We start from the raw sequence: 56348 nt of genomic DNA, 5'->3' as shown, positions 1-56348 counted from the left end.
ACCGCTATCGCACCTATCCCCGGCTGGTCGGCGAGACCGGTGGCAAGGATTTCGTGCTCGCGCATCCGTCGGCGGATCCGGCCGTGCTCACCACCGCGCTGCTGCGTGGCGCGTTCGACTACCAGGGCCAGAAGTGCTCGGCCGCCTCGCGCGCGTATGTGCCGCGTTCGGTGTGGTCGGCGATGTCGGAGGACCTGATCGAGAAGACGGCGTCGCTGCGCTACGGCGATGTCACCGACTTCACGAATTTCGGTGGGGCGCTGATCGATCGGCGCGCCTTCGACCGCAATACCGCCGCGCTCGAGCGGGCCAAGGCCACCCAGGGGATCACCGTGGTCGCGGGCGGGCACAGCGACGACAGCGTCGGCTGGTTCGTGGAACCGACGGTGGTGGTCGGCGACGACCCGGGCGACGAGATCTTCCACACCGAGTACTTCGGTCCGATTCTCGCCGTACACGTCTACGACGACTCCACACCCTCGGGTTTCGAGGACGCCATGAACCTGGTCGACGCGGGCGCCTACGGTCTCACCGGCTCGATCATCGCCCAGGACCGCGCCGCCATCGCCGCCGCCACCGAGCGGCTCACCTTCTCGGCGGGCAACTTCTACATCAACGACAAGCCCTCGGGCGCGGTCGTCGGCCAGCAGCCCTTCGGCGGCGGACGGGCCTCGGGCACCAACGACAAGGCGGGCTCGGCCCAGAACCTGCTGCGCTGGACCTCCGCGCGCACGATCAAGGAGACCTTCACCCCGCCCACCGAGCACGGTTACCCCCACCAGGAATCGGAGGCGAACTGATGTCGGCACTGATGCGCTCGGCGCTGCTCGGTGCGGCGCGCTCGGCACGACTGGAACGCGCCGTCACCCGGTTGCCGGTGAGCCGTGATGTGGTGTCGCGGTTCGTGGCGGGAACCACGACCGAACAGGTGGTCGCCGCCGCCGAAACCCTGCTCCGCTCAGGACGTTTCGTCAGCATCGACTACCTGGGTGAGGACACCACCGATCTGGCGCGCGCCGAGGCGACGGTCGAGCAGTACCGCACCCTCATCGCCGCCCTCGGACGTCTCCCCCAGGCCGAGACCACACCGGGAGCCGTTCGGCCACTGGAGGTCTCGGTCAAACTGTCGGCGCTCGGCCAGGCCCTGCCCCGCGACGGCCACGCCGTCGCCCGCGAGCACGCGCACCAGATCTGCGCCGCCGCCGAGGCGGCCGGACTGTGGGTCACCGTCGACGCCGAAGACCACACGACCACCGATTCGACTCTCGCGATCGTCACCGAGCTCCGCGCGGACTTCCCCTGGCTCGGCACCGTTCTGCAGGCCTACCTGCGCCGCACCGAGGAGGACTGCCGCGCTCTGGCGGGCCCGCAGTCACGGATCCGGCTGTGCAAGGGCGCCTACGACGAACCGGAATCGGTGGCGTTCCGCGACCGCGCCGAGGTCGACGCCTCCTATCTGCGTTGCCTCGGCGTACTCGCCGCCGGGCAGGGCTATCCGATGATCGCCTCCCACGACCCCACGATCATCGCCGCCGCCGGAGCGGCCGTCGCGGCGGCCCGGCGCAAGTGCGAGGAGTACGAGTACCAGATGCTGTACGGCATCCGCGACGACGAACAGCAGCGACTCACCGCCGAGGGCAACCACGTTCGCGTATACATCCCCTACGGCGACCAGTGGTACGGCTATTTCATGCGCAGGCTGGCCGAACGACCCGCCAATCTCGCCTTCTTCCTGCGCGCACTGGCAGGCGGACGCGGGTAACGAGCCGCTCTCCATTCGGGCACTACCACTGAACAATATTCATTCTCGGGGTCGGGAACGGCCACGCGGCGGTGTACTGATCACGCGGCCAGGCCGCCGACGGAAGGAACAGCGATGTCTTTCGCAGAGTTGCGCGCCCAGATGCTGCGCCGTAAACCACTCGTCGAGGTAGAAGACGAGATCCCCGGCGACGAACGCCTCGCCAAATCACTCGGACTGTGGCAGCTCACCGCCATCGGTGTCGGCGGCATCATCGGCGCGGGCATCTTCACCCTGGCCGGATCGGTCGCCCACTCGGTGACCGGCCCCGCGGTACTGATCTCGTTCCTGATCGCCGGTGTCGCCAGCGCGGCCGCCGCGCTGTGCTACGCCGAATTCGCCGGCATGGTGCCCAAAGCCGGTTCGGCCTACACCTACGGATATGTCTCCCTCGGTGAGCTGGCGGGCTGGTTCATCGGCTGGGACCTGCTGCTCGAGTACATCGCGGTCGCGGCGGTGGTGGCGATCGGAGTGTCGGGCTACTTCGGGTTCCTGCTCGAGCAGGTGGGCCTGACGCTGCCCGAATGGATGCTCGGGGCGCCCGATACCGGTGACGGCCGGGTCGTCGACCTGTTCGCGGTATTGTTCTGCCTGGGGACGGCGTGGATCCTCTCGCGCGGTATCGGCAGCGTCGGCCGGTTCGAAACCGTCGCTGTCGGCATCAAGGTCGCCTTGGTCGTGCTCATCGTCGCGCTCGGTGTGTTCCACATCGACAGTGCCAACTACGACCCGTACTTCCCCTACGGCACCGGCGCGGTGTGGACCGGCGCGGCGACGGTGTTCTTCGCCGTGTTCGGCTACGACGCCATGAGTACCGCGGCCGAGGAATCCGTCGACGGACGCAAGCACCTGCCCAAGGCGATCATCTACTCCCTCGCCATCGCGATGGTGCTCTACGTGCTGTGCACGCTGGTGCTCACCGGCATGCAGAAATACACCGAGATCAGCCCGACCAGCGGGTTCTCCACCGCCTTCGAATCGGTCGGGATGCCGGGGGTCGCCAATATCATCGCCGTCGGCGCGATCGTCGGCATCATCACCGTGGTGCTCACCTTCATGCTCGGTGTCACCCGCGTGTGGTTCGCGATGAGCCGCGACGGGCTGCTGCCCATCTGGTTCGCCAAGACCCATCCCACCCGCAAGGTGCCGACCCGGGTCACCTGGATCGTCGGCATCGGCGCGGCGATCCTGGCCGGTGTGCTGCCGATCAACACCGTCGCCGAACTCACCAATATCGGCATCCTGATGGCGTTCATCGTGGTGTGTGTGGCCGTGATCGTGTTGCGCCGCACCAGGCCCGACGCGCCCCGCTCGTTCCGGCTGCCGTTGATGCCGGTGATCCCGCTGATCGGGATCGGCTTCTCGGCGTACCTGATCTGGTCGCTGCCGTGGGAGACCTGGGTGCGCTTCGCGGGCTGGTTGCTCGTCGGGCTCGTGGTGTATTTCGCCTACTCGCGCAAACATTCGCTGCTGAACCGGCCCGCACCGGAAAAGATCACCTAGACCCACCTGGGCAGGCGCCGCGCGATCACTCGCTCAGCGCCTGCTCCGGCCGGACGAGCATCCACTTGAGGATCTTGCCGGTCTCCCCACGCGGCAGCGCGTTGATGAAGGTGACATCGCGCGGCACCGAGAACCGGCTCAGGCGGTGGCGGATATAGGTGCGGATCATGTCCGGATCCAGGCCCGCCCCTTCCCGTTTCACCACGAACGCGGCCAGGCGCTGCCCGAACTCGCGATCGGGGACGCCGACCACGGCCACCTCGGTGATCTGCGGCAGGTGGGCCAGCGCCTCCTCCACCGGTCGTGGGAAGACGTTCTCGCCGCCGGAAATGATCATCTCGTCGTCGCGGCCCGCCACGAACAGCCTGCCCGAGGCGTCGAGATACCCCAGGTCGCCGGTGTCGAGCATGCCGTCGGCCTCCTCTGGCGGTGCGGCGTTGACGTACCCGTCGAAGAGCATGTGGTTGGCGACGAAGATGTGCCCGACCGTGCCGACCGGCACCGGGCGCAGATCGGGACCGAGCACCCCCACCCGGGTACCCAACGGCGGACGGCCCGCCGTGGTCGGCGAGACCCGCAGGTCGGCGGGGGTGGCGACACTGGCCCAGGACACCTCGGTGGAGCCGTACACGTTGTAGAGCACGTCGCCGTAGGTGTCGAGGAACCGCAGCACCGTGGCACCGGCCAGCGGCGCGCCGCAGCTGACCACGTGCCGCAGACTCGACAGGTCGAAGCTCGCGCGGACGTCGTCGGGGACGTCGAGGAGGCGTTCGACCATGGTCGGCACCACGATCAGGGTGGTGATGCGGTGTTCGCTGATCGAGCGGAGGCACTCGACGGCGTCGAAGCCGTCGCTGAGCACGACGGTGGCGCGCAGTGCGGTGCTGAGCTGCAGCCCGGCCAGCCCCCAGGTGTGGAACAGCGGTGCGGGCACCAGCACCACTTCCTCCACGCGCAGCGGAATCCGCGACAGCAGGGCGGCGATGGTGCCGAAGCCCTTGGCGTGCGGGCGGCGGGCGCCCTTGGGTGAGCCGCTGGTTCCCGAGGTGAGCACGATCAGCCTGCCGGGATGGGCGGGCACGGGAAAGTCCTCGACCCCCGCGGCGATCAGGCCCTCGATGGTCGCGCGTTGCGGATCGGGCGGATCGGCGTCGGTGGTGAAACGCGGTATCTCGCTGTGCAGGTAGCGGATCAGCGTTTCGAGTTCCCCGTCGACGAACACCGCGCTGAGGCGATGACGCTGCACGATCTCCTCGATGCGCCGCCCGGAAAGTCCCGCGTTGAGCAGCGCGACGTCGACGCCGAGTTTGCCCGCGGCGACCATGGTCTCGACCATGCCCGCGTGATTGCGGGCCAGCAACCCGATCGCGTCACCGGCGCGCATGCCGAGTTCGTACATGGCACCGGCCAGGGCGTCGGATCGCGTGTCGATCTCGCGGTAGGTCCGGGTGCCGAACCGATCGAGCACCGCGACCCGGTCCGGGGAGTGCGCGGCCCCTGCGGCGTAACCGCCCGCCAGGTTGAAGCCCCACTTCGACAGGGAGCGAAGCTGTTTGAGGATCGACACCGGTTCCGGACGCATCAGACCGGTCGCCGCGATGGAACGCGCCACCCCCGCGTTGCGGCGCAGCGGCGAGCGTTCGGCGTTGACGACCACCGACGACCTGGTCCCCGCGATCACGTCGGCGGTGCGGCGCAGACCCGCCTTCACCCAGTCGGTGACCACCGAGTTGCTGCGCTGCTCGAGCATCGGATGCACCCGGGCGGCGGCGAACAGCGTGATGTCGAGCCGGGTGCGCTGCTGGTCGCCACGCAGCCGCACCGAGGCGAAGCTGCCGAGCGCGGGGCTGCGCAGTTCGAAGCTCTCGTACCAGCGGCCGATGCCGAGGACGAACTCGTGGGTGTGGATGCCGGTGTCCACCGAGCCGACCCGGACCTGCCACACCACCGCACCGTCGGGGTGATCGATGCGCTCGCAGGCGCCGATTCCGGTGAACATGCGTGGATAACTCTGCGGATCGAGCAGGACATCCCAGAGGGCTTGCCTGGCGATGGTGAAATCCGCGCTGACATCGATGACGTCGGTGACCAAACTCCGTGCTCTTCCCAACAACCGGGCACGACGGTCGATCCCGTCGTGCGGGTCGTCACGCTACCGTCGAGCGCCGTCCCAGCACCAAGAATCAGACAAATCCGGTGGTATCGGACGGTTTCCACCGGATTTTGGTCGGTCCGCCATCGACTCGACGACGCGGATGTGAAACTGCCCAATGGCTTGCACAGCACCGGAGGATGCCGAAGTATTGCTGGAAGCACGGTCCCGATCTACAGGAGTCGCCGCTGGCTGCGGCACGACGAACGAAGAGGTGCGGACATGACAGCGAGCTGGCCCGGTTCGAGCGATCCTTTCGACGACATCTTCCAGCGCTTTTTCGGTTCCGGGATGTCGGCGAAACCGCCGGTGCAACGCATCGACCTGAGCCGTCTGATGACCGACGACGCGAAGTTGCTGGTCGGTGCGGCGCGGCAGGCGGCCCAGCAATGGGGCAACCCGGAGATCACGCCCGAACACCTGCTCTACGCCGCCGCCGAGACCGAACCCGCGCGCGACATGATCGATGAGCTGAGCCTCGACGCCGACCAGGTCGCCGAGCAGATGCAGGACTATCTCGACACCGGTGCGGCCGGCGGGTACGACCTGGCCGACATCACCCTCAGCCCGGCGACCAAGCTGGCCATGCGCGCCGCCCAGCGCCAGGCCGCGCAGTCCGGCAGCACCTACATCGGGCCCGAACACATCCTGCTCGGGATCGCCTCGCTGTCCGACAGCATCGCGGCCCAGACACTGGTCGCGGGTCTGGCGGCCAGCCAGAGCGGTGGCGGCCCGACGCCGAGCACGGCAGCCGCGCAGGCCAAACGCCAGCAGCGCAAGACCGATACCCCGACGCTGGACGAATACGGTCGCGACCTCACCGCCGAGGCCCGCGAGGGCCTGATCGACCCGGTGGTCGGGCGGGCGGAGGAGATCGAGGAATCCATCGAGATCCTGTCCCGGCGACGCAAGAACAACCCGGTGCTGATCGGTGATCCCGGTGTCGGCAAGACCGCGATCGTGGAAGGTCTGGCCCAGCGCATCGTCAACGGCGACGTGCCGACCTCGCTCGCGGACCGCCGGGTGATCGCCCTCGACGTCGGCTCCCTGGTGGCGGGCAGCAAGTATCGCGGTGAGTTCGAGGAACGGCTCACCAAGATCCTCGACGAGGTCCGTGCCCACAAGGACGAACTCGTGGTGTTCATCGACGAACTGCACACCATCGTCGGCGCCGGTGGTGGCGGCGAGGGCTCGATGGACGCTGGCAACCTGCTCAAGCCCGCCCTCGCGCGCGGTGACCTGCACGTCGTCGGTGCGACGACGATCGACGAATACCGCAAGTACATCGAGAAGGACGCCGCGCTCGAGCGCCGCTTCCAGCCGGTGATGGTCGCCGAACCCTCAGTGGCCGACACGATCGAGATCCTGCGCGGGCTCGCCGACGTGTACGAGGAACACCATCAGGTGCGCTACTCCGACGAGTCGCTGGTCGCGGCGGCGCAACTGTCGGATCGCTACATCACCGACCGGTTCATGCCCGACAAGGCGATCGACCTGGTCGACCAGGCAGGCGCGCGGGTGCGGTTGCGGTCGGGCACCGCCGACCCGGAGGTCAAGGCCAAGGAAGACGAGATCGCGCGGCTGTACCGGGAGAAGGACGCGGCGGTCGACAACGAGGACTACGAGAAGGCCAAGGCGCTCAAGGCCGAGATCGCCGCCGCCGAGGAGGAGCTGGAGGAATCCGGTGCCACCTCCACGGAACCGGAGGTGCAGGTGGTCGACATCGCCGAGGTCATCTCGCGGCGCACCGGTATTCCGGTGGCCGATCTGACCGCCGAGGAGAAGCAGCGCCTGCTCGAGCTGGAGAACGTGCTGCACAAGCGGGTGATCGGGCAGAACGAGGCGATCGTCGCGGTCGCCGAGGCGGTGCGTCGGGCGCGCGCCGGGCTCAAGGACCCGAACCGGCCCATCGGGTCGTTCCTGTTCCTCGGCCCGACCGGTGTCGGCAAGACCGAGCTGGCCAAGGCGCTGGCCGAGGCGGTGTTCGGCGACGAGGACCGGCTGATCCGCTTCGACATGAGCGAGTTCCAGGAGAAGCACACGGTCTCACGGCTCGTCGGCGCCCCGTCGGGTACGACGATGCCGCCCAGCTCACCGACAAGGTGCGCCGTCAGCCGTACTCGGTGATCCTGTTCGACGAGGTCGAGAAGGCGCACCCCGATGTGTTCAACGTGCTGCTGCAGTTGCTCGACGACGGGCACGTCACCGATTCCAAGGGCCGCACGGTGGATTTCAAGAACACCATCGTCATCATGACTTCCAACATCGGTTCGCAGCTGATCCTCGACGCGCCCGCCGGCGATCTGGATTCGATCGTTCCCCAGCTCGAGGAGAAGTTGCGGTCGCACTTCCGGCCGGAGTTCCTCAACCGGATCGACGAGCAGATCGTGTTCCACCGGCTCGACAAGTCGCAGCTCGAGGAGATCGTTGGGCTCATCCTCGACCGCACACGGCGCATGCTCGCGGCCCAGGACGTCGAACTCGACATCAGCCAGTCGGCGGTGGACTGGTTGGGCGAGAAGGGTTTCCAGCCCGAGTTCGGGGCCCGGCCGTTGCGTCGTACGGTGCAGCGCGAACTCGACAACCGGGTGTCGCGGCTGCTGCTCGACGGTGGGCTCGAGTCCGGCGGCACGGTGCACGTCGACACCTCGGGCGACGATCTGGTGGTCACCGCGACCATGCCCGACAACCCGTCCGCGGGCAACGGCGAGGCGCCGAAGAAGAGCTCCAAGAAGAAGGGCTCCGACAAGAAGCTGGTCGACTCGAAGTGAGTCCAACGACGGTGGCCCGGTCCGCGGAAGGACCGAGCCACCGTCGGCTCAGCGGGTCAGCCGCCGGTAACCACACAGGACTCACCGAAGCGGTACCCACGGCCGACGCTCACGTCGACGGCGCGACCGACGCCGTCCTGGACGGCGGCCAGGGTGTGCGCTCCGGTGCTCGACGGCACCCACGGCATGGTGGCGATGCCGTCGGTGGGGTTCACGACCGCGAGCAGCGTGCCGTTGTCGTAGAACGCGACAGGAACGATGCCGACACTGAGCCGAGCCTCGAGGTAGTGCGTGCACCCGGTGCCGTAGTTCGTGGAACTTCCCACGCTCAGGCTGGGGTTCACCGTCAGTTGTGACACCCCGGCCGAAGCCGTCGGCGCACCGAACATCACTGCCGCGACGACCGTTCCGACGGCCGCGACGGCCACACCGCAAATCCTGTCACTCATATCTCACGTCCTTGTGCTGCGAGGCCGGCCGAACGCGAGGCCGGCGAGGTTTTCCCAATCCTGGCCCCATCCGCACACCGATGGTGGGAGAAACACCCGAATCGCTCGCATTCGCCCAGCTACCCCCGCGACCAGAGGGCCGGGGTGTTCGGCGGGGTCCAGTTGGGGTCGTGGACGGTGTGGGCTTGGCGGCAGGTGTAGCTGATGCCCTGGTAGGTGACCCTGTCGCCGATGGCGTAGGTGGCGCCCTGACGCCACGCCGATGCCGCCGGTGCTGTCGTCGTGGGGTGGTCGTGCCCCCCACCCGGCCGGGAGGTCGTCGGCGGGGCGGTGCTGGTGGCCGGTGGATTCGTGGTGGTCACCGGCGGTTTCGTGGTGGTCGGCGGCGCGGGTGGGGTGGTGGTCGGCGCCGGCGGCTGCGTGGTCGTTGCCGGTGGGGTGCCGCCACTTATCTCGAGGTCGACACAACTGTAGAAGGCCGCTGCGGTGTCTCCGATGTTCCAGACCGCGCGCAATTTATGCCGACCGGAGTACTGCGACAGGTCGATGGTGTGGGTGACCTCCATCGGGGGTTGCTCGTTTCGCCCGTCGATCACGGCGACCCGGGTATTCCCGATAAAGTACTCCCAGTCGGCGGTGCGATGATTGGCAGTGTTCTTCCAGGTGAATGTGACACTGCCGGAAACCCGCTGTGGAATCCAGCCGAGGCTGTCGTCGTCGAGTTCCGGATATTTGTTCGCGCTGCAATTGGTGAGCCCTTTCGGACCCTCGACACTCTGCGGCTCGTATTTCACCGCGCCGCAGGCGACGAGGCCGCGCGCACATTGTTCCTGCCTGCTGGCCGGGCCGGTGACCCAGCCGTGCGCATTCGCGACCGAGGGCGGGGTGAACAGAGTAGCGACGGGCACCAAGGCAAGCGCGCCGGCGACCACGACAATTCGACTTCTCACTATCAATACTCCCTTGAAACACACACGGAAATGGATGGCAGGGGCCGGCGTGCCATCCGTGGACCATTTCGAGCGGCGATAAAGAACAGTTCGATTCGAACTGACTGGGACAGTAGGCGCAAGAAGATCAGCGGTCAACAGGAGCGTCGGCGAAGAATTCGCTTACCCGCCGGTATTTCCACACAAAGGACCATTCTGCGAATCCAGCGAATTCCGTCAGGAGAACCAACCGGTTCGCTCTCCCGGCAATATCTCGGCTAAACGCGCAGCTGAGAGAATCGGCGCTGTTTGCCGGACGTTGTCGGCAGTTTGCTCGGGGACAAACGACAACCGCCCACCACCCGGCAGTTCCGGTGGTGGGCGGTATGAGCGAATCTCGAGCGACTCCTGGAATTCCGCGTCGACTCGATCAGGGCATCGGCAGGGGCGGTGTATTCGGGAAGACGACCGGCAGCGCGGCCAGAGACCGATGGAACGGGCCGGGGCGCCAGACCAGCTCTTCGGGGGGTACGGCGAGACGGATCTCCGGCAGGGCGTCGAGCAGCTGATCGATGGCGTCCTGCACGATCAGGTACGCGACCGATTTCGCGGGGCAACCGTGCGGGCCGGTGCTCCACGACAGGTGGGCGCGATTGTGGATCACGTCCAAGCCCGCGATGGCCGGATCGTTGTTGCAGGCCGCCATGCTGATGACGACCGGTTCGTGCGCGGGCAGCCAGGTGTCCTCGATGAGGGTCGGCTGCCTGGGGTAGGTCATGCAGAAGTTGGCCAGCGGCGGGTCGGTGAACAACACCTCGTCGAGGGCGTCGCGAGTCGACATACTGCCGCCGAGTACATCGCCGGCGAAGCGGTCGTCGGTGAGCATCAGGCGCAGCGTGTTGACCACCAGGTTGAGCATGGGCTCGATGCCCGCGCCGTAGAGCACCAGCAGCTGGTGCACCAGTTCCTCGTCGGTGAGCGCCGCCGGGTGCTGCAGCAGCCGGGTCGCCACATCGTCGCCCGGCTCGTGTTTGCGCAGCCCGACCAGGTCGGCCAGGGCGTTGGCCACCAGATTGTTGCCCGCCTCGGCGTCGGTGCCGCCCTCGAAGATCTGCGACATCCCGGTGGCCACCTGCTGACCGATCTCCGGCGTGCAGCCGAGCATCGAGTTCAGCGCCTGGAACACCAGCGGAAACGCGTACTGGCTCAACAGGTCCGCCGAGCCGGCGGCACAGAAACTATTGATGAGCGGGATGGCGAACTGCTCGACCGTGCTGTGCATCGCGTACAGGTCGACCCCGGCCAGACCTGCCACATTGGCCTGCCGGTAGCGGGCGTGCTCGGCACCGGTGGTGCGCAGGGCCGCGGGACGGAACTGCAGCATCGGCAGCACCGGGCAGTCCTTGGGGATGTTGCGTTCCCACATGCGCGGGTCGGCCGGGAAGTGGTCGGGATCGTTGAGGATCCGTACCGCGGTGTGATAACCGATCACCAGGGTGGCCCGGATTCCCGGTGAGAGTTCAACGGGGACAAGGGATCCGAACCGTTCCCGCATCTGCCGGTAGGCAGCTTGCGGGTCGGCCGCGAATTCGGGCGAATACATCGGTACCCGGACATCGGCCGCGAGGTCTTGCAAGGTCACCGAACTGCCGCTTCCTGCCTCTGAAATAGGTACTCGGCCAGCGTGATCAGCGCACGCAGACCGTGATCGCGGCGTCGCGCGTCGACCGCGATCACCGGGGTGTCGGGGGTGAGGTCGAGCGCCTCACGCACCTCGTCGAGGGGGTAGCGGCGGAAACCCTCGAACTCGTTGACCGCCACCGCGTAGGGGACGCCGCGTTGTTCGAGCGCCGAGAGCACGTCGTCGGCCTTCTCGATGCGCCGGGTGTCGACCAGGACGAGGGCGCCGAGCGCACCGCGCGCCAGCTCCTCCCACAGCGGCGCGAACCGCTCCTGACCCGGCGTGCCGAAGAGGTAGAGCGCCAGTTGCGGATTGAGGGTGAGCCTGCCGAAGTCGAGGGCGACGGTGGTCTGCACCTTGCTGCCGAGGCCGGCCAGATCGTCGATACCGATGCTCGCCTCGGTGATCGTCTCCTCGGTGCGCAGCGGCCGGATCTCGGACACGGCGCACACGAACGTCGTCTTGCCGACGCCGAAATTGCCGGCGACCAGGATCTTCACCGACCTGGTCACCGTTTCGGCGACGTAGTCGACCTCAGCCTGCGAGGACACGGAGACCATGGAGCACCTCCTTGATCAACGCCAGCTCCGGCTTCACCTCGGCCGGGGTGGGGCAGTGTAGATGTCCGCTGTCGAGCAGATCGGACACGATGATCTTCACCACCGAGGCGGGCAGGTCGAGATACGCCGACAGTTCGGCGATCGACAGCGCGCCACGGCGGCTGGTGAGCGCGAGTACCCGGCGCTCGTCGGGACGGTGATCGGCACGCGGGTCGGCGACGGCGCGTACGAGGGTCACCAGATCGAGTTCGTGCGCGGCCCTTGTCCGGCCGCCGGTGCGCACATAGGACCTGACCAGGTCGGGGTCACGCCTGCCTCGGCTCATTACCTGACACCGTGCCGTGGCGCCGCACCGATCTCGTGGCCGACCCGCGCGGCCAGTTCGTTCATCCGGTGCGCCACCAGCGCCACGTCGACATCGGCGGTGGTCGCGACACCGAGCAGCGCGCCGACACCGGCGGCGGTGATCATGATCATGCCCTCGTCGTATTCGGTCATGTTCTGGCGCACCGTGTTCGCCGGTGACCCACAGAACTCACCGAGGGCCTTACCGAGCGAACGTAGACCGGAAGCGGCCGCCGCGAACCGTTCGGCATCGTCCTTGGCGATGCCACGGGAGTGGGCGATACGAAGGCCGTCGTCGGATAGCAACACGGCGAAGCGGACGCCGGGGATCTCGAGATCCTCGAGCAGCCATGCCAAACGGTTGGTGCTATCGGCTACCGGTGTGCTCATCGGCTGTTCCTTCCGTGGATCGCTCGGCCGCAGCGGCACGACCGCTGCGGGAACCGCTGTGCCAGGCAGCGGCGAGGTCGGGGCGAGCCTGCCCCACTTCCGTGGTCACCCCCGCCGAATCCGGGGCGACCGGGCGGCGGCGCCGTTTGGGCAGCCCACCGCTGGTGATTTCGTGCACGGCCGCGCGCGGGCCGTCGGTCTCGACAGGGTCGGGCACGGGCACCGGGATGTGCGCGGGCGCGGCCAGTTCGGGTTCGGGGATTCTCGGCGCCTCTCCGCTCACCAGCAGCGCCGACGGCACATAGACCATCGCGCGCATGCCACCGTAGATATTGGGACCGTCGACATGCACGGAGAAGCCGTAGCGGCGTGCGAGTGCGGCGATACCGGGGAAACCGACCTTGGGCGCAGGCCCGAGGTCGTGGATGTCGACCGAGCGTTCACCGCTGAGCACCAGACGCGCGTCCTCGAGCTGCTCGGGGCTCATCCGCATGCCCGCGTCGTCGACGATGATCGTGACGCCGTGATGGCCTTCCTGGAACCCGACCTCGACGAACGAAGACGGCGGCGAGTACCGCAGCGCGTTGTCGAGCAGGGTGGCCAGGGTGTGCACGAGCGGCTCGACGGCACGGCTGATGACGATGCGTTCCGATTGGGCCGAATGGACCCGGAGGAACTCACGCACGCGCCCGGTGGCGCCGCCCGCGACGTCGGTGAGCGACTGCTGTGGCCAGCGCCTGCCGGGCAGACCACCGGAGACGATCACGTAGGACTGCGCCTGCCGGATCATCTGCTGCACCGTGTGGTCGATGCGGGTGAGTGTCTCGTAGACGGCGTCGTCGCGGTGCTCGCGCAGCGCGGTACTCACCACCTGGCCGAGGTCGGTGCCGAGGCTCACCACCGAGGTGCCGAACGAGCGGACCGCCGCACTGGTCGCCGCGCGGGACGACGCCTGCAGTTCGGTGCGGGTCTCCTCGCGGGCGGCCTGGATCTCGGCGACGCGGCGTTGCTCGCCGTAGCGTTCGACCATGGCCCGTGTTTCCTCGGCGACGACGCGCAGGTCGTCGGCGTGGCCGGTCGCGATCGCCTGCAGCGACTCGCCGAGGGGTGCGTCGCGCAGTTCGGCGGGCAGCTCCACCGCGACCGACGGAATGTCGTGTCGCCGTACGGCATCGGTGATGGCGGGCAGGGTGACCTGGGCGAGGTGATGTACCGCCGCCTCACACAGTTCACGCTCCCGCTTGGCGGCGTCGGCGCGTGCGCGTTGTTTGCGCTCGTTGTGCATGGCGAGCACAGCCACAGCGATGGCCGCGAGGACCACCAGGGCTCCGATGATGAGCGACAGCACCGCGATTCCGGAGTTCATCTGATCTTTCGTCGTCGTTCCACCCGGGCAGCCGCCCTCGACGGAACCATCCCGGATACCCGATAGACAGTCCCCGCTTCCAGCGACCCGCACACAGTAGCAGCACTGTGACCGATTCGAGATGGAACCTGCTGTCAGGCACGGGAATTGCCGCTGATATTACCCAATTTCCGCAGGCGCGGGGTTGTCGAAAGACACGAGGGTCCGGATGCGGCGGTCGCGGAACCGGGAGTACCGGATACTATCCCGCCGTGGCCAAATTGAAGCTCACCATCGACGTCCCCCTCGCCCCGGACAAGGCGTGGGACCATGCCTCCGACCTGGAGCACCTCGGCGACTGGCTGGCGATCCACGAGGCCTGGCGCGGCACCGTCCCCGAAGAGCTCACCGAGGGCACCGTGCTGGTGGGCGTGGCGCGGGTCAAGGGGTTCCGCAACAAGGTCACCTGGACGGTGCGCACGGCCCAGCCGCCGCACAAGCTGAAGTTGACCGGCGCGGGCATCGGCGGCACCAAGTTCGGCATCGATCTCGCCGTGCAGCCCAAGGCTGACGGTTCGGCGGTCGACCTGACCGTCGAACTCGGCGGCGCGCCGCTGTTCGGCCCGATCGGCTCGACCGTGGCCAAGGCACTGCGCGGCGACTTCGAACGGTCGCTGGCGAAGTTCGTCGAACTCTACGGCTGAGTCCCGGCCGCCGACAGCGCCGCCGCGACCGATTCTGTCGAGGCGGGCAGCAACGGCAGACGCACCGCCGCGCTGGGGATTTCGCCCCGCGCGGCGAGTACGCCCTTGACGACCGTGGGGTTCGGTTCAGCGAAGAGGGCGGCACCGAGGGCGTCGAGACGACTACCCACCGCGCGGCCACGCGCGAGGTCGCCGGTCCCCCACGCTCGCACGAGTTCGGCGTACCCGGCGGGCGCGACATTGGCCGCGGCGAGGATCGCGCCGTCGGCACCGAGCGCCAGCAGCGGCGAGGCGAAACGGTCGTCGCCCGCCAGCACGGTGGTCCGATCCCCCACGGTCGCCATCAGTTCCACGGTGGCATCGGTGATGCCACCGACCGCGTGCTTGAAACCGGCGATGTTCGCGATGGTGGTGAGCCGGATCAGCGTTGCGGCGCCGAGCGGGCGCGCGGTCCGGTACGGCACGTCGTAGACGAGGATCGGCGCCGGACTCGCGGCCGCGAGTGCGGTGAAGTGCGCGATCACGCCCTCCTCGCTCGGTCGTACGTAGTAGGGCACCACCGACAGCACCGCGGCCGCGGACGACGGCACGGCAGCCACCGCGGCGGCGGCCTCAGCGGTGGCGTTGCCGCCCGCGCACACGATCAACGGCGCGTCCCGTTCGGCGCACACCGTGGCGCAGATGTCGAGTACCTCGGCGCGTTCGGCTGGCGTCAACGCCGACGGTTCGGCGGTCGTGCCGAGCGCGACGAGCCCGGTGGCGCCCGCGTCGAGGACCGTGTGCGCGTGCGCGCGGAGTGCGTCGGGAGCCAGGGCCCCGTCGGCGGTGAAGGGTGTGACGAGGGGGACGAACAGACCGTGCAGCGATGTCATGGCTCCATCGTCGAATCCCGCGACCGTAAGGTCCAGTTCACGTTCGTGACGAAGAACGTAAGCTGAACTGATGCTCGATGTCCGCAAACTCCGGCTGCTGCGCGAACTCGCTCACCGCGGCACCATCGCGGCGGTCGCCGAAGCGCTCAGCTACACGCCGTCGGCGGTGTCCCAGCAGCTCAGCGCGCTGGAGAAGGACGCGGGCGTCGCACTGCTCGAGCGATCGGGCCGCCGGGTGACCCTCACCCCCGCCGCCCACCTGCTGGTCGGCCACACCGAGACCGTGCTCGCCGCCCTCGAACGCGCGGACGCCGAATTGGCCGGTGTGCGGACCGCATTGGTCGGCACGCTGCGCATCGGCGCGTTCCCCACCGCCGCGCGTACGCTGCTCTCCCCCGCCCTGGTCGCCCTCAGCACCGAACACCCCCGCCTGGAACTGACCGTCACCGAGATCGACCCGGCCGACGTACCCGACGCCCTGCGGGCAGGCACCCTCGACATCGCGCTCACCCACGACTACGACCTGGTGCCCGCCGACACCGACCGGGCGTTGCACACCGAACCACTGCACACCGAAACGGTCTTTCTCGCCACCCGCGACCCGGCGCCCGCCGACGATCCGTTGCGCGCCAACCGCGACTCACCCTGGATCGCGGGCACCCCCGGCACGCTGTGCCACACGATGACGATCCGCGCCTGTCAGGCAACGGGTTTCACACCGCGCGTGCGTCACCACGCCGACGACTTCGACACGGTGCTCGCCCTGGTGGCCGCCGGTGCGGGCGCCGCGATCATCCCGGGCCTGGCGCTGTACGCACCGCCGGAGCGGCTCGCCCTCACCGCATTGCCGATTCGCCGCCGCACCCGTCTCGCCTACCGCAACGGCACCGGCGACCATCCGGCCGTGCGCGCGGCACGCAGTGCCCTCCACCGTGCGGCTGCCGCCGGCCGAGCACCGGCGGGCGGCGGCTGATCACGCCGATTTGTCGCGGTTCGTGGTGCGCTGACGCGTGCGGGTGGCGCTGACCGGGTCGATGGCGGGCGTCGCCCACTGCTCGGCAAGAGCCAGGCTTGGTTCGCGCCCGGAGGCGACATGGCGATAGGCGATGCCGGCCGCGGCCTGCGGATCGCCCGCCGCGATCGCGGCGTAGAGCGCTTCGTGTTCGTCACATTGGGTGCCTGGGTCGCGTTCCTTGGTGAGGTGGAACAGCCACCGCACGCGAGACTCCAAGGGCCGCAACAGCGATTGCAGCAGCGGGTTGCCGGAGATCTCCACGATGAGCGCGTGGAATCCGGCGTTGGCGGCCGCGATGGCGGCCTGCTCTCCGCGTTCGGTGGCCCGTCGGGCGGCGGTGAGCTGGGCGCGCAGCGCGGTGAGGTCGGCGGATTCGGCTCGTTCGGCGGCCAGCCGAGCGGCCAGAACCTCGAGGCTCTCGCGCACGTCGAACAGGTCGCGCACATCGGCGACCGTGAACGGGGCGACGATCGCGCCCTGCCGGGGCACGATCACCACCAGACCTTCACGTTCCAGTAGATGCAGCGCTTCGCGCAGCGGAATCCGGGAGATGTCGAGCTCGGTGGCGAGATCGCGTTCCACCAACCGCTGCCCCGGACTCAACCGCAGATCGATGATCCGATCCCGCAGTTCCTCGTACGCCTGATCTCGCAGCGACTTCTTGACCGGTCCCGCCACCACACCATCCTTCCGCCCCGCATCCGACTCCACGGTAGCCCCGCGCGCACCGAGCGACCGATTCTTACTTTTCGGTAATCCGGCCGTCATTCGCGGACCGCACGCTGACACTTAACGGTATACCGCTAAGTGAGCGGTTCGTTCGATCAAGGAGTACCTCGTGCACAACTCCACCCGGCGCGCGATCGCCTTCGGCTCGGCCGCCTTCGCCGCCGCTGCCCTGTTGTCGGCCTGCGGCTCCGCCGATACCGCAGCGGCGGGCGGCAAGCTGAAGGTCGGCGTGTTCTTCCCCGGTTCGCTCTCCGACACCGGCTTCATGCAGTCGGGGTATCTCGGCTACCAGCGCGTCGCCGAAGCCCTCGGCGACAAGGTCGAATTGAGCAAGGTCGAGCAGGTGGCGGCGGCCGACTACCAGCAGGCGCTCGTCCGTTTCGCCTCGACCAACGATCTGGTCATCGCGCTCGGCGGCCAGACCGATGCCGATGTGCGCAAGGTGGCACCGCAGTTTCCGAGTGTGAAGTTCGTGGAGATCGGTGGGCCCGCCGACGCGAAGCCGATGGCCAACCTGGCCTACTACGACCCGCAGCAGGCCGAGGCCGAGTTCCTCAGTGGCGCGGTGGCCGCGGCCGGATCCAAGACCGGCGCGGTGGCCTTCGTCGGCGGCGTCGAACTGCCCGCGATCGTCAACGCCGCCAACGCTTTCGGTAACGGCGCGCGGTTCGCGAAGCCGGACGCCCGGGTGCTGACTCCGCAGTACGTCGGCGATTTCAACGACCCGGCCAAGGCCAAGCAGGCCGCGCTGGCCGACTACGGTGCGGGCGCGGGCACGCTCGGCCAGATCGTGAACCTGGGCAAGGCGGGCCTGGAGCAGGCAGCGGCACAGGCCGGTGCCACCTTGGTCGGCGGTCCGATCCCCGGTGACTGCACCGATCCCGTGTATCTGGGCTACGTGCACACCGATATCGGCGCCGAGGTCGAGTACGCGGTGAAGGCGGCGCTCGACAACACGTGGAAGGCCGAGAACGTGCGCTTCGGGCTCACCTCGCCCAACGACGGCACCGACTTCGTGTTGTGCGACAAGCAGCCCGCGGTCGCCGACGCGCTCGCGAAGGCGAAGACGGCACTGTCCACCGGCGCGGTGAAGCCGTACTGATGGCGATGAGCACTCCCGCATTGACCCTGCACGGGGTCGGAAAGAGCTTCGGCGCGGTCCGGGCATTGCACGACGTGGACGTCACCGTCGAATCCGGCACAGTCCACTGCGTTCTCGGCGAGAACGGCGCGGGCAAGTCGACGCTGTGCAATCTCGTGTTCGGCGGCTATCCCGCCGATACCGGACGAATCGAACTGGGCGGCAAAGCCTTCCGACCCGACTCACCCGCCGCCGCGATGAGGGCGGGCGTCGCCATGGTGCACCAGCACTTCAGCCTGGTGACCACCATGACCGTCGCGGAGAATCTGCTGCTCACCCAGCACGGGTCGCGGTTGCGCCGTAAAGATCTGACCAGCCGTCTCGACGAGATCGCCCACCGCTATCGGCTGCGCGTCGATCTCGACCAACAGGTCGCGACCATGCCCGTGGGCGCCCGGCAGAAGGTCGAGATCGTCAAGGCCCTGCTGCGCGATCCGGCGCTGATCCTGCTCGACGAACCGACGGGAGTGCTCGATCCGGCCGAGATCGACGCGTTGATCGACACCTGCCGCGCCATCGCCGCCGACGGCAAGGCCGTGGTCCTGGTGACGCACAAACTGGGCGAGGTCGCCAGGGTCGCCGATGCCGCGACGGTGCTGCGCCGTGGCACGGTCGCCGGTGGTGGACCGCTCCCCGAGACCACGATTTCCGAGTTACTCACCGCGATGGTCGGCCGCGAGGCCACCGATCTCGACCCGACCGTGGCGGCGACGATCGGCTTGGATCCGGGCGAGCCGGCCCAGGTCCTGACCGCACCCGGTTCAGCCACCTCGGTCGCCACCGACCCCACCACGAGCCCGGCTGCGGGCGAGCACAGGACCACCGGTCGACGCCGCGGCGAAACCGTCACAACGCACGAATCGAACCAACCCGCAGCGGTCCTCACCGTCGACCGGGTGACCGTCCACCGAGCCGACGGCAGTATCGCGCTCGACGAAGCGAGCCTGGCCGTGCGGCCGGGCGAGATCGTCGGGATCGCGGGCGTCGAGGGCAACGGGCAGAGCGAGCTCGTCGCGGTGCTGGCCGGTGGCACCCCGGTGCGGGCGGGCACTGTCGCGCTCGCCGGAGCCGACATCACCACGGCGAACCCCGCCACCCGAACATCGCTCGGTCTCGGCGTCGTCCCCGAAGATCGCCACCGCGACGGCATGGTCGCCGACATGACGCTGGCCGAGAATCTTTTCCTCGGCAGCCTCGGCCGGTTCCGCCGCTTCGGCCTCCTCGACAAACAGGCCATGGGTCGCGCCGCGCAGGCCGAACTCGACCGCTTCGATGTACGCGCGGCCGGTCCGTGGGTGCCGATGGGATCGCTGTCGGGCGGCAATCAGCAGAAGGTCGTGCTGGCGCGCGAACTGTCGGCGGCGAACCTGCGCTGCCTGGTCGCTGCCCAGCCGACACGCGGATTGGATATCGGCGCAGTTGATTTCGTGCTGACGCAGCTGCGGCACGCGGCCGCGCGTGGCTGCGGCGTGCTGGTGGTGTCGAGCGAGGTACCCGAACTGCTCGCCCTGTGCGACCGAATCTTCGTCGCCTATCGCGGGGAACTGGCCGGGCCCGTCGAAACCACCGATCCCGGTGCCGCACAACAGATCAGCGAATTGATGATGGGAGTCGCGGCATGAGCGCACCTGGTCGGACCACAGCGACCGAGACCCCATCTCGACCGGCGTCGCGGGGCGTTCCGCGCGGCCCCGGCAAGCTCTCCGCGAGGCAGCAGCCGACTAGAGTGAGCCGGTGGGCGCACCACCCGCTCGTCGTCGCTGTCGCGGCCATGCTGGCCGCCGGAGTGATCGGACTGATCCTGGCCGCCGTCGCGGGCGCCGCCCCCGGCGCCACGATGACGGCGCTGTGGGAGGGCATGTTCGGCAGCGACTACGCGGTCGGCGCCTCGCTCAATGTCGCGGCCACGCTGATGCTGGTGGCCGTCGGGTTCACCATCGCCCACCGCGCGGGGCTGGTCAATGTCGGTGGTGAGGGCCAGATCTGCGCCGGTGGGATCGCCGCCACCGCGATCGGCACCACCCTCACCGGCACGCCCGCCGCGATCACGGTGCCAACGGTGTTGCTCGGGGCGGCGGCCGCGGGCTGGCTGTGGGCCGCGATCGCGGCGTATCTGCGGGTCGCCCGCGGCACCAGCGAGATCATCACCACGCTGCTGCTCAACTTCGTCGGCCTGGCGCTGGTGCTGCTCGTCGTGCACGAGCCCGCGCTGCTGCGTCAACCGGTGACCTCCTCGGAGACCCTGCCGCAATCCGAGCAGCTCACCGCGGCCGCGCATCTGCCGCTGCTCGGCATCGAACGCTCACCCGCGACCATCGCCCTGTGGATCGCCGTGGTCGCCGCGTTCGGCACCGCGATCCTGGTGCGCCACACCGCACTCGGCACCCGCTTGCGCGCGGTCGGGCTCAATCCCGATGCGGCGGCGCGGCTGGGTTTGCCGGTCGGCCGACTACGTTTCCTCAGCCTCTCGGCAGCGGGCGCGTTCGCGGGTGTCGCGGGCGGGCTGCTGGTGGCGACGGCGCCGTTCGTCCTCGCCGAGGGGTTCTCCTCCGGATACGGGTTCTCCGGGCTGGTCGTCGGGCTGCTGGCGCGTGGCTCCCTGAGTGCCGTCGTCGCGGTGTCGCTGTTACTCGGATTCCTCGTCTCCGGCGGGATCAACCTGCAACTGGCCGCGAACGTGCCCGCCTCGACCATCGCGATCGTGGAGTCCCTGATGATCGTCTTCATCGCCGGCGCTGCCATCTGGACATCGCGAACACGCAAATCCGTCGCTCCACAACCAGTCCCCCACACAAACACCCCCGAACCGGCAGGAGCGAGCCGATGAGCCTCGACACGGTCACCGACATCGCCACCAGCGGCATCGGCTTCACGCTGCCCATCCTCATCGCGGCGAGCGGTGAGCTGGTCAGCGAGCGCGCGGGCGTGCTCAACCTGAGTCTCGAGGCGATGATGCTCACCGGCGCGTTCGCGGGCGTACTCGGTGCGGTGGCCACCGGGTCGCCCGTGCTCGGCACGGCCACCGCTGTGCTGGCCGCATTGATATTCGGTGCGCTACAGGCCGTCTGGAGTGTCGGACTGCGTGCCGACCAGATCGTCGTCGGCATCGCGAGCAACGCACTCGCCCTCGGCGCGACCACCTACGGCGCCCGCCTGCTGCTCGCCGATGGCAAAGGTCACAGCGTTCCTGGCTTCGCGGCACTGAGAATTCCTGTGTTGCACAATGTTCCGGTCATCGGTCCGGCACTGTTCGGGCAGACCGTACTCGGCTACCTGTGTATCGCCCTTGTCGCCGGGTCGGCGTTCGTGTTCTCCCGCCGCACCAAACTCGGCCTGGTTGTCGACGCGATCGGCGAGGACGCCGTGGCCGCCGATCGCACCGGCCTGCCCGTGCGCGCCGTCCGCTACGGCTGCGTGCTGCTCGCCGCGTTCGCCGCGGGCCTCGGCGGTGCGCAGCTGGCGCTGTCGGAAGTGCACTCGTTCAGCGACAACATGACCGGCGGCATCGGGTATCTGGCCGTGGTCGCGGTGATCGCGGGCCGATGGCGGGCGCTCGGCGTCATCTGGGCATCGGTGTTCTTCGGCATCGCCCAGGCATTGCAGTTCGCGTTGCCCGCGCTCGGTGTCGACGTGCCGTTCGCGCTGCTGGTGATGCTGCCGTATCTGATCGCGATCGTCGCCGTGAGCGGTCTGGTCGGTAACAGCCGCTCACCGCGCGACCTGACCGTCGCCTTCGCCCGAACCTCCTGATCCAGCGCTTCCGAGGAGCCATCGATGACTCTGATCCTGTCGCATTCCGATGTGGCCGCCCTGATCGATCGCGCGGCGGTGCTCGCCGCCGTCGAACGCGCGCACGCGGACCTCGCGCTCGGCACGGCGGTGGTCCCCGCGCCGCCCGCGGTGAGTGTCGGCGCCACCGCCTTCGTGCCGATGGTCGCCACCGCCGAATCCGCCGGCGCGGCCGCCGTGAAACTGCTCGCCGACCTCCCCGCCAACCGGGAACGTGGACTGCCGGTGCAACGCTCGGTGATCGTGGTGACCTCCGCACTCGACGGCGGCTGCGAGGCGCTCGTCGACGGCCGGCTCGTCACCGCCGTGCGTACTGCCGCCGCCAGCGCGGTGGCAACCAAATACCTTGCCAGGCAGGAGAGTTCCACACTGGGGTTGATCGGGGCCGGCGCGCTGGCGATCGAGCACACCCGCGCCGTCGCCCGGGTACGCGACATCGAGGCCGTGCTGGTCTGGTCGCGGTCCGCCGCCACCGTCGAGCGGTTCCGTGGTGCGATCGCCGACCTCGGACTCGAGGTGCGGGCGATGCCCTCACCGGAGTCGGTGACACGGGCGGCCGACGTGCTGTGCACCCTCACCCCCGCACGGGAGCCGATCGTGCGCGGTGCCTGGTTCGGCGAGGGGCTGCACGTGAACGCGGTCGGTGCCCCGCCACGCGCCGATCACCGCGAGGTCGACGGGGCTGCCATGCGCCGGGCGCGCGTGATCGTAGACTCGGTCGCGACAACGCTCACCAAGTCGGGCGACACGCTGCTGGCCATCGCCGACGGCGCGATCACCGAAGCCGAGGTGGGCACCGAGCTGGGCCAGGTGATTCTCGGCCGGGCGACCGGCCGGGCCGACCCAGGCGACATCACTCTGTTCAACTCGGTCGGTATCGGCCTGCAAGATCTCGTCACCGCCCGCCTGCTCATCGACAAGGCCCGCGCCGAGGGCCGCGGAACGGAAGTGGAGCTCAGCGCATGACCACACTCACCGACACCGATATCGCCTACCTGCGCCGGGCCATCGACCTCGCTGCCCAGGCGGCGGTGCTCGGTGATCGGCCGTTCGGTGCCGTCACCGTCGACCGCGACGGTACGGTGCTCGCCGAATCCGCGAACGCCGTCGCCACCACCGGTGATGTCACCACCCATGCCGAACTGGTCGCGATCACCGTCGCCTCCGCCACCGGCAAGGCCGAGGCGCTGCGTGGCGCCACGGTGTACGCCAGCGGTGAGCCGTGCCCGATGTGCGCCGCCGCGATGGTGTGGGCCCAGGTGGGGCGCATCGTGTTCGCGGCGGCGGCCTCGGAGTTCGGGCCGATCCTCGGGCCGGGACCCAGCTTCACCCTGAGCTGCGCCGACGTGATCGCCAGTTCGAATGTGGCCATCGAGGTGAGCGGGCCGCACCTCGGCGACGAGGCACTCGCGGTGTTCCGGTCCTGAGGACCTACTTCACCGGGACAGCAGGGTCCAGCCCCTCGACGAGTTCCACCGGCTCGCCGAGCTCGCGCTGTTCCTCGAGGGCTTCCGGCGTACCGGGCACCTGGGTGCCACGCAGCGACATGCCCTTGGTCTCGATGAGGAAGTAGGCCGCGATCAGGCCCACCAGACACGCGCCGAACATGTAGTAGGCCGGGAACAGGTTGTCGCCGGTCAGCTCGATGAGCGACTGGTTGATCACCGGCGCGGTGCCACCGAAGATCGAGGTGGCCACGTTGTAGCCGATCGCCACACCCGCGAACCGCACGATGGTGGGGAACATGGCCGGGAAGGTCGCCGAAATGGTGGCCAGCTGCGGCGCGTAGAGCAGGCCGAGGATGGCGAAGCCGACGATGGCGCCGGTGAGCGAGGTGCCGATCAGGATGTACACCGGGATCACCGTGATCATCAGCGCCGCGCAGGAGAACAACCACATCGGCCTGCGACCGATCCGGTCCGACAGCGCACCGAGGAACGGCAGGGTCAGCAGCATCACGATCTGGCCGATCAGCGGCACGAGCAGCGCGTCGGATTCCGCCATGCCGATGGTGTTGCCGAGATAGGTCGGTGTGTAGCTCAGCAGCGAGTAATTCACCACGTTCAAGGCGATGACCAGACCGAAAAGAGTCAGCACCGGGCGCAGGTATTTGGTCAGCAGATCGCGATAGACCCCGACCGTTTCCTCGGTCTCGTCTTTCGCCTCGATTTCGCGGAATACCGGGGTGTCCTCGACCCGGCTGCGCAGATACATACCGATCAGGCCGAGCGGTGCGGCGATCAGGAACGGAATGCGCCAGCCCCACGATTCCATGCTCGCACCATCGAGCACATTCACCAGTAGCAGCGCCGTCAGATTGCCGAGCGTGAAACCGGCGAGTGTGCCGACTTCGAGGAAACTGCCGTAGAAACCGCGCTTACGGTCGGGCGCGTATTCCGCCATGAACGTTGCGGCGCCACCGTATTCGCCGCCGGCGGACAGACCCTGCACCATGCGCAGCGCGTACAGCAGGATCGGCGCGGCGATGCCGATGACCTCGTAACTCGGGATCAGACCGACGGCGAGGGTGGAACCGGCCATCAGCATGATGGTCATCGCGAGCACGCGTTTGCGGCCGATGCGGTCGCCGAGCGGGCCCCAGATCATGCCGCCGATCGGGCGGATCAGAAAGGAGACCGCGAAACCGAGCAACGTATAGATAACGCTGGATCCGGTACCGTCACCGGGGAAAAGCGATGCCGCGATATAGGTGGCGAGGTAGGCGTAGACGCCGTAGTCGAACCATTCGACCGCATTTCCGATCGCCGATGCACCGATTGCCCGGTGCAACACCGATTTCGATTCCTGAGACATCCACAAACCTCTCGTCGTCGCCATTCCGGACTACCCGATCGGTACGCGGACAAAACTTTACGCTTGTGTGTCGTTGTGGTCAGAGTGCCTGGAGTTTGCCCGCGAGCACGGCCTTCTCGCGGTCGTTGCGGCAGCGTCGGATCGCCTCGGTGAGCTCGCCGCGCGCCTCCTCGACGCGACCGAGGCGGATCAGCAGTTCCCCACGCACGCTCGGCAGCAGATGCGACGACGACAACGCTCCCCCGGCCGCCAGCTCGTCGACGACGGCGAGCCCCGCGGCGGCTCCGGCGGCCATCGACACCGCGACGGCCCGGTTCAGCTCGACCACCGGTGAGGGCGCGAGCCTGCCGAGTGCCTCGTACAGCAGCACGATGCGCTCCCAGTTCGTCTGCTCGACCGACGGGGCGACGGCGTGGCACTCGGCGATCGCGGCCTGCAGCCCGTAGGCGCCGAGCCCGCGCCCGACCTGTTCGGCCTTGGCCAGGGCGGCCCGGCCGCGCCGGATCGCGGTCCGATCCCAGCGATGCCGATCCTGCTGCTCGAGCAGCACCGGTTCGCCGTCGGGTCCGGTGCGGGCAGGGAACCGGGCGGCGGTGAGTTCGAGCAGGGCGAGCAGACCGAAGACCTCGGGTTCGCCGGGCATCAGCCGCGCGAGCACCCGCGCCAGGCGCTGCGCTTCCCCGGCGAGGTCGAACCGGATCAGGTCGCCGCCGCTGCTCGCCGTCGATCCCTCGGTGAAGATCAGATAGATCACGCCGAGCACCGAGCCGAGCCGCTCGCGACGTTCGGCGAGCGGTGGCACCTCGAACGGCACCCGTGCCGCGGCGAGGGTCTTCTTGGCCCGGGTGATCCGTGCCTGCACGGTCGCGGTCGGCACCAGACAGGCCGCGGCGATCTCGTCGCTGGTCAGACCGCCGACCACGCGCAGGGTCAGCGCCAGCCGCGCCTCGCGCGAGAGCACCGGGTGGCAGGCGATGAAGATCAGGGCGAGGACGTCGTCGTCGATCTGCTCGGGATCCCACACCGGTTCACCGGCGGGGACCGACTCGCCGCCGGCGAACGCACCGCCCTCGCCGAGTCCGGCGGCGAGGGCGGTGTAGCGCTCGTCCAGGGCGGCACGACGACGGAACGCGTCGATCGCGCGCCGTCGTCCGGTGGTGAGCAACCACCCGGCCGGATGCGCGGGCACACCGTCGCGCGGCCACGTCACCAAGGCTTCGGCCAGTGCTTCCTGGGCGAGGTCCTCGGCCATCGCGAAGTCGCCGGTGTAGCGGGCCAGCGCGCCGACGATGCGCGCCGATTCGATCCGCCACACGGCGGCGACCGCCGCACGTCCGGTGTGCTCCGTCATCGCCTCAGAGCTGTCCGGTGGACTCGCGCCAGGCCCGTTCCTTCTGAACCCAGACGTTGTCCTTGGGGAATTCGTCGATGGAGGGCACCCGCCGGATCTCGGTCTTGATGCCGGGACCGGTCATCGGCATCCGCTTGGCCCACTCGACGGCCTCCTCCTTCGATGCCACGTTGAGGATGTAGTACCCGCCGAACAGTTCCTTGGTCTCGCCGTAGGGCCCATCGGTGACGACCGGTGGTTCGGACGAGTAGTCGACGACAACACCTTCGGCGGCGTCCTCGAGCCCTTCGGCGGCGACGAGCACGCCCGCGCGGATCAGTTCGTCGTTGAACTTGCCCATGGTGTCGAGCATCTCCTCGAAACTCACGTTCTCGAACTCGGCGAAGGCCTCGTCGGTAGCGCGCATGATCAGCATGTACTTCATGGTGTGTCTCCTTCGGGTCGGTGCCCCTGGTGGGCGCTGCGTTCATCCGTAGGTCGAACGGGCACCGCGCGAATCGACACCCGCCGGAAATTCTTTCGCGAATTTTTTTCGGAGCCTACTTGCGGCGTGGTACTTGTCGGTCGGGTTCCGTCCACGACCGGGCGGGACAACGAAGGCAGGAGTCGATCGTGAGCGCCGTTCTCGTCGAGATGCACGAGCATGTGCTCGTCGCCGTCATCAACCGGCCCGAGGCCATGAACGCGATCGACGGGAGGTCAGCGCCCAGCTCGGCGCGGCCCTGGAACAGGCCGACAACGATCGGGCCGTGCGGGCCTTCGTCCTCACCGGCGCCGGCGACCGGGCCTTCTGCGCCGGGGCGGATCTGCGCGCACTCGGGCGCGGTGAGTCGATTCTGGCGGCCGGACACGAACACTGGGGCATCGGTGGCTACATGCGCCATCCCATCAGCAAGCCGACCATCGCGGCCGTGAACGGGCTCGCGCTCGGTGGCGGCACCGAGCTGGTGCTGGCCAGCGACCTTGCCGTCGCCGCGTCGACCGCCACGTTCGGGCTGCCCGAGGTGGCACGTGGTCTCTTCGCCGCCGCGGGTGGCGCGTTCCGGCTGCCCGAGCAGCTGCCGCGCAAGGTCGCCATGGAGATGATCCTGACGGGCGAGCCGATCACCGCCGCACGCGCGTTGGAGTTCGGTCTGGTCAACCGGGTGGTTCCCGCCGACCGGGTCCTCGACACCGCGCTGGAGCTGGCCACGCGGATCGCGGCGAACGCGCCGCTGGCGGTGCAGGCGAGTAAGCGGGTAGCGCTCGGCATCGTCGACGGCGCCCTGCCCGACGAGGACGCCTGGGACCGGTCCGACCGCGAGATCGCCGAACTCACCCGCTCGGCGGACGTCCGCGAAGGCCTGATGGCGTTCGTCGAGAAACGCAGCCCGAACTGGCAGGCTCGCTGACTGACTACCAGCCACCCGTCATCAGGGCGGCGAGCCCGGGGGCCGGGTCGAGCGCGGTGGTCACGTTGGCGACCGTGACCACCGCGAACAGCAGGCCGAGGGCCGCCGCTGCCAGGGCATAGGCACCGAGGACGCGACCGGCCGCGCCTGCGCGACGCCGCCACAGCACGACACCGAGCCCGAGGAGTCCGGCCGACGCCACCGCAGCGAGCACGGCCATCGCGACGTGAAAGCGCGCGAAGTCCTCGACCATCACCTCCAGCGGCGCCGGACCACCGGAGTAGCTCTCGAGCCCCTGCCCCACCTCGGTCAGTACCCCGGCCGGCGGCGCGTCGGCCGCACCGTCGACCGCCATCGGCAGCAAGGACGCGAACGGTGTCACGGCCCCTTGAATATTGGCGAGCACCGCCACCCCGGCTACCGCGAGCACCAGCGTGGTGATCACCCCCGCCACCGCGAACATCGTTCGCTTCGGCTGCCGGGTACCCAGCGAGGACCGCCACAGCATCACCCCGAGCGCGACGAGCACGATCGACCACAGGAACGCCACCGCCGCCTTCACGAGGTGGTACCAGAACCAGTAGTCCACCGCCGCCTGCAGCTCGGGCGTGAATTCCGCCTGTCCCGCTTGCCAATACGTGACGAACGCGGACCGGAAACCCGCGCGCAGTGCGTGCTCGTCGGCGAAATCGGCACCGGGCAACCACCCCGCCACGACGGGCGGCGCGAGCACGAACGCGACGGCGAGCACAATCGCCGCGCCGAGGGCAACGACGAGGCGACGGGCCGCGACCGCGCCCGATTCTTCGAAGACGGTGGACACGGTCACTCCCTGCTCGGTACGGGTGTTCGACGACCATTGTGACCGCGACGTGGCATCATGGCCGCTCGAACGGACGGACTCACACATTTCGATGAATTGAGGGGACCGAGCGTGACCAGCAGCAATTTCGCCTACACCGGGTGCGACAACCTCGAGGTGATGGCCGAAGCGATCAACTACAACAAATTTCTCCTCGACTGCGTCGAAAACCATGTCACCACACCGGATCTGCGAGTGCTCGATTTCGGCGCGGGGCAGGGCACCTACGCCGATCTGCTCGCCGAACGCGAGATCTTCCCCGAGTGTCTCGAACCCGACCCCGATCTGCAGAAGGTGCTGCTGGCGAAGGGCTACAAAGTCGTCGACTGCGAGACCGAACCGCCCGAGGCCGAAAAATACGGACTCATCTACTCTTTCAACGTTTTCGAGCACATCAAGAACGACCAGGAAGCCGCCGAACACCTGGCGTCACTGCTGCGGCCCGGTGGCACGATGGTGATCTACGTGCCCGCGCTCGAGATGCTGTTCTCCTCGATGGATGTGAAAGTCGAGCACTACCGCCGTTACCGGCGCACGCAGTTGAACCGGATTCTGCGCAATGCCGGGCTCGAGGTGGTGGATTCGCGCTACTGCGATCCGATCGGGTTCTTCGCCACCATGGCCTACAAGCTGCTCGGCAACGACGACGGCAGCATCAATGTGCGCGCGCTCAAGCTCTACGACCGGGTCGTCTTCCCGCTCAGCAAGGCCCTGCAGTCGGTGACCGGCAAGCTGTTCGGGAAGAACGTCCTGGTCGTGGCGAGAAAACCCTGAGCCGGAAACGCTCAGCGGGGCGGATTGCCCGTCCATTCGGGCTCGTCCGGCGGCTTGGGTCCGCCGCGCGTCTTGCGCCACAGCACGACGGCCGCCACCACGACGACCACGGCGAGAATCACGAGAATCTCCATATCCGCTGCCTACCCGGTGAATCCGTCCTCAACCAGCCACGGCGAACCACGTTTGAGCCGTCACCCAGCGGGAACCACCCTGATGTGGTGCTCGACCGGCCCGTTGTACGAGGCGCCGAACGGTCCGGGAGAGCAATGTTTTTCGGTCACGGTGTCGACACCGGTGCACCCGCGGGGTCGGGCCGACGCTCCACCGCGATGCCAACGACGTCATCGCACGGAGTCCTCGTCGGCCGCCCCCGCGGGACACGCCAGAAAACAGCAGCGGCCTCAGCGCTCGAGGAATTGTCCGGCCGCGGTCTGAGCGCTGATGGCCGTGCCCATCCACCGCCGCAGGTAACGGCGTAGTTCGTCGTCGGTGCGCGGCGGGTCACCGGGCGACAAGAAGAACGACTGCATGGTCCGCAGGACGTATTCGACCAGTTCCCGCAGCGCCTGCTCGTCGTAGCCGTGCGCGGCCCAGTCCACGTCGAACCGCCGGATCATGGTCATTCCGAAGGCCTGCGCCTCCTCGGAGGTGAGGCTGTCCGGGCGGACGTTGGAGTAGGAACTCGACAGCAGGATGCCCAGGTGCGGTGTGCGGCGCACCTCGGCCAGCGTGTAGACCACCGCCTCGACCATCGCCTCCACCGGATCACCGAGCCCGCGCACCTGCGCCGCGAGCCGGTCGAGGAAACCCTCCACCGACGCCATCGCGGCGGCCGTCATCAGCGCGTCGGCGCTCGGGAAGTACCGGTAGACCGTCTGCCGGATGACACCGAGCGATTCCGCGACATCGGCGATGCTGATCTCCGCCCCGGTGCGCCCGATCAATTCGACTGCCGCCGCGACGATCCGGCGCGTCGCCTCCGCGTCGTCCCCCGGCGGACTACCGCCCCATCCCCGTCTGCGCGCCACCCGGTGGACGCTAGCACAAGCGCAGGTCACAGCGGATTCCGCCAAAGTAATCATACAGACGAACGTACAGTCGTATGATTACCTCACCCAACCGAGTGGCGGCCGGACCGGCGCACGCCCGAACAACGAGGTACTCACCGTGACCGAACTTCACGTCCGCAAGATGGATTTCGCGTTCGCCGACTACGACGTGCCGTTTCTGTGGAACCCACAGAACCCGGCGTTCTCCTCGATGGCCAACGCCGTCTCGTTCCTGGCGATCGGCTTCGAGAAGATGATCGTGCAGCTCATCAACCAGGCGAAACCGCAGATCACCGACCCCGAGGTGGCCGAGGAGGCCGACGCGTTCATGCGTCAGGAGGGTCAGCATTCCACCGCGCACCGCCAGCATGTGAAAGGTCTGATCCGGCGCTACCCGGGCCTGCAGCAGACCCTCGACGCCGTGATCCGCGAGTTCGACGAACTCACCGCGAGCACCCCCGTGAAGTACCGCCTGGCCTACACCGCCGACCTCGAGGCCACCTTCACCCCGGTGTTCAAGCTGATGCTCGACAACGACTCCACGTTGTTCGCCCCCGGCGACGACCGGGTGGCCTCGCTGTTCATCTGGCATTTCGTCGAGGAGGTCGAGCACCGCAGTTCGGCACTGATCATCTTCAACTCGGTCGTGAACAGCGAGCTGTACCGGATGCGGGTGGCGCCGTCGGTGTTCCGGCACGTGCTGCGGGTGATCCGGGTGGCCTGCGCGGGCTTCAACGAACATGTGCCACTGGAAGACCGGCAGGTCGACGCGCTGTCGATGTTCGCGAGCTACCGCAATCAGCAGACCCTGCGCCGCCTGCTGCCCGGCCTGCGCCCGGCCGACAACGGCACGATGCCGCGAGCCTTCGACGATCTCGGCCTGAAGGAACAGCTCGTCGCCCTTGGCGGGATCATCCGCAGCCAGACGCCGGGGCACAACCCCGCGCACGAGAAACTGCCCGACCTGGCCGGTGAGTGGTTCCGCCGCTACGACGAGGGCTACGACGTCACCCGCTGGTACACCGCCGATTCCGTGAGCTCCTAGAAGGGCCGACCCATGGCCGAACACTGTTCCCCCACCTTCGCCGACCTCGCGGTCCAACTCGGCTTCTCCTGCGAGGAGGCCGGTGGACTCGTCGAGTTCCGCAGCCCGTTCGGGCTGGAGAACTGGACCCTGCCCGTTCTCGAACTGACCATCGTGCTCGGTGCGGTGCTGGCGCTCTGGTTCGCGATCGTCCGCCTGCGCCGCCACGGCGACCCGACCAACCTCGTCCTGTGGTTCGGCGCGACCGCGTACCTGTTCATCATCGAGCCGCCGCTGTACTTCCCCGCCGCGTTCGGCATCGAGGACCACGTCGACACGATGTTCGCGCACAACGTGTTCACCGTCGACTTCCTGTGGGGCCGCCTGCCGATCTACATCATCGCGATCTATCCGCTGATGGCGACGATGGCCTTCGGCCTGGTGCGCATGCTCGGTATCTTCCGCCGGTTCGGCGTGCTGATCGGCGCCACCTGCGTCGGCTTCGTGCACCACGCCTTCTACGAGATCTTCGACCACCTCGGGCCGCAACTGCGCTGGTGGGAGTGGTCGGTGGACAATCCGATCAACCAGCCGATGTTCGATTCGGTGCCGATGGGCAGCGTGGTGGTGTTCGCCGCGCTGTGGCCGATGTCGCTGGCGTTCTGCGTGCAGTACTTCGTCGGACGGCATGTCGACGCGGGCCGGCGGTTCACGGGCATCGAATTGACCTGGCGCACTGTGGTCATCGGCCTGCTCGCCTCGGTGGGCACCTTCCTGCTGCCGCTTCCGGCGACCGTGCTCGGCATGAGCAGCACCACGGTGCGCGGGGTGGTGTACGCGCTGGAACTCGCGGTGCTGATGGTGGTCGCCTCGATCGTCATGTTCCGCCAGTGGTCGGATCTTCGCCGGGGCACCACCCCCGACCCCGGCTACACCGACCCCTTCGTCCAGCGTTTCGCGAGCTTCTACCTGTTGGTCTTCGCCGGTCTCTGGCTCGCCGCCCTGCCCGACTTCTTCGCGGCGACCGACGGCGAGACCGGCAACGGCGACCCCATCGGCAACCTCTGGTACACCGCCGCCTGCTTCGTCGTCGCGGTGTTGTCGATCGCGGCCACCTACACGCTGCCGGCCGGCCGATCGGCCGACCCCGGCACCTCAGCTCCGACGGCCTCGGAGGTGCGGAGGTGACCGATGCGACGACGTGCGGCCCGCCTCAGATGAGCGGTTTCTGCTTGCGGATGCGGCGCCGCACGTCACGCATCATCGAGTGGGTACCGGCGAACCGGATGAATTTCGGGATGAACCGGTTGACGAACCCGACGAACAGGAAGAGGTTCTCGAACCGGCGCTGGTCGGATTCGCTCCATTCGATCCCCATCTGCTCGCGGAAGTGCGGTGGCAGGAATCCGGAGGTCAGAAACTCCAGGAGGCCGCCGAACAGCAGCCGCAGCGACCAGTGGATCATCCGCAGGTGCACGAGATCGTCGATGTAGGCACGGAATTCGTCGTCGCAGACCACCTGCTCGCACGCCTCGAGCCAGTACTCGTCGAAGTCGGCGCGGGTCTTGGGCCACATGTCGGGGTGGACCTGCAGGGTCGTGCCGAAGGTGTCGGCGCCTTGATAGAACGCTTCCAGCTCTTCCTCGGTCATCTTGCCGCACAGCAACTGGTGGGTGTCCTCGAAGCCGATGTAGATGGCGGCGGCGACGTAGAGCTGCAGATTGCGGTCGAAGGCGTTGTACTTCACCTTGGATTCAGGCCGGGACCTGACCTGCCGATGCGCGACGTTCACCGCCTCGCGCATCGCCTTCTTGTCCTCGTCGGTGCCGAGGATGGCCACCGCCAGGTAGGCGGAGGTGGTGCGCAGCCGCTTCCACGGGTGCACCATGAGGGCACCGGATTCCACCTGGCTTTCCATGACACCTGCGGCCACACCCTGATGGGCGAACTGCATCGCCACGTTCGCGGCCGCACCGGCGAACATCCAGAAGTCCAGGGCGTCGGCCAGCCGGGCGGGCCGCTTGCGCGGTGATCGGTAGGTGTCGGGGATGTGGATGCGTACCCGGTCGAGGGTCAGCTCGCGGGGAACCGGCGCGAGTCCCGATCCCGTGGCCGGTCCGGCGGTGGGTCGCCAGTGCCCGCCCGGACTCTCGTCGACATATCCCTCGCTGTTCGGGTCCGAGTAGTCGGGTTCGCCGGGCTTCGTTGCCGTGGTCATCGTCATCCTTTCCCAGAGGCGTCTCGCCCCGGAATCTCGCGAGCGCGGATCACCGCCGAGCACGCCTCGACGTCGAGCTTATGTTACTGACAATTCTTACGTCTTCGGGCCAGTTTGCGTCGAACCCGGCCGGACTCTCATTGCGCCATGTCGGGCAGTCTCGCGATTTCCGCGAATAAGTTACCCGCAATTCTCGCGACTGCTAGGCTGGCCTCCATTCCGCCTAGCCGGCGGCAGCTCCTTGCCGACGACCGACCCTCGGAGGTATCCGTGCCGTCCGTCTCCTTCGCACCGACCGAGGTCGTCCGCGCCGTTGCCGACTCCCTGGCCGCCGCCGCTGTCCTGCACCGACGCGGCGCGATCGAACTCCGGCACCCGATCGAGCTCTTACGGACGGCCCGTGACGCCGCCGCTCTCGGTCCGGCCGTGACCACGCTGGCGCACGCCACCCGCGTCGCGAGTTCGGCCACCGCACTGATCGACGACCGCGGACCGATCACCTTCGAACAGCTCGATCACGCCTCCAACCGCCTCGCCAACGGCCTGGCCGCGCAAGGGGTCACGGCCGAGACAGTGGTCGGCGCGTTGTGCCGCGACCACCGCGGCTTCATTCTGTCGCTGCTGGCAGCGGGCAAGCTCGGCGCACGCATCGTCCTGCTCAACACCGGCATGGCAGGCCCGCAACTGCGCACGGTCGTGGAGCGCGAGCGGATCGAGATGTTGCTCGTCGACGCCGAGTTCGCCGACCTGTTCGACGATCTCGCGCGCGAGGTGCCGATCATCCTCACGCGTGCGGGCGACACCAATCGGCCGGGGCGGCCGACGATCCATGCCGTCGCGGCGTGGCACTCCGGCGTTCCACTGCCCGCGCCTGCCTCGACCGGTGGCATCGTCGTGCTCACCAGTGGCACCACCGGAACACCGAAAGGTGCTCCGCGCGGCAAGGTTTCGCCGTTGCAGTCGGCACAGTTCCTGGATCGCATACCGCTACCCAAGGCGAGCACCATCGTGCTCGCCGCACCCCTGTTCCACGGCACCGGCCTGTCGCAGCTGATCCTGGGCTGGGCGCTCGGCAACGCGGTGGTGCTGTTGCCGGACCGGTTCGATCCGCGCAACACCCTTGCCGCCGTCGCCCGCCACCGCGCGAGCGCGCTCGTCCTGGTTCCGACCATGCTGCAGCGCATCGTCGATCTGGGCGAAGAGGTGCTGGCCGAATACGACACCTCCGCGTTGACGGTGATCTTCTCGGCAGGATCGGCACTGGCACCGGACCTGAGCCGGCGCACCGCACAGCATTTCGGCGAGGTGCTCTACAACCTCTACGCCTCCACCGAGGTCGCCGTGGCCGCCGTCGCGACACCGCAGGATCTGCGCGAGGCGCCGGGCACGGTCGGGCGCCCGCCCGTGGGCTGCCGGGTCGCGATCTACGACGAGCAACGTCGCCGGATCACCACGCCGGGCGTGGTCGGGACCGTGTTCGTCACCAGCGGCCTCAGCTTCAGCGGCTACACCGACGGCACCGGCAAGGAGATGATCGACGGGCTGTGCTCGAGCGGCGATCTCGGCCATGTCGACGCCGAGGGCAGGTTGTTCATCGACGGACGTGACGACGACATGATCGTCTCCGGCGGGGAGAACGTCTACCCGCTCGAGGTCGAGAACCTGCTCGTCGACCGGCCCGACATCCTCGAGGCGGCCGTCGTCGGCGTCGCCGACCGCGATTTCGGGCAGGGCCTGCGAGCCTATGTGGTGCGTGCCCCGGGCGCCGCGTGCACCGAGCGCGAGGTGAAGGAGTACGTGCGCACAACCCTTGCGCGACACAAGGTTCCCCGCGAGGTGCGGTTCGTCGACGCCCTGCCGCGCAATGCCACCGGCAAAGTCCTGCGACACCGACTGGAAGCCGTGGACACACCATGACGATCCGAGAACCACAGACGGCACCACCGCTCAGGCCGGCTTCAGCACTCGGCCGCACCCACGGCGCCGCGGGTGGCGCCATCGAGGAGGATCCGGCGATGCCGCTCGACCTGGCCGACCGACCACTGCGGTGTGCGCAGCCCGATGTCGCCGTCATGACCGGACGGGTCGTCAGCTACTTCGTCCGCGACCTCGCCAGGCGCCGTGCGCTGCTCGGTGATGCGATCTCGGACGAGATCACCGCGGCCACCGGCATGTGTGCGCGCATCGGCCGGGGCATCGTCGACGACGAGGATGTCGCGGGCGAACTCGACTGGCTCACGACCGCCGCGGCCGTCTGGGCCAGGGAAGGGCTGTCGATCGAGGACATCCTCCGTGCCTTCCACGAGGCGCTGTGGGCGAGCGTGGACACGGTGTTCTCGCCCCGCAACGGTGATGACGACGACACGCTCGCCCAGGGGCTGCGAGCATCCGTACGACTGTCGAATCTCCTGTCCACCACGATGATCAGCGCGTACTTGCGCGAATACCGCGTGGTCGCAGGCGAACACCACACCGCGATGCGCACCGTCACCTCGGCGCTGCTGGCCGGCCGCGCGACGACGACGATGGCCCGGGAGTCGGGCGTGCACATCGCGGACGGTTATCGGGTGCTCGCCGTGTCGATTCCCCGCAGATCCCCGGAGCAGTGGCAGACCGGCGACACGGCACGGCGACGACTCCACCGCGTCCACAAGGCACTGGAGCGCCACATCGACACCGCTCTCGCGATGCTGTCGTCCGACGGCGGCACCATCCTGATCCCCGGTGACGACACCGATGATGTCCGATTCGACAGCCTCGTCGAAACACTCTCGACCGCTGCGCGCGCCAAGATCACCGCGGCCGTGGTCGTCAGCGGGACCGCCGACATTCCCGACGCGGCACAGCTCGCACACGAACTTCTCGACATCGCGGGCCGACTCCGCTATCCACCTGCGCTCTACCGATTCGAAGACCTCGCGCTCGAATACCAGCTCACCCGGCCCGGACCCGGCCTGGCCGAACTCGGCGAATTGCTCGCACCGCTCGACGATCATCCCGCATTGTCCAAGACCGTCCGGGTGCTCGTCGCCAACAATATGAATCGCCAGCGCACCGCGCGGCAGCTGCACGTGCACACCAACACCATCATCTACCGGCTCGGCCGGATCGCGGCCCTGACCGGGATCGATGCGACCGGCGCCACCGGACTCTGGCAGCTGAAGTCGGCCATGGTCGCCCGCGCGTTCCACGCCGACAAACGGTTGTGAACCACATGCAAATCGCCGTGCTGATCTACCCGGGCATGACCGCACTGGACGCGATAGGCCCGTACGAGGTCCTCCGGTTCATGCCGGCGACGAACATCCGATTCGTCTGGCATGAGGTCGGTCCGATCGTCACCGACAGCGGCAGCCTCCTGCTCGGCGCGACCCACACGCTCGACGAGACGGTGCATCCCGACATCGTCGTCGTGCCCGGCGGCCCCGCCGCCACGGTGGTCGCGACGGACCAACAAGTGCTGGCCTGGCTTCGCCGAGTCCACGAGACATCGACCTGGACGACGTCGGTCTGCACCGGCGCGCTGATCCTCGCCGCCGCGGGCCTGCTCGACGGCCGACCTGCCACCACCCACTGGGCGGCTCAGCGAGCCCTCGCCACACTCGGTGCCGACCCCCAACCCGGGGAACGATTCGTCCACACCGACCGAATCGCCACCGCCGCAGGCGTTTCCGCGGGGATCGATCTGGCGCTCTGGCTGGTCGGCAGAATATGCGGCACCGAGCGGGCCCGGATCATTCAGCTGGACATCGAGTACGACCCCGCACCGCCCTTCGACATGCCACGACCGACCGAAACATCGGCATCGATCCGTCGCGCGGCCCTCGGCGATCAATGGCGGCTCGGCCTGAGCTCCGGGATGGCACCCCAGATCGCCGGCTCGATGCCGTTACTGTTGTGGCGCACGGCGATACGCAGGATCCGGCGCGGCACCACCGCGAAGGCCGAGCCCGCGGTGCACGACCTCCCGCGCAGCACATCCGAGCTACCGGCCGACGGTGGTCGATGATGTCGCGGCAGCTCGCCTCGACAGATTCGCTGTTGCTTCGCTATCTGGGCGATCGGCGTTTCGCACTCGCCCTGCCCCGGGCGGTCACCCTGCAGGTTCTGCATCCGGCGATCGCGGCCGGCCTCGTCGATCATGTGTCCTACCGGCTGTGGTGGCACAAGCAACGTTCCGTCTCACAGATGATCCGGCTGGCCTACACCGGTGCGGACGCCCGCTTCGTGATCCGCGCCGCGCACGAACACGTCAAAGGTCGTGACAGCCTCGGGCACCGATACCACGCGTTGCATCCCGAGGTCTTCCACTTCCAGCACGCCACCTACGTGGAGACTCTGTTCACCGCCGTCGACACGTTCATCCGCCCGATGTCGGCCGACGAGCACGAACGGCTCTACGCCGAATGTTGCGAGTGGTACCGGCGATACGAGCTGTCGACCCGCCCCATGCCGACCACCTGGGCCGACTTCCGCACGTACTTCGATCAGGCTTGTTCGACGATGTTGCAGGTAACCGCAGCCACCGATACCCTTGCGCCGCAGGCACTCCGGCCCGACGCCTGGCTGCCGCGGTTCACGCCGAGCGCCGCGATCCCCGCGCTGCTGCACGATCAGGCCGCGCGACTGCTCGGTCTCACGGTGACCCGCAAGGACCGCCTCGCCCTCCGCGCCTACGCCACGACGCTGCGTGGCGCGGGCCATCTGGCGCCTCCTGCGGTTCGCTGTCTGCCGGTCGCTCGATAGCAGTCCACGGATCCGCGGCAGGCCGTCACACCAACGGCATACCGTGCGCCTGTCGGCGGCGCATGTCGTGTAGATACGTCTCGAAGGGGTACAGCCGCCAGGACTCGGGGACCACCGACAGCACGCGGCCGATCGCCCGCATCGTGACCTCGAACGCGCGCTGCTTGCGACCACTCCACGGCAACCCGAGTTCATCTCGAAAGTGTTGCGGCAGAAAGCCGGTGGTGAAAAACCTGTTCACCCGGCGGAACAGGAGTCGCTCCCACGGCCGGTAGGGGCCCATGTCGACCACCTGGCTCACCAGATATTCCCGTACCTCGTCGTCCAAGGAGAGGCCGGGGAGCATGGACTCCCAATAGTCGGTGAAAGCGGAACGATCCGCGGGCCAGAGTTCCTGGGGCACCTGCAGCGTTGTCCCGAATCTCGCCGATTCCGAGTACAACTCGTCCGCCGACTCCTCGTCCAGCGCACCGAACAGCAAGGTCACCGAATCGAGGGTGCCACGGTAGAGGCAGGCCGCCACCCACAGTTGCAGCCGCGGATCGAAGGCGTTGTAGCGCACCGGGCTGTCGGGCCGGGATCGCACCTGCCGGTGCGCGGTGTTCACGGCCGCACGGAAGGCGACCCGATCTTCCTCGGTGCCGAGCATCGCGACCGCCAGGTACGTCAACGTGGTTCGTCCCCGCTTCCGTGGACGCAGATCGAAACGTCCACTGGTCACGGTGCTTTCCACGACACCGCGACCGACCGGCGCCCAGCTCAGCTGCATGATCACATTCGCGGGGCCGCCGAGAAGCGCCGCCGGACCGGCCATATAACGCCGCCGGTCGCCCGACGGTTCCGATGTTGGTACCGCTGCGGTCCGACGACGCATGACTACTCCAGGGTCTGGTTGATCACGGAATCGAGGCGCGAGCGCGTCAGAGCCGTTCGATGATGGTGGCGTTGGCCAGGCCACCGGCTTCGCACATGGTCTGCAGCCCGTACCGGCCGCCGGTCTGCTCGAGGTGGTTGACCATGGTGGCGAGCAGGCGCGTGCCCGAGGCGCCGAGCGGGTGGCCGAGCGCGATGGCGCCACCGCGCGGGTTCACCCGTTCCGGGTCGGCGCCGAGTTCGTGCTGCCACACCAGCGGCACCGGCGCGAACGCCTCGTTCACTTCGAAGGTATCGATGTCGTCGACGGTCAGCGACACACGCTCGAGTGCCTTGCGGGTCGCCGGGACGACGGCGGTGAGCATCAGGGTCGGGTCGTCGCCGACGACCGCGAACGAGTGGAACCGGGCGCGCGGGGTCAGGCCGAGCTTCGCCGCCATCGCCTCGCTCATGATGAGCGCGGCCGAGGCACCGTCGGTGAGCGGCGAGGAATTGCCCGCTGTCACCGACCAGTCGATCTCCGGAAACCGTTGTCCCATCTCCTGATCGGTGAACGCGGGGCGCAGGCCGGCCAGACCTTCCACCGTGGTGCCGGACCGGATGGTCTCATCCGCGGTGAGCTCGCCCGCGGACACCAGTTCGGCATCGAACCCGCCCGCCGCTGCGGTGGCGGCTGCGAGACGATGCGAACGAGCGGCGAATTCGTCCAGCGTCGCCCGGTCCAGTTTCCACCGCGCGGCGAGGATTTCGGCCGCGATACCCTGGCCGATCAGCCCGTCGGGGTAGCGCGCGGCAAGCGGACCGCGCAGCGAGTCCTTGCCCTGGGTGTTGGAGAACATCGGTGCCCGGCTCATCGACTCGACACCACAGGCGATGGCGACGTCGTAGGCGCCGGCGAGCACCCCTTGGGCCGCGAAATGCACGGCCTGCTGGCTGGATCCACACTGCCGGTCGACCGTGGTGGCCGGCACGGATTCGGGGAACCCGGCGGCGAGTACCGCCGTGCGGGAGATGTTGTTGGCCTGCTCACCGCTCTGCGTCACGCAACCGCCGATCACATCGTCCACCAGGGCGGGGTCGATGCCGGTGCGGGCGACGAGCTCGGCGAGCACACCCGCGAGCAGGGTGGCCGGGTGCACCGACGAGAGCCCACCGCCTTGTTTGCCCCGCCCCGAGGGGGTGCGAACCACATCGACGATCACTGCGGACATTGCGTTCCTCCTGCACAGCCACCCCAGCGGCGACATCACCGATAAGTTACTAGCCATTCTCGCCGACGACAACCAGATGAGCTCCTGGTCGACTACCTATAGGCAATCGGCGATTCTTGCGCTATGTTACCCGTAATTCTCGTCACAGCGCGATGAATGCGTAGTAACTTAATCGGTGCAGGAGCCGTAGGCGAGCACCGTAATCCCAACGCTATCCGATGATCCAGGGGAAGATCCCGAATAGCCGATTCCTTTCTCCCCACCGAACACCAAGCAACATCACTCGACCGTCAGCGACGTCGGCCGCCCACCGGCCCCCGCTGATCCACGGTCCTGCAGGAAGGAACAGCGGCACGCCATGTTGCGACGGCTGGACAGATTTCTCAGCTACGAGATGAAGGTGTCCGAATTTCTCGGAACCCTGATCATTCTCGCGATCCCCTACGGTCTCGTCGGGGTGATCTGGACCCTCACCCACACGAACCACCTGCGCGATCTCCACGGCGCGGACCTGGTGATCTCGTTCCTCGGGTCGATCGTGTGCTGGCCGGTGCTCACCTTCGCGAATGTGACGATGACCTGATGATGGCGCTGGTCTGGGTCATCGATCTGGTGGTGACCATCGTCAAGATCCTCGGCGGACGCACCGAGGTGAATCCGGTGCTCCGATTCGGTATGTGGATCGCTGTTCTGTGCGCGTTCGGGCTTGGCCTCGCCGCCCTCGCCGGACTCGTCGTCCTGCTCGACCACTGGCTCAGCACGAGGATCGGTGCCGCATGACGTCACAACCGGCCACCGAACCGTCCGAGGTCGAACGGATCATCGACAGTGCCACCGGGCTCTGGCGACGACATCCCCAGCGATCGGTCGAGACCCTAGGCAGGCAGGTCCTGCTCGGCAGGTCCGCGATCGTGCAACTGTTCCTTTCGCTGGTGCGGCGACGATTTCCGTTCCAGGAGTTCGTGAAACAGTGCGCCTTCATGGCCAATGTCTCGGCCCTGCCGACCGTCTTCGTCGCCATCCCGGTCGCCGTGGTCGTCTCGATCCAGGTTGGCGCGCTGGTCAACCAGGTCGGTGCGACCACCTTCATCGGCGCGGTCGCCGGCCTCGGCATCATCCGTCAGGGCGCACCGCTGGTGACTTCGCTGATGATCGCGGGCGCGGTCGGTTCGGCCATCTGCGCCGACCTCGGCTCGCGCACGATCCGCGAGGAGATCGACGCGATGAAGGTGATGGGTGTCGACCCGGTGCGCAGGCTGGTGGCACCCCGCCTGGTGGCCGCGGTGGTGGTGAGCATGCTGCTGTGCGGGTTCATCGTTTTCGTCGGCTTCGCCACCGCGTACCTGTTCAATGTGTATGCCCAGCACGGCACACCGGGTTCGTTCATCAGCTCGTTCGCCTCGTTCGCGGTGGCCAACGACCTGCTGGTCGCGCTGTTCAAGGCGGCGATCTTCGGTGCGCTCACCGCGATCATCGCCTGCGATATCGGCCTGCACACCAAGGGCGGCCCCGGCGGGGTCGCGAACTCGGTGAACTCGGCGGTGGTCACCTCGGCGCTGATGCTGTTCGCCACCAACATCATCGTCACCCAGCTCTACAACGCCCTCTTCCCGGCGAAGGTGGTGTGACGTGGCCGCCGAATACATCCCACCCGCGATGCGGCCGGTGCAGGCGCTGGCGGCCACGGCCAAGGTGCCGATCCAGGCCAATCATCGGCTCGGTCATCAGGCCATCGTGTTCTTCCAGGCGCTGCTGGCGATCCCGTTCACGCTGCGCCACTACCGCAAGGAAGTCGCCCGCCTCGTCGCCGATGTCGGCTGGGGCAACGGGTCGCTGATCGTCGGTGGCGGCACGGTCGGCGTGGTGATCGTGCTGTGCGCGTTCGGCGGCATCACCGTCGGCATGGAGTCCTACTCGGCGCTGAACCTGCTCACCATGGGCCCGCTCACCGGCGCGATCTCCGGCTTCGCGACAACCAGGGAGATCGCGCCGATCCTCGGCACGCTCGCCTTCGCCATCCAGTCGGGTTGCCGGTTCACCGCCCAGCTCGGTTCGATGCGGATCTCCGAGGAGATCGACGCGCTCGAGTCCATCGCCATCCGGCCGTTGCCGTACCTGGTGACCACCCGGATGCTCGCGGCGACCATCACCATCATTCCGCTCTACACCGTCGGTCTCGCGGTGGCCTATGTGGCGACCAAGCTGTCGGTGTTGTTCCTCGGTGGCACGACCGCGGGCACCTACGACCACTACTTCTACCAATTCCTGCTCGGCCCCGACGTGTTCTTCTCACTGCTCAAAGTGGTGGTCTTCGTGCTGATCGCCGCCTTCATCCAGTGCTACTACGGCTTCGTCGCCACCGGCGGGCCCGAAGGCGTCGGAGTGGCGGCCGGACGGGCGATCAAGATGGTCATCGTCGTCATGGTCTTCACGAATCTCTTTCTCACGCTTGCAATCTGGGGCATCGACCCCGGGTTCCGGATCTCGGGATAGGTCGATCGGATGATTCTCGATCTCAGCGGCCGCGGCCCCAAACCCGTGCAGCTCACCGCCGCGGGCCTGGCGGTGATCACGGCGTTCGCGGTCGCGCTGTATCTGCTCGCCCTGCGCTACAACGGCGAGTTCGAGGAAACGGTGACCGTCGGCGCCGACCTCACCAGCACCGGTGACGGCTTACCGCAGCGCGCGGATGTGAAGTTCCGCGGCATGATCGTCGGCGTCGTCGGCTCGGTGGAGATGGTCGCGGCAGGCGAACGCCAGCGAGCCACTCTCGAGCTGAAACCCGGCTTGGCCGAGACGATTCCGGACACCGTCACCGCCCGTGTGGTGCCCGACAACATCTTCGGTGTCTCGTCCATCCAGCTGGTCGACAACGGCGCCGCCGCCTCGGGCCTGCGCGCGGGTGCGGTGATCGCGGAGGACACCAGCGAGGCGACCATCCAGCTGCAGACCACGCTCAACACCCTGCGCGACGTGCTCACCACCATCCAGCCGGAGAAGCTCGGCCGGGTGCTCGCCACCTTGTCGGCGGCGCTCGAGCCGTCCAGTCGCGTGCCGGGCTCGACGATCGAGCGCCTGGATCAGTGGCTCACGACCGTGCACCAGATTCCCGAGATCGGTGACCTGCTCGGCAATCTCGGCCGCGCGTCGACGGCGCTGAGCCAGTCGGCGCCGGAACTGGTCGGTGTGCTCGCCGATTCGGTGAACTCCGCCCGCACCCTCAACGAGCACCGCACCGACCTGATCGAACTGCTCGTGCAGGGCAACAGTGCCGTGGAATCGGTGAACGTGCTGTTCGGTGCGAACCCGAACGCGGGCAAGGAACTGGTCGCGGGGCTGGACGACCTGCTCGGCGGCATCGCCCGCGATCCCGGCGCACTGCAGACGACGGCGGCCAACCTCAATGTGTCGCTGCGTAATCTGCAGCAGGTCTTCAACTTCGGTCCGCGCAGGCAGATGACCTGGCGAATGGATGTGACGTTCACGCCCTTCCAGCAATACACCGCCGCGGACTGCCCCCGCTACGGCGAGATGACCGGTCCCCGCTGCGGCGGCCCGACCGTCCCGGAAGTCGCACCACCGCAGGAGTATCCGCCCGGCATGCTGCCGAATCGGCTCGAGGCCGCGGGGCCCGCACCGGTGGTGCCCGCGGTGCCGCAGCTCCCCGCGCTCCCGAGCATCACCGTTCCGGCGATCCCCGGCCTGCCCCCGATCCCGGGCTTGCCCGCCATCCCGGGGATCACGGCGCCGGCCGCGGCGGTCGAACCCACACCCGCCGCCACCCCGGCCGCACAACGGCTCACCGGCATCGATGCCATATCGGCGCTGGTCGGCGGGAGGCCGACGTTCAGCCAGTTGCTGTTGCTCAGCTCGATCCTCGGCGACACCCCCCTCGTCCCCGACACAGAAGACGGTGTCCGACAGTGAAATCCACCAAAGCACTCATCGGGTTCAGCCTCTTCGCTGTCCTGGCGACCGTGCTCACCTACACGATCTGGTCGACGCTGCAACGCAGCGTGCCCGGCACCACCAGCAGCTATTCGGCGGTGTTCACCGATGTGCTCGGGCTGCGCGTGGGCGACGACGTCCGGATGGCCGGCGTGCGCGTTGGGCGGATCGACAAGATCGATTTCGCCGACAACTACACCGCCCGTGTCGATTTCCGGATCGAGGAACGCCAGCGCCTGACCGACACGACCAAAGCGCTGGTGCGGTATCAGAATCTCATCGGTCAGCGCTATCTCGCGCTGGCACCGGGCACCGACGGTGGCACCGTCGTCGCACCGGGATCGGAGATTCCGCTCGAGCGGACCGAACCGTCGTTCGACGTGTCCGCACTGCTGTCGGGCTTCGAGCCGCTGTTCAGCGTGCTACAGCCCGACCAGATCAATTCGCTGTCGGAAACACTCATCCAGGCGCTGCAGGGCAACGAGGTGTCGCTGTCGGCGCTCATCACCCAGGCCGCCCAGCTGGCCGCCACCTTCGGGGAACGCGATCAGATCCTCGGTGACGTGCTGAGCAATCTCAGTTCCGTGATGGCGGGGCTGGCCAATCGCAGCGGCGAACTGGAAACCCTGATCACCCAGACCCGCAGCCTGATGGACGGGCTCTACACCGAAGGAGAATCGTTGAAGAGTTCGGTCGAACGGGTGGCCGGTGCGACGAACTCGCTGGTCACGATCATCGAACAGGTCAAGCCCGGTGTATCGGACGCCCAGCGCAACGCGACGACGGGCGTGGCGATGCTGCTGGCCAACGGTGCCGCCCTCGATCGCGGCGCGGTGCAATTGCCCGACTTCCTCAACGGCGTGGCCCGCTTCACCCAGTACGGCACCTACGGCAATGCCTACCTGTGCCGCCTCGATGTGTCGCTGTGGGGAGTGCTGCTGCCCGAGGGCCTGTTCTCGCAGGTCGGCGGCAACGCGCAGTCGGGGGTGTGCCGATGAACCGGCCCCGCGTCCCGGAATTCTTGCGGCACAACCGGAATCTGCGCCTCGGTCTGATCGCGGCCGCCTCGGTGCTCGTGCTGCTCGGTGGTTCGAATCTGCTCGCCCGGATCCAGCTGGGCGACAAGACGATTCATGTCGAATTCGCCCAAGCCGCCGGGTTGCGGCCCGGTGCGACCGTCGACATCTCGGGCATCGAGGTCGGCGAGGTGCAGTCGGTGGAACTGGTGAACGACCGGGTCGACGTGGCGCTGCGCATCCGTCGTGACATCCGCCTCGGCGCCGACGCACACGCGGCGATCGAGATGTCGACCATCCTCGGCAGGCTGCACATCGACCTGCGCCCCGGCGACGGAAAAGGGCTGCTGGACAACCGGATCGAGCTCGCGAACACCACCGTGCCCTACAACCTGAGCAAGGTGATCCAGGACCCGAAGTACTCGTCGTCGTTCGAGCGGATCGAACGCATCGACCCGAACAAGCTGCGCACCGCGCTCGATGTGTTCAGCAGCCAGCTGGGCGACTCCCCCGCCATGGCGGTGCAGGCCCTCGACAGCATCGGCGCGCTGGCCCAGGTCATCAACAGCAGGCGCGACGAGGTCGACACCCTGCTGAAGAGCCTGGATCAGGTCTCGCAACTGGTGTCGGACAACCGCAACAGCGTGCTCGTCCTGATCACCAGGGGCGAGGCGATCGGCGCTGCCGTGCAGAAACGCCAGACCCTGCTCACCCAGTTGCTCGACAACGTCGCGCAGATGTCGCGGCTGCTACAGGAGATGGGCGTCGAGAACAACGGCGAGCTCGCACCGCTGATCACCAATCTCAACACCATGGCGGACGGCCTGACCAAGAACAAGGAGAACCTGGACCGGCTCTACGAGATCGCCCCGGTGACGTTGCGGCAGTTCAACAATCTGCTCGGCAACGGCCCCTACGGCGAGATCTGGGCACCGTGGATCTTCCCGGACAACTGGCTGTGCTTCGCGCAGGCCGTACAGGGGTGCAACTGATGAGGACGACACGTTCGAGCAAACTGGCCGCGCTGTGCCTGGCTCTGGCCGTGAGCACCGGCTGTTCTCTGGTGCCCGACAGTGTGTCCGGGTTCGCCGACCGGGCGCTCGGTGAGCAGAAGACCATCAGCGCCGACTTCGAGAACGTGTCCGGGCTGTACCCGGGCAACGAGGTCGCGGTGCTCGGGGTCCCGGTCGGCGTCGTCGACTCGGTGACTCCACGCGGCAGCTATGTCGAGGTGGTGATGAAGGTCGATCGCGATGTGCGCATTCCCGCCGACGCCATGGCGGCCCTGATCTCGCCGCAGCTGATCACCAACCGGCACGTCGAACTGGCACCCGCCTACACCGGGTCGGGTCCCGAGCTCGCCGACGGCGCCCATCTTCCGCTCGGAAAGACAAGGACCCCGGTCGAATTGGACCGCATCCTGGCCAACTTCGATCAGCTCGGTGAGGCGCTGAAGGGCGACAGCCAGACCGGTCCGATGGCGAGCCGGGTGCTGTTCCCGCTGCTCGACGGCAACGGTGACCGGCTGCGTACCACGCTCGACGAACTGTCGGCGGCCTTCGAGGTGACCCTGGCCAACAAGGACCAGATCGCCAATGCCGTGGTCCGGCTCGGCGAGATCACCCAGATCATCGCCGACAACGACCAGACCGTGCGCGATTTCAGCGGGCGGATCACCGAGCTGGTCGCGCTGTTCGCCCAGCAGTCTCCCGGCTTGCAGGCGGTGCTGAAGCAACTCGACGACTTCATCACCAACACGTCCTCGCTGGTCGGCCAGAACGAGACTCAGCTCGCGGGCGCGCTCACCAAGTTCGTCGACATCGCCGCCCAGATGCGGGCCAACGCCCGCAATCTCACCGAGATCATCGACGTGGGCCCGCTGATGTTCCAGAACTTCGACAACGCGATCAGCCGGGAACATCGAGCCCTTCGCCTGCACGGCCTGCTCGACAAGATCGTGCTCGACAGCGAGATCCTCGCGACGTTCTGTGAGCGCGTGCAGATGCGTCTGGACGGCTGCCGCACCGGCAAGATCTCCGATATGGGCCCGGATTTCGGCTTGACCGCCGCGCTGTTGGGACTCACGAAATGACCACGCACGCAAAGACACTGCGCAGGACCGTCGCCGTCGCCCTGTGCGCGGCCGCCGTCGCGGCGTCGAGCGCCGGCTGCTCGATGACCGTCGCCCAGTTGCCGATGCCCGAGCCCGGGATCGGCGGTCCCGGGTACACCGTGCACGCCACCTTCCGCGACGCACTCAACCTGCCCGACCGGGCCCATGTGAAGATCGGCGGCACCGATATCGGTGTGGTGACCGGTATTTCGACCACCTCGTTCCTGGCGGATGTGGAGATGCTCATCCGCGAGGACATCCGGCTGCCGCAGGGCACCACCGTGGAGTTGCGGCAGGCGACGCCACTGGGCGACGTCTTCGTCGCCATGACCCTGCCGAGCGAAGCGAACGCCGGTCCGCCGCTGCGCGAGGGCGCGACCATCGGCACCGAGCACACCGCCTCGGCCGCCTCGGTCGAACAGCTCATGATGTCGGTCTCGATGCTCATCAACGGTGGCGGCATCAATCAGGCCGCCGAGATCACCTCAGAACTGAACTCGATCTTCGCGGGCAAAGCGCCCCAGCTGCAGCACCTGATCGGCGAGATGACCTCGGTCATCACCGCGCTCAACGAGCGCACCGGCGATCTCGACGCCACCCTCGGCGGGTTGCAGGTGCTCACGGGCGAATTGGCCAGGCGCAAAGCCGAACTGGGTGCGGCGGCCGACAGTTTCCCCCAGTTGATCGGATTGTTCGCCGAGAACAATCAGGCGATCGTCGATCTCATCAACCGGGTCGCGATCACCATGGACGCCCTCGGTGACTTCAGCGCCACCAACGGGCCGCAGTTCGTGAGCCTGTTCCAGAGCATCCAGAACCTGATGAACGGGTTCGTGGGAATGGGCGACGACCTCACCGGCGCCCTCGACGGCTTCAACCAGATCTATCCCTCGGTGATGGACAGCATGCGCGGGCCGAACCTCTCGGTCGGGGCGATCCTGTCCTACCTCGATGTCGGCGCGGTCACCGATCCCACCGGCAGCCGCTGGCCCGACGGCACCGATGTGCCCGCCTTCATCGGCAGCCTCGCCGAGGTGATCGCCAAGGTCACCGGCCGCCTCAACAGCACACCGCAGGAGGGTCCGCGATGAACTCACCCTTGTGGCAGTGGCTGGTGCGGCGCCGCATCGCCGTCGCCAACGCCGGCCTTGTCGTCGTCCTGGTGCTCGGCGCCCTGTACCTGGGCGGGGTGGTCCTGCGGATCGACCCGACCGATTCGCCCTACGAGGTGACCGTCGAGCTGGCCACCTCGGGCGGGCTCACGGTGGGCAGTGATGTCACGTTCCGTGGGGTCCGGGTCGGCCGGGTCCAGGACGTGCGTGTCTCCGGTGACGGCATCGCCGCCGTGGCACAGATCGAGGAGGGCACCCGAATCCCGCAGGGTGGCCGGGTGGCGGTCGCCCGCCTGTCGGCAGCCGGTGAGCAGTACCTGGATTTCCGCCCGGAAACCGAGACCGGTCCCTATCTCGAGGACGGCGCCGTGATCGCCCGCGCCGACACGGCGGTGCCCGTGCAGGTGCAGTCGGTGCTGGCCAATATGACCGGCCTGGTGAGCGGGCTGAATCCCGAGCGGCTCAATGTAATCGTCGACGAGCTCGACAAAGCCCTCGCCGGCGGACCCGACGGGTTGCGCAACATGATCTCCGGGCTCAGCCGTGCGATGGCCGGGCTCACCGATCTGCTCCCGCAGACCGAGCACCTCCTGCGCAATCTCCAGGTCATCGCCTCGACCACCGCGCACGCCCAACCCGACCTCGGCACCATCACCCACGCGGGCAGCGCGCTGTTCCAGCAGTTCACCGCCGCCGACGCGGAATTACGGCACCTGCTCGAAGAGGGACCGGGCCAGCTGGCCACGCTCGGCGGGTTCGTCTCGCGCACCCAGGACCCGATCACCGACCTGGTGACGAACTTCGTCGCGATCACCCGGGCGGCCAAACTCCGCCAGCCCGCCATCGAGCTGCTCTTCCCCACGCTGAGCCGCTTCGCCGAAGCGGTCGGCATCCCGGCCCACGACAACGCCTTCTTCACCCTCGTCGATCCGTGGCCGCGCCCGACCTGCGACTACGACACGGTCCCGATCGTGCCGACCACGCCGACCACCGACACCAGGGTGCGGCTCTACAACTACTGCGTCACCGACAACCCCGCACTGCAGGTGCGCGGCTCGGCCAACGCGCCACGACCCCCGGGCCCCGACAACGGCGCGGGCCCGCCGCCCGGTGTGACCGGCGACGAACTGTCCCAGCCCGCGGTGCCCGCACCCCGATGAGGAGATGACCCCATGAGCACAGACGAAAAAGACACCGGCACAACCGAAGCCGGCGCACCTGCCGTGGAGACCACGAAGCCCGAAGCGGCCGGCGCCGCGCGGTGGACCGCCGAGCGCAAGTCCCTCGTCCTGCGCGCGGCAGCAGCACTCGTCGTCGGCGCCTCGGTGGCGAGTTCGGTGATCCTGTTCCTCGAGAACAAGGAGAGCAAGGACCTGCTCGCCGCCCAGCAGGGCGCCCGCGAAGCCGCCTGTCGCTACGCCCCGGTCCTGGCCGACTACGACAGCAAGAGCCTCGACGGCTATTTCCAGGCCGTCCTCGACGGCGCGACCGGCGACTGGAAGAAGCAGTTCGAAGCGACGAGCACCGAGCTGCGCGATGCCCTCACCCAGGGCCAGGTCACCTCGAAGGCCACCGACACCCAGTGCGCGCTGCGCACCGGCGACGAGGACTCCGCCGAGGCCATCGTGGTGATCGGCACGACCATCTCGAGTCTCGGCACCGAGCACAAGGCCAAGCCCGGCCAGTTGTCGATGGTGATGAGTCTGCACAACGACGGTGGCCGCTGGCTGGTCGAGAAGGTGAACTCCCCGCTGACGGCGATGCCGGCCCAGTGACCCGATCAGCTGAGCTGACCAGGTTCACACAGGCGATAACATGACAGGCGAGATGACGAGCAAGCAGATCGACGAACCCGCCGCCCCGACGCGGCAGATCCGGCGCAGGCCGAAGAATCGGCGTGCCCAGATCGCGGCCGAATCTGCGGCGGCCTTCGGCGCGCACGGCTACCACGGCGTGAGCATGGACGACATCGCCCGTCGGCTCGACATCAGCTCCGCCGCCCTCTACCGCCACTTCCCGAGCAAGTACGCGTTGTTCCGGGAGGAACTGCTGCGGCTGTCGGGGCTGGCGCTCGCCGCGGTCGAATTGCCGCCCGAGGCCGAGGGTTGGTCAGCGAGAGAACGACTGGATCATGTCTTCGACGCGATCATCGCCGCCACCGTCACCAACCGGCCGACCGTGGCACTTGCCCGGTGGGAGCGGCGTTATCTCGAGCCCGCCGACTTCACGGACTTCACCGGGCAGTTCGTCACCGCGATCGCCGCACTGCGTGGCCTGATCCGTGACGTGCGCCCCGAACTCGACGGGCACGACCGTGCCGTGCGCGCGGTGTCGGTGTTCGCGGTGGTCAGCAGCATCGGCGACCACCACGCGAGCCTGTCGGCGAAAACCCTTGCCCAGCTGCTGAAGTCGACCTGCTGGGCGCTGGTCGACGCCGATCTGCGCGGCGAGCCGAGCACGGCGTCGGCGCGGCGGGGCCCCGACCTGCCGCAACCGTTCAAACACGAACTGCTGCTGCGCAAAGCGGTCGAGCTGTTCCACGAGCGTGGCTATCCCAATGTGAGCATGGAAGACATCGCCGTAGCCGCCGATCTGTCGGCGGCCTCCGCGGTGTACCGCTACTACCGCAGCAAGAGCGACCTGCTCGCGGCGGCGTTCCGGCGTGCCGCCGACCGGGTGTCGGCGGCGATCCCGACGGCGATCAATACCGCCGAGATGCCCGCCGAGGCGCTGGGGACGCTCATCGATCTCTATGTCGCCGGCTCTTTCGACGAACGGGCGCTGACCTTCGTCTACTACGCCGAGTTCACCCATGTCGACCAGGCCGATCAGGTGACCTTGCGTCACCTGCAGCAACTCATCATCACCGAGTGGGCGAAACTCGTCGCCGAGGCCAGGCCGGAACTGTCGATCGGTGAGGCCAGGATCCTGGTCCATGCCGCGTTCAGTCTTGTGGTCGACCTCGGACGGGTCTTCGGCGACGACGGGATCTGCCCGCAGGATCTTGTGGTCCGGCTGCTCCAGACCGTCACCCTCGGTCGTCCACTCCCCCGCTGAGTCGTTCAGTCGCCGCGCGCCACCGCACGGGTGGCCGCGCGGGCGGCGACGAGCACCGGATCCCACACCGGCGAGAACGGCGGCGCGTAGCCGAGATCGAGGGCCGTCATCTGCTCCACCGTCATCCGCGCGGTGAGCGCGACCGCGGCGATGTCGACGCGCTTGGCCGCGCCCTCACGCCCGACGATCTGCACGCCCAGCAGCCTGCCGGAGCGACGTTCGGCGAGCATCTTCACCGTCATCGGTTCGGCGCCGGGGAAATAGCCCGCGCGCCCGGTGGATTCGATGGTGACGGCGTGGAATTGCAGGCCCGCCCGCTCGGCGTCCTGCTCGAGCAGCCCGGTGCGGGCGACCTCGAGATCACAGACCTTGCTGACGGCGGTGCCGACGACGCCGGGGAAAGTGGCGTACCCGCCGCCGATACCGGTGCCGATGACCTGACCGTGTTTGTTGGCGTGGGTACCGAGTGCGATGTGGCGCATTGTGCCCGAGACCCGGTCGAGTACCTCCACGCAGTCGCCGCCCGCCCAGATGTTGTCGTGGCCGCGGACGCGTTGCGCGAGATCGGTGAGCAGGCCACCGGATTCGCCGAGCGGCAGTCCCGCGCGCCGGGCGAGATCGGTGGCCGGCCGCACACCGATGCCGAGGACGACCACGTCGGCCGGGTACTCGGTGTCGGCGGTCGTCACCGCGCACACGTGGCCGTCGGCGTCGGTGCGCATACCGGTCACCTCGGTGTCGGTGACCAACCGGATTCCCATCCCGTCCATGGCTTCTCGGACCAGCGCGCCCATATCGGGATCGAGAGTCGACATGGGCTCCGGACCCCGCGTCACCATGGTGACCCGGAACCCGCGCCGGATGAGCGCCTCGGCCATCTCGACACCGATATAGCCCGCGCCGACGACGACGGCGTCGCGTCCCGACACCGAAACCAGCGCCTCGATGAGGTCCTCACCGTCGTCGAGGGTCTGCACGCCGAACACACCGTCGGCGTCGATGCCGGGCAGCGGCGGGCGGATCGGGGTGGCGCCGGTGGCGAGCACCAGCTTGTCGTAGCCGGTCCAGGTCTCGGCGCCGGTATCGAGGTCACGCGAGCGCACCTGCCGCCCAGGGACATCGAGCTCGATCGCCTCGGTGCGCAGGCGCAGATCGATCGCGCGGGCACGGTGTTCCTCGGGTGAACGGGCGATCAGGTCGTCGGCCTCGGCGACGTCACCGCTGACCCAGTACGGAATGCCGCACGCGGAATACGAGGCGTGCCTGCCCTTCTCGAACACCACGATCTCGAGTTCGTCGGCGCCGCGCAGCCTGCGCGCCTGCGAGGCCGCCGACATGCCTGTCGCGTCGGCACCGATGACAACCATGCGTTCGGCCATGCCGCCCACGGTACGAGAGCCGCGCGCGCGGGTTCTCGCCGCCACCCCCCAACGACAGCGGCGGCGAGAACCCGGCAGCTCACAGGCCCAGCGTGCGCCCGATGATGTCGCGCTGGATCTCGCTGGTGCCGCCGAAGATGGTCGAGACCAGGGCGCCGCGCACATGCTTTTCCATGTCGAACTCGCGCGCGTACCCGTAGCCGCCCATCATCTGCATGCCCTCGAGCGCCACCCGCTTGGCGGTCTCGGTGGCCTTGAGCTTGGCCATCGAGGCCTCACGCGCCAGCATCTTGTCCGGATTCGCGTCGGCTTCGCGGGCCACGCTGTAGATCAGCAGCTTGGTGCACTCGATCTCGGTGGCCAGATCGGCCAGCCGGTGCCGCAGCGCCTGGAAGGTGCCGACCGGCCTGCCGAACTGTTTGCGCTGGGTGACGAACTCCAGGGTGTCGGCGAACGCACGCTCGGCGGCACCGAGACTCATCGCGGCCAGGATCAGCCGCTCGAAGTTCAGGCCGGTCATCAGCTGACGCCAGCCGTTGCCCTCCTCGCCGACCACCGCGTCCTCGGGGAGCACGCAGTCGGTGAAGTACAGGTCGTTGGTTTCCTTCTGGTTGCCCATCAGCTCGATCGGGGTGATCTGCAGCCCCGGCGTGTCCGCGGGCACGTGGAACATGGTGAGCCCCTCGTGTTTTCCGCCCTCTTTGGAGGTGCGGGCCACGAGCAGGATGTTCTCGGAGATGTGGGCGTTGGAACACCAGGTCTTCTGGCCGTTGATCAGCCAGCCGTCGGCGGTCTTGACCGCCTTCGTCGACAGGTTGCCCACATCCGAGCCCGCCTCGGGTTCCGACATCGAGATCGACTGCGACGCACCGCGAACGATGCCGCGCAGCACGTTCTCCTTCTGCGCGTCGGTGCCGAACTTGGCGTAGGCGCCGCCGGTGATGAGGGTCGGCCCGATCGCGCCGATCGGCAGCATGCCCCGGTGGGTCTCCTCGAGCAGGATGCACATGTCGACCATCGAGGCCGCCGACCCGCCGTACTCCTCGGGCACCGTCAGCCCCAGCCAGCCGAGCTCGGCCATCTTCGCGTAGACCGCCGGGTTGTGCTGTTCGGTGTCGTGATCGGTGAGCTCGTCACGCTGGGCCCTTGTGCCCGCCTCACGCTTGGCGAACGCGGCGACCGCCGCGGCGAAATCCTTCTGTTCCGAGGTGAATTCGACGCCCATACTGTTCCTCTGCTTCCTGATTGCTGGGTCTACTTGGCGCGGCCGAAGCGGCGCACGGTGAGTTTCTTGACCATCGCGATGGTCGATTCGGTTCTGGCGAACGACTGCAGCGCCATGCCGGGGATCGCGAAGCGCTGCCGCGCGATCGAATGCGGGCGGGTGAAGCCGAGCAGCCCGGCCGCACCGTGGATCCGGCCGACGCCGGACTCCCCCACGCCGCCGAAGGGCAGCGCGGGAATGGCGGCGTAGGCGGCGGGGCTGTTCACCGAGGTGGCGCCCGCCCGCAGTTCGCGCGCGATGTCCATGCCGCGTTTGCGGGAGAACACCGACGAGGCGAGTCCGTAGCGGGAGTCGTTGGCCAGGCGGATCGCCTCGGCCACATCCGCCACCTTGCGCACCGTCAGGGTCGGGCCGAAGGTCTCCTCGCGCACCGCGAGGGAGTTCTCCGGGACGTCGACGAGCACGATCGGGCGGACGAACGGCGCCTCGATCGAATCGGCACCACCCACCAGGGCGGTCGCGCCGTCGGCGAGGGCGGCGTCGACGTGCTCGGCGACCACATCGACCTGGGCCGGCAACGTCATCGGCCCGTAGGCGGCGTCGCCGTCGGAGCCCGGTACGAGCTCGCGCACCCGCTTGGTCAGTTCGGCGAGGAACTCCTCGTACACCGAGGCGACCACGTAGCAGCGTTCGGTGCCCACACAGGTCTGCCCGGAGTTGGCCATGGCCGACCACACGATCGCGTCGGCGGCCGCGGCCACGTCGGCGTCTTCGGCGACGATGGCCGCGTCCTTGCCACCGCATTCCAGCACGACCGGGGTGAGTCGCTCGGCCGCGGCTGCCATGATCCGCTTGCCGGTGGCGGTCGAGCCGGTGAAGGCGATCATGTCGACACCGGATTCCACCAGCGCACGGCCGGTCTCCCCCGGCCCGGTCAGCACACTCAGGATTCCCTCGGGCAGGCCGGGATTGGCCTCGGCGAAGGCGTTCACGTACCAGTGCCCGATGCCGACGGTGAGCTCGCTCGGCTTGAACACAACGGTGTTGCCGGCGGCCAGGGCGTAGGCGATGGACCCGTTCGGGGTGTACACCGGGTAGTTCCAGGGGCCGATCACACCGACCACACCGTGTGGGCGTTGCTCGATCACCGCCTCGTGGTTGGCCATCATCAGCCCCGGCCAGACCTTCTTGGGTTTCAGTACCCGCTGCGCGTTCTCGGCGGCCCAGTTCAGGTGTTCGACCGCGGTGACGACCTCGAGGTAGGCGTCGTCGAGCGGCTTGCCGTTCTCCGCGTGGATCAGCGCGCAGAACTCGTCCGCGCGCAGCACCAGCTGGGACGCCCAGCGTTGTAACGCCCGCTTCCGCTCGGTGAACCCGAGTTCGCGCCATGACTGTGCGGCCACGCGAGCCCGGGCGACGACGGCGGCGACCCGCTCGGCGTCGTCGACCGGCCAGCTGCCGACGGGTTCGCCGGTGGCCGGGTTCGCGGTGGCGATCATTGTCGCAGAAATCGGTGTTGCGGTGGGGGTTTCGGTCATTGTCGACCTTCCTTCAGGTCACTCGTTCGCGGTGTGGCGGTGCGCGGTTCCACTGGGCGGGCAACTCGCCGCACGAGGTGTTGACAGGCCGCGTCGGCCGCCATTAAGTTAATCACAATTCTCGCTAAGTTAATCATGATTCTGTCCGGTTGCCCAGAGCCGTCCTGGTTCTGCCCGCGACCGGCGGGAACGTCTGAATCCGGAGGGAGAGCGCGATGCTGCGCACCCGATTCACCGAGGCATTCGGTGTCGAGCACCCGATCGTGCAGGGCGGGATGATGTGGGTCGGCCGCGCCGAACTCGCCGCCGCCGTGTCCGAAGCGGGTGGTCTCGGCATCATCACCGGCCTCACCCAGCCCACCCCGCAGGCATTGCGCGAAGAGATCGCCCGCACCAGGGATCTCACCGACAAGCCGTTCGGGGTGAACCTGACGATCCTGCCGTCCATCACTCCGCCGCCCTACGAGG

The 56348-nt window shown here is 68.0% G+C and carries 53 protein-coding genes and 2 pseudogenes (2 of these 55 cut by a window edge); 33 read left to right on the top strand and 22 right to left on the bottom strand.

Features of this window, described 5'->3' with window-relative positions:
* The 3 genes from pruA to LDL21_RS08670 form a co-directional block, all read left to right on the top strand.
* Positions 1-800, top strand: the end of a protein-coding gene (gene pruA, locus LDL21_RS08680) for an L-glutamate gamma-semialdehyde dehydrogenase (RefSeq protein WP_225279543.1). It extends 844 nt beyond the left edge of the window; the window shows 800 of its 1644 coding nt (coding positions 845-1644); its start codon lies beyond the left edge, outside the window; its stop codon occupies positions 798-800.
* Positions 800-1762: a proline dehydrogenase family protein gene (locus LDL21_RS08675; RefSeq protein ID WP_225279542.1), complete on the top strand. Its 963-nt coding sequence runs from the start codon at positions 800-802 to the stop codon at positions 1760-1762. The genes pruA and LDL21_RS08675 overlap by 1 nt, the downstream gene beginning before the upstream one ends.
* 114 nt (positions 1763-1876) lie before the next feature.
* Entirely contained in the window at positions 1877-3304 is a 1428-nt protein-coding gene (locus LDL21_RS08670) for an amino acid permease (RefSeq protein ID WP_181697399.1), read from the top strand.
* A 25-nt stretch (positions 3305-3329) separates the two neighbouring features.
* Here LDL21_RS08670 and LDL21_RS08665 read toward each other — a convergent pair whose 3' ends face one another.
* The gene (locus LDL21_RS08665; protein WP_225279541.1) at positions 3330-5396 is read right to left on the bottom strand and encodes an AMP-binding protein; all 2067 of its coding nucleotides are present in this window, start codon (positions 5394-5396) and stop codon (positions 3330-3332) included.
* A gap of 282 nt (positions 5397-5678) precedes the next feature.
* Here LDL21_RS08665 and LDL21_RS08660 point away from each other — a divergent pair.
* Positions 5679-8227, top strand: a pseudogene (locus LDL21_RS08660) (ATP-dependent Clp protease ATP-binding subunit).
* A gap of 56 nt (positions 8228-8283) precedes the next feature.
* Here the strand turns inward: LDL21_RS08660 and LDL21_RS08655 are convergent.
* The 7 genes from LDL21_RS08655 to LDL21_RS08625 form a co-directional block, all read right to left on the bottom strand.
* The gene (locus LDL21_RS08655) at positions 8284-8676 is read right to left on the bottom strand and encodes a hypothetical protein (RefSeq protein ID WP_225279540.1); all 393 of its coding nucleotides are present in this window, start codon (positions 8674-8676) and stop codon (positions 8284-8286) included.
* 119 nt (positions 8677-8795) lie between these two features.
* Positions 8796-9626, bottom strand: a complete 831-nt coding sequence (locus LDL21_RS08650) for a lytic polysaccharide monooxygenase (RefSeq protein WP_225279539.1) — start codon at positions 9624-9626, stop codon at positions 8796-8798.
* Positions 9627-10035: 409 nt separating this feature from the next.
* Positions 10036-11208 carry a cytochrome P450 gene (locus LDL21_RS08645; RefSeq protein ID WP_181697467.1) on the bottom strand — a complete coding sequence of 391 codons (1173 nt, stop codon included), beginning with the start codon at positions 11206-11208 and terminating at the stop codon, positions 10036-10038.
* A 35-nt stretch (positions 11209-11243) separates the two neighbouring features.
* Positions 11244-11846: a GTP-binding protein gene (locus tag LDL21_RS08640; RefSeq protein ID WP_181697394.1), complete on the bottom strand. Its 603-nt coding sequence runs from the start codon at positions 11844-11846 to the stop codon at positions 11244-11246.
* Entirely contained in the window at positions 11821-12171 is a 351-nt protein-coding gene (locus LDL21_RS08635; protein ID WP_067488806.1) for a DUF742 domain-containing protein, read from the bottom strand. The genes LDL21_RS08640 and LDL21_RS08635 overlap by 26 nt, the downstream gene beginning before the upstream one ends.
* Positions 12171-12581 carry a roadblock/LC7 domain-containing protein gene (locus LDL21_RS08630; RefSeq protein WP_181697393.1) on the bottom strand — a complete coding sequence of 137 codons (411 nt, stop codon included), beginning with the start codon at positions 12579-12581 and terminating at the stop codon, positions 12171-12173. Before LDL21_RS08630 ends, LDL21_RS08635 begins: the two co-directional genes overlap by 1 nt.
* The gene (locus LDL21_RS08625; protein ID WP_225279538.1) at positions 12559-13947 is read right to left on the bottom strand and encodes an ATP-binding protein; all 1389 of its coding nucleotides are present in this window, start codon (positions 13945-13947) and stop codon (positions 12559-12561) included. The genes LDL21_RS08630 and LDL21_RS08625 overlap by 23 nt, the downstream gene beginning before the upstream one ends.
* Positions 13948-14198: 251 nt before the next feature.
* On the opposite strand from LDL21_RS08625, the gene LDL21_RS08620 reads away from it, so the two are divergent.
* Positions 14199-14630: a type II toxin-antitoxin system Rv0910 family toxin gene (locus tag LDL21_RS08620; protein ID WP_225279537.1), complete on the top strand. Its 432-nt coding sequence runs from the start codon at positions 14199-14201 to the stop codon at positions 14628-14630.
* Here the strand turns inward: LDL21_RS08620 and LDL21_RS08615 are convergent.
* Complete coding sequence (locus tag LDL21_RS08615) at positions 14621-15502, bottom strand: dihydrodipicolinate synthase family protein (RefSeq protein ID WP_225279536.1); 882 nt, start codon at positions 15500-15502, stop codon at positions 14621-14623. The two genes, LDL21_RS08620 and LDL21_RS08615, sit on opposite strands and share 10 nt — an antisense overlap.
* Positions 15503-15572: 70 nt before the next feature.
* Here LDL21_RS08615 and LDL21_RS08610 point away from each other — a divergent pair, with 70 nt between their 5' ends.
* The gene (locus LDL21_RS08610) at positions 15573-16475 is read left to right on the top strand and encodes a LysR substrate-binding domain-containing protein (protein WP_225279535.1); all 903 of its coding nucleotides are present in this window, start codon (positions 15573-15575) and stop codon (positions 16473-16475) included.
* Here the strand turns inward: LDL21_RS08610 and LDL21_RS08605 are convergent, their stop codons facing one another.
* On the bottom strand, positions 16476-17195 hold the full coding sequence (locus LDL21_RS08605; RefSeq protein WP_225279534.1) for a GntR family transcriptional regulator: 720 nt from the start codon (positions 17193-17195) through the stop codon (positions 16476-16478).
* A gap of 160 nt (positions 17196-17355) precedes the next feature.
* Here LDL21_RS08605 and LDL21_RS08600 point away from each other — a divergent pair, with 160 nt between their 5' ends.
* From LDL21_RS08600 to LDL21_RS08575, 6 genes are all read left to right on the top strand, one after another.
* Positions 17356-18348 carry a BMP family protein gene (locus LDL21_RS08600; RefSeq protein ID WP_225279533.1) on the top strand — a complete coding sequence of 331 codons (993 nt, stop codon included), beginning with the start codon at positions 17356-17358 and terminating at the stop codon, positions 18346-18348.
* A 5-nt stretch (positions 18349-18353) separates the two neighbouring features.
* Positions 18354-20009 (top strand): ABC transporter ATP-binding protein, encoded by a 1656-nt coding sequence (locus LDL21_RS08595; protein WP_225279532.1) that lies wholly within the window; start codon positions 18354-18356, stop codon positions 20007-20009.
* 149 nt (positions 20010-20158) lie between these two features.
* The gene (locus tag LDL21_RS08590; RefSeq protein WP_225280321.1) at positions 20159-21214 is read left to right on the top strand and encodes an ABC transporter permease; all 1056 of its coding nucleotides are present in this window, start codon (positions 20159-20161) and stop codon (positions 21212-21214) included.
* Complete coding sequence (locus LDL21_RS08585) at positions 21211-22137, top strand: ABC transporter permease (protein WP_225279531.1); 927 nt, start codon at positions 21211-21213, stop codon at positions 22135-22137. The genes LDL21_RS08590 and LDL21_RS08585 overlap by 4 nt, the downstream gene beginning before the upstream one ends.
* Before the next feature lie 24 nt (positions 22138-22161).
* Positions 22162-23142, top strand: coding sequence for an ornithine cyclodeaminase family protein (locus LDL21_RS08580; protein ID WP_225279530.1), 981 nt, complete (start codon positions 22162-22164; stop codon positions 23140-23142).
* Positions 23139-23603 carry a nucleoside deaminase gene (locus LDL21_RS08575; protein ID WP_225279529.1) on the top strand — a complete coding sequence of 155 codons (465 nt, stop codon included), beginning with the start codon at positions 23139-23141 and terminating at the stop codon, positions 23601-23603. The genes LDL21_RS08580 and LDL21_RS08575 overlap by 4 nt, the downstream gene beginning before the upstream one ends.
* A gap of 4 nt (positions 23604-23607) precedes the next feature.
* Here the strand turns inward: LDL21_RS08575 and LDL21_RS08570 are convergent, their stop codons facing one another.
* The 3 genes from LDL21_RS08570 to LDL21_RS08560 all read right to left on the bottom strand — a co-directional run bounded on the left by LDL21_RS08570 (position 23608) and on the right by LDL21_RS08560 (position 26765).
* Positions 23608-24990: an MFS transporter gene (locus tag LDL21_RS08570; RefSeq protein WP_220139185.1), complete on the bottom strand. Its 1383-nt coding sequence runs from the start codon at positions 24988-24990 to the stop codon at positions 23608-23610.
* Between the two features lie 79 nt (positions 24991-25069).
* Positions 25070-26341, bottom strand: coding sequence for an RNA polymerase sigma factor (locus tag LDL21_RS08565; protein WP_225279528.1), 1272 nt, complete (start codon positions 26339-26341; stop codon positions 25070-25072).
* Positions 26342-26345: 4 nt separating this feature from the next.
* Positions 26346-26765 (bottom strand): YciI family protein, encoded by a 420-nt coding sequence (locus tag LDL21_RS08560; protein WP_181697382.1) that lies wholly within the window; start codon positions 26763-26765, stop codon positions 26346-26348.
* Between the two features lie 209 nt (positions 26766-26974).
* On the opposite strand from LDL21_RS08560, the pseudogene LDL21_RS08555 reads away from it, so the two are divergent.
* Positions 26975-27732: pseudogene (locus tag LDL21_RS08555) on the top strand (enoyl-CoA hydratase-related protein).
* A 4-nt stretch (positions 27733-27736) separates the two neighbouring features.
* Here the strand turns inward: LDL21_RS08555 and LDL21_RS08550 are convergent.
* The gene (locus tag LDL21_RS08550) at positions 27737-28555 is read right to left on the bottom strand and encodes a hypothetical protein (protein ID WP_225279527.1); all 819 of its coding nucleotides are present in this window, start codon (positions 28553-28555) and stop codon (positions 27737-27739) included.
* 111 nt (positions 28556-28666) lie between these two features.
* On the opposite strand from LDL21_RS08550, the gene LDL21_RS08545 reads away from it, so the two are divergent.
* Positions 28667-29368, top strand: coding sequence for a class I SAM-dependent methyltransferase (locus tag LDL21_RS08545; protein ID WP_181697380.1), 702 nt, complete (start codon positions 28667-28669; stop codon positions 29366-29368).
* An 11-nt stretch (positions 29369-29379) separates the two neighbouring features.
* Here LDL21_RS08545 and LDL21_RS29760 read toward each other — a convergent pair whose 3' ends face one another.
* Complete coding sequence (locus LDL21_RS29760; RefSeq protein WP_255284010.1) at positions 29380-29502, bottom strand: hypothetical protein; 123 nt, start codon at positions 29500-29502, stop codon at positions 29380-29382.
* Between the two features lie 270 nt (positions 29503-29772).
* Positions 29773-30399: a TetR/AcrR family transcriptional regulator gene (locus LDL21_RS08540; RefSeq protein WP_067488834.1), complete on the bottom strand. Its 627-nt coding sequence runs from the start codon at positions 30397-30399 to the stop codon at positions 29773-29775.
* 139 nt (positions 30400-30538) lie between these two features.
* Between LDL21_RS08540 and LDL21_RS08535 the strand changes: the two genes are divergently transcribed.
* Together LDL21_RS08535 and LDL21_RS08530 are read left to right on the top strand one after the other, a co-directional pair.
* Entirely contained in the window at positions 30539-31465 is a 927-nt protein-coding gene (locus tag LDL21_RS08535; RefSeq protein ID WP_225279526.1) for a metal-dependent hydrolase, read from the top strand.
* Positions 31466-31477: 12 nt separating this feature from the next.
* Positions 31478-32632: a hypothetical protein gene (locus LDL21_RS08530; protein ID WP_225279525.1), complete on the top strand. Its 1155-nt coding sequence runs from the start codon at positions 31478-31480 to the stop codon at positions 32630-32632.
* Positions 32633-32657: 25 nt separating this feature from the next.
* Here LDL21_RS08530 and LDL21_RS08525 read toward each other — a convergent pair whose 3' ends face one another.
* Positions 32658-33662 (bottom strand): oxygenase MpaB family protein, encoded by a 1005-nt coding sequence (locus LDL21_RS08525; RefSeq protein ID WP_181697377.1) that lies wholly within the window; start codon positions 33660-33662, stop codon positions 32658-32660.
* A gap of 270 nt (positions 33663-33932) precedes the next feature.
* Between LDL21_RS08525 and LDL21_RS08520 the strand changes: the two genes are divergently transcribed.
* The 4 genes from LDL21_RS08520 to LDL21_RS08505 are packed head-to-tail and all read left to right on the top strand — an operon-like array spanning position 33933 to position 38408.
* Positions 33933-35579 (top strand): AMP-binding protein, encoded by a 1647-nt coding sequence (locus LDL21_RS08520; protein ID WP_225279524.1) that lies wholly within the window; start codon positions 33933-33935, stop codon positions 35577-35579.
* Positions 35576-36871, top strand: coding sequence for a PucR family transcriptional regulator (locus LDL21_RS08515; protein WP_225279523.1), 1296 nt, complete (start codon positions 35576-35578; stop codon positions 36869-36871). The genes LDL21_RS08520 and LDL21_RS08515 overlap by 4 nt, the downstream gene beginning before the upstream one ends.
* A 5-nt stretch (positions 36872-36876) precedes the next feature.
* A complete protein-coding gene (locus tag LDL21_RS08510; protein ID WP_225279522.1) occupies positions 36877-37671 on the top strand; it encodes a DJ-1/PfpI family protein in 795 nt (264 codons plus the stop codon).
* A complete protein-coding gene (locus LDL21_RS08505) occupies positions 37668-38408 on the top strand; it encodes an oxygenase MpaB family protein (protein WP_225279521.1) in 741 nt (246 codons plus the stop codon). Before LDL21_RS08510 ends, LDL21_RS08505 begins: the two co-directional genes overlap by 4 nt.
* A 25-nt stretch (positions 38409-38433) precedes the next feature.
* On the opposite strand, the gene LDL21_RS08500 is transcribed toward LDL21_RS08505, so the two are convergent.
* Positions 38434-39282 carry an oxygenase MpaB family protein gene (locus LDL21_RS08500; RefSeq protein ID WP_372462159.1) on the bottom strand — a complete coding sequence of 283 codons (849 nt, stop codon included), beginning with the start codon at positions 39280-39282 and terminating at the stop codon, positions 38434-38436.
* 46 nt (positions 39283-39328) lie between these two features.
* Complete coding sequence (locus tag LDL21_RS08495; RefSeq protein ID WP_225279519.1) at positions 39329-40492, bottom strand: thiolase family protein; 1164 nt, start codon at positions 40490-40492, stop codon at positions 39329-39331.
* Positions 40493-40850: 358 nt separating this feature from the next.
* Between LDL21_RS08495 and LDL21_RS08490 the strand changes: the two genes are divergently transcribed.
* The 12 genes from LDL21_RS08490 to LDL21_RS08435 are packed head-to-tail and all read left to right on the top strand — an operon-like array spanning position 40851 to position 51738.
* Positions 40851-41075, top strand: coding sequence for a hypothetical protein (locus LDL21_RS08490; RefSeq protein WP_225279518.1), 225 nt, complete (start codon positions 40851-40853; stop codon positions 41073-41075).
* Positions 41075-41272 carry a hypothetical protein gene (locus LDL21_RS08485; protein WP_181697372.1) on the top strand — a complete coding sequence of 66 codons (198 nt, stop codon included), beginning with the start codon at positions 41075-41077 and terminating at the stop codon, positions 41270-41272. The genes LDL21_RS08490 and LDL21_RS08485 overlap by 1 nt, the downstream gene beginning before the upstream one ends.
* The gene (locus LDL21_RS08480; RefSeq protein WP_181697371.1) at positions 41269-42120 is read left to right on the top strand and encodes an MlaE family ABC transporter permease; all 852 of its coding nucleotides are present in this window, start codon (positions 41269-41271) and stop codon (positions 42118-42120) included. Before LDL21_RS08485 ends, LDL21_RS08480 begins: the two co-directional genes overlap by 4 nt.
* A gap of 28 nt (positions 42121-42148) precedes the next feature.
* Positions 42149-42985 carry an ABC transporter permease gene (locus LDL21_RS08475; RefSeq protein WP_255674785.1) on the top strand — a complete coding sequence of 279 codons (837 nt, stop codon included), beginning with the start codon at positions 42149-42151 and terminating at the stop codon, positions 42983-42985.
* A 9-nt stretch (positions 42986-42994) separates the two neighbouring features.
* On the top strand, positions 42995-44419 hold the full coding sequence (locus LDL21_RS08470; protein WP_181697369.1) for an MlaD family protein: 1425 nt from the start codon (positions 42995-42997) through the stop codon (positions 44417-44419).
* Complete coding sequence (locus tag LDL21_RS08465; protein ID WP_225279516.1) at positions 44416-45438, top strand: MCE family protein; 1023 nt, start codon at positions 44416-44418, stop codon at positions 45436-45438. Before LDL21_RS08470 ends, LDL21_RS08465 begins: the two co-directional genes overlap by 4 nt.
* Positions 45435-46448: an MlaD family protein gene (locus LDL21_RS08460; protein WP_225279515.1), complete on the top strand. Its 1014-nt coding sequence runs from the start codon at positions 45435-45437 to the stop codon at positions 46446-46448. The genes LDL21_RS08465 and LDL21_RS08460 overlap by 4 nt, the downstream gene beginning before the upstream one ends.
* On the top strand, positions 46448-47548 hold the full coding sequence (locus LDL21_RS08455; protein WP_225279514.1) for an MCE family protein: 1101 nt from the start codon (positions 46448-46450) through the stop codon (positions 47546-47548). The genes LDL21_RS08460 and LDL21_RS08455 overlap by 1 nt, the downstream gene beginning before the upstream one ends.
* Positions 47545-48660, top strand: coding sequence for an MCE family protein (locus LDL21_RS08450; RefSeq protein ID WP_225279513.1), 1116 nt, complete (start codon positions 47545-47547; stop codon positions 48658-48660). Before LDL21_RS08455 ends, LDL21_RS08450 begins: the two co-directional genes overlap by 4 nt.
* Positions 48657-49841, top strand: a complete 1185-nt coding sequence (locus tag LDL21_RS08445) for an MCE family protein (RefSeq protein WP_225279512.1) — start codon at positions 48657-48659, stop codon at positions 49839-49841. The genes LDL21_RS08450 and LDL21_RS08445 overlap by 4 nt, the downstream gene beginning before the upstream one ends.
* A gap of 12 nt (positions 49842-49853) precedes the next feature.
* Positions 49854-50456 (top strand): Rv1363c family protein, encoded by a 603-nt coding sequence (locus tag LDL21_RS08440; RefSeq protein WP_225279511.1) that lies wholly within the window; start codon positions 49854-49856, stop codon positions 50454-50456.
* A gap of 52 nt (positions 50457-50508) precedes the next feature.
* Positions 50509-51738: a TetR/AcrR family transcriptional regulator gene (locus LDL21_RS08435; RefSeq protein WP_225279510.1), complete on the top strand. Its 1230-nt coding sequence runs from the start codon at positions 50509-50511 to the stop codon at positions 51736-51738.
* A 5-nt stretch (positions 51739-51743) separates the two neighbouring features.
* Here LDL21_RS08435 and LDL21_RS08430 read toward each other — a convergent pair whose 3' ends face one another.
* The 3 genes from LDL21_RS08430 to LDL21_RS08420 all read right to left on the bottom strand — a co-directional run bounded on the left by LDL21_RS08430 (position 51744) and on the right by LDL21_RS08420 (position 55880).
* Entirely contained in the window at positions 51744-53117 is a 1374-nt protein-coding gene (locus LDL21_RS08430; RefSeq protein WP_225279509.1) for an FAD-dependent oxidoreductase, read from the bottom strand.
* Between the two features lie 79 nt (positions 53118-53196).
* Positions 53197-54342, bottom strand: coding sequence for an acyl-CoA dehydrogenase family protein (locus tag LDL21_RS08425; RefSeq protein ID WP_181697360.1), 1146 nt, complete (start codon positions 54340-54342; stop codon positions 53197-53199).
* Positions 54343-54371: 29 nt separating this feature from the next.
* Positions 54372-55880: an aldehyde dehydrogenase family protein gene (locus LDL21_RS08420; protein WP_225279508.1), complete on the bottom strand. Its 1509-nt coding sequence runs from the start codon at positions 55878-55880 to the stop codon at positions 54372-54374.
* 215 nt (positions 55881-56095) lie between these two features.
* Here LDL21_RS08420 and LDL21_RS08415 point away from each other — a divergent pair, with 215 nt between their 5' ends.
* Positions 56096-56348, top strand: the 5' end (the start) of a protein-coding gene (locus tag LDL21_RS08415; protein ID WP_067488874.1) for an NAD(P)H-dependent flavin oxidoreductase. It continues 734 nt past the right edge of the window; the window shows 253 of its 987 coding nt (coding positions 1-253); it begins with the start codon at positions 56096-56098; its stop codon lies beyond the right edge, outside the window.

Origin of the sequence: Nocardia rosealba (assembly GCF_020216065.1) — a bacterium.
GTDB lineage: Bacteria > Actinomycetota > Actinomycetes > Mycobacteriales > Mycobacteriaceae > Nocardia > Nocardia rosealba.
The sequence above is the reverse complement of the archived record's forward strand: the minus strand, read 5'-3'. Positions and strand labels throughout refer to the sequence as shown.

What these genes read in the sequence shown, in the direction of transcription:
- LDL21_RS08595 (WP_225279532.1), top strand. Translation starts at nt 18,354, where the DNA reads ATGAGCACTCCCGCATTGACCCTGCACGGGGTCGGAAAGAGCTTCGGC.
- LDL21_RS08450 (WP_225279513.1), top strand. Translation starts at nt 47,545, where the DNA reads ATGACCACGCACGCAAAGACACTGCGCAGGACCGTCGCCGTCGCCCTG.
- LDL21_RS08615 (WP_225279536.1), bottom strand. Translation starts at nt 15,502, where the DNA reads ATGACATCGCTGCACGGTCTGTTCGTCCCCCTCGTCACACCCTTCACC.
- LDL21_RS29760 (WP_255284010.1), bottom strand. Translation starts at nt 29,502, where the DNA reads ATGGAGATTCTCGTGATTCTCGCCGTGGTCGTCGTGGTGGCGGCCGTC.
- LDL21_RS08510 (WP_225279522.1), top strand. Translation starts at nt 36,877, where the DNA reads ATGCAAATCGCCGTGCTGATCTACCCGGGCATGACCGCACTGGACGCG.
- LDL21_RS08590 (WP_225280321.1), top strand. Translation starts at nt 20,159, where the DNA reads ATGCTGGCCGCCGGAGTGATCGGACTGATCCTGGCCGCCGTCGCGGGC.
- LDL21_RS08655 (WP_225279540.1), bottom strand. Translation starts at nt 8,676, where the DNA reads ATGAGTGACAGGATTTGCGGTGTGGCCGTCGCGGCCGTCGGAACGGTC.
- LDL21_RS08670 (WP_181697399.1), top strand. Translation starts at nt 1,877, where the DNA reads ATGTCTTTCGCAGAGTTGCGCGCCCAGATGCTGCGCCGTAAACCACTC.
- LDL21_RS08630 (WP_181697393.1), bottom strand. Translation starts at nt 12,581, where the DNA reads ATGAGCACACCGGTAGCCGATAGCACCAACCGTTTGGCATGGCTGCTC.
- LDL21_RS08475 (WP_255674785.1), top strand. Translation starts at nt 42,149, where the DNA reads ATGCGGCCGGTGCAGGCGCTGGCGGCCACGGCCAAGGTGCCGATCCAG.
- LDL21_RS08635 (WP_067488806.1), bottom strand. Translation starts at nt 12,171, where the DNA reads ATGAGCCGAGGCAGGCGTGACCCCGACCTGGTCAGGTCCTATGTGCGC.
- LDL21_RS08530 (WP_225279525.1), top strand. Translation starts at nt 31,478, where the DNA reads ATGGCCGAACACTGTTCCCCCACCTTCGCCGACCTCGCGGTCCAACTC.
- LDL21_RS08565 (WP_225279528.1), bottom strand. Translation starts at nt 26,341, where the DNA reads ATGACGGAGCACACCGGACGTGCGGCGGTCGCCGCCGTGTGGCGGATC.
- LDL21_RS08575 (WP_225279529.1), top strand. Translation starts at nt 23,139, where the DNA reads ATGACCACACTCACCGACACCGATATCGCCTACCTGCGCCGGGCCATC.
- LDL21_RS08455 (WP_225279514.1), top strand. Translation starts at nt 46,448, where the DNA reads ATGAGGACGACACGTTCGAGCAAACTGGCCGCGCTGTGCCTGGCTCTG.
- LDL21_RS08525 (WP_181697377.1), bottom strand. Translation starts at nt 33,662, where the DNA reads ATGACCACGGCAACGAAGCCCGGCGAACCCGACTACTCGGACCCGAAC.
- LDL21_RS08440 (WP_225279511.1), top strand. Translation starts at nt 49,854, where the DNA reads ATGAGCACAGACGAAAAAGACACCGGCACAACCGAAGCCGGCGCACCT.
- LDL21_RS08495 (WP_225279519.1), bottom strand. Translation starts at nt 40,492, where the DNA reads ATGTCCGCAGTGATCGTCGATGTGGTTCGCACCCCCTCGGGGCGGGGC.
- LDL21_RS08445 (WP_225279512.1), top strand. Translation starts at nt 48,657, where the DNA reads ATGAACTCACCCTTGTGGCAGTGGCTGGTGCGGCGCCGCATCGCCGTC.
- LDL21_RS08490 (WP_225279518.1), top strand. Translation starts at nt 40,851, where the DNA reads ATGTTGCGACGGCTGGACAGATTTCTCAGCTACGAGATGAAGGTGTCC.
- LDL21_RS08570 (WP_220139185.1), bottom strand. Translation starts at nt 24,990, where the DNA reads ATGTCTCAGGAATCGAAATCGGTGTTGCACCGGGCAATCGGTGCATCG.
- LDL21_RS08580 (WP_225279530.1), top strand. Translation starts at nt 22,162, where the DNA reads ATGACTCTGATCCTGTCGCATTCCGATGTGGCCGCCCTGATCGATCGC.
- LDL21_RS08505 (WP_225279521.1), top strand. Translation starts at nt 37,668, where the DNA reads ATGATGTCGCGGCAGCTCGCCTCGACAGATTCGCTGTTGCTTCGCTAT.
- LDL21_RS08675 (WP_225279542.1), top strand. Translation starts at nt 800, where the DNA reads ATGTCGGCACTGATGCGCTCGGCGCTGCTCGGTGCGGCGCGCTCGGCA.
- LDL21_RS08485 (WP_181697372.1), top strand. Translation starts at nt 41,075, where the DNA reads ATGATGGCGCTGGTCTGGGTCATCGATCTGGTGGTGACCATCGTCAAG.
- LDL21_RS08610 (WP_225279535.1), top strand. Translation starts at nt 15,573, where the DNA reads ATGCTCGATGTCCGCAAACTCCGGCTGCTGCGCGAACTCGCTCACCGC.
- LDL21_RS08460 (WP_225279515.1), top strand. Translation starts at nt 45,435, where the DNA reads ATGAACCGGCCCCGCGTCCCGGAATTCTTGCGGCACAACCGGAATCTG.
- LDL21_RS08560 (WP_181697382.1), bottom strand. Translation starts at nt 26,765, where the DNA reads ATGAAGTACATGCTGATCATGCGCGCTACCGACGAGGCCTTCGCCGAG.
- LDL21_RS08625 (WP_225279538.1), bottom strand. Translation starts at nt 13,947, where the DNA reads ATGAACTCCGGAATCGCGGTGCTGTCGCTCATCATCGGAGCCCTGGTG.
- LDL21_RS08470 (WP_181697369.1), top strand. Translation starts at nt 42,995, where the DNA reads ATGATTCTCGATCTCAGCGGCCGCGGCCCCAAACCCGTGCAGCTCACC.
- LDL21_RS08430 (WP_225279509.1), bottom strand. Translation starts at nt 53,117, where the DNA reads ATGGCCGAACGCATGGTTGTCATCGGTGCCGACGCGACAGGCATGTCG.
- LDL21_RS08515 (WP_225279523.1), top strand. Translation starts at nt 35,576, where the DNA reads ATGACGATCCGAGAACCACAGACGGCACCACCGCTCAGGCCGGCTTCA.
- LDL21_RS08500 (WP_372462159.1), bottom strand. Translation starts at nt 39,282, where the DNA reads ATGCGTCGTCGGACCGCAGCGGTACCAACATCGGAACCGTCGGGCGAC.
- LDL21_RS08640 (WP_181697394.1), bottom strand. Translation starts at nt 11,846, where the DNA reads ATGGTCTCCGTGTCCTCGCAGGCTGAGGTCGACTACGTCGCCGAAACG.
- LDL21_RS08585 (WP_225279531.1), top strand. Translation starts at nt 21,211, where the DNA reads ATGAGCCTCGACACGGTCACCGACATCGCCACCAGCGGCATCGGCTTC.
- LDL21_RS08425 (WP_181697360.1), bottom strand. Translation starts at nt 54,342, where the DNA reads ATGGGCGTCGAATTCACCTCGGAACAGAAGGATTTCGCCGCGGCGGTC.
- LDL21_RS08435 (WP_225279510.1), top strand. Translation starts at nt 50,509, where the DNA reads ATGACGAGCAAGCAGATCGACGAACCCGCCGCCCCGACGCGGCAGATC.
- LDL21_RS08480 (WP_181697371.1), top strand. Translation starts at nt 41,269, where the DNA reads ATGACGTCACAACCGGCCACCGAACCGTCCGAGGTCGAACGGATCATC.
- LDL21_RS08420 (WP_225279508.1), bottom strand. Translation starts at nt 55,880, where the DNA reads ATGACCGAAACCCCCACCGCAACACCGATTTCTGCGACAATGATCGCC.
- LDL21_RS08645 (WP_181697467.1), bottom strand. Translation starts at nt 11,208, where the DNA reads ATGTATTCGCCCGAATTCGCGGCCGACCCGCAAGCTGCCTACCGGCAG.